The 57671-nt window shown below is 27.0% G+C and carries 57 protein-coding genes, 3 pseudogenes and 2 riboswitches (1 of these 62 cut by a window edge); of the genes and pseudogenes, 11 read left to right on the top strand and 49 right to left on the bottom strand.

Annotated elements, in window-relative coordinates:
- Positions 1–6: 6 nt before the first annotated feature.
- The 12 genes and pseudogenes from I1959_RS01200 to I1959_RS01140 all read right to left on the bottom strand — a co-directional run bounded on the left by I1959_RS01200 (position 7) and on the right by I1959_RS01140 (position 11797).
- Entirely contained in the window at positions 7–1314 is a 1308-nt protein-coding gene (locus I1959_RS01200; RefSeq protein WP_166504980.1) for a GGDEF domain-containing phosphodiesterase, read from the bottom strand.
- Between the two features lie 179 nt (positions 1315–1493).
- Positions 1494–2180 carry a lytic transglycosylase domain-containing protein gene (locus I1959_RS01195; protein ID WP_092926934.1) on the bottom strand — a complete coding sequence of 229 codons (687 nt, stop codon included), beginning with the start codon at positions 2178–2180 and terminating at the stop codon, positions 1494–1496.
- 125 nt (positions 2181–2305) lie between these two features.
- Positions 2306–3322 carry a sensor histidine kinase gene (locus I1959_RS01190; RefSeq protein ID WP_195236872.1) on the bottom strand — a complete coding sequence of 339 codons (1017 nt, stop codon included), beginning with the start codon at positions 3320–3322 and terminating at the stop codon, positions 2306–2308.
- 205 nt (positions 3323–3527) lie between these two features.
- Positions 3528–4229: a hypothetical protein gene (locus tag I1959_RS01185; RefSeq protein WP_092926938.1), complete on the bottom strand. Its 702-nt coding sequence runs from the start codon at positions 4227–4229 to the stop codon at positions 3528–3530.
- Between the two features lie 216 nt (positions 4230–4445).
- The gene (fsa, locus tag I1959_RS01180; protein ID WP_092926940.1) at positions 4446–5096 is read right to left on the bottom strand and encodes a fructose-6-phosphate aldolase; all 651 of its coding nucleotides are present in this window, start codon (positions 5094–5096) and stop codon (positions 4446–4448) included.
- 319 nt (positions 5097–5415) lie between these two features.
- A complete protein-coding gene (locus I1959_RS01175) occupies positions 5416–5988 on the bottom strand; it encodes a xanthine phosphoribosyltransferase (RefSeq protein ID WP_092926942.1) in 573 nt (190 codons plus the stop codon).
- Positions 5989–6140: 152 nt separating this feature from the next.
- A riboswitch (purine riboswitch) is annotated at positions 6141–6242 on the bottom strand.
- A gap of 338 nt (positions 6243–6580) precedes the next feature.
- Positions 6581–7429, bottom strand: a pseudogene (locus tag I1959_RS15820) (glycine/sarcosine/betaine reductase complex component C subunit alpha).
- Between the two features lie 124 nt (positions 7430–7553).
- Positions 7554–8208, bottom strand: a pseudogene (locus tag I1959_RS01165) (glycine/sarcosine/betaine reductase component B subunit); the annotation flags it as partial.
- A gap of 118 nt (positions 8209–8326) precedes the next feature.
- On the bottom strand, positions 8327–8644 hold the full coding sequence (gene trxA, locus I1959_RS01160; protein WP_195236871.1) for a thioredoxin TrxA: 318 nt from the start codon (positions 8642–8644) through the stop codon (positions 8327–8329).
- Positions 8645–8663: 19 nt separating this feature from the next.
- A pseudogene (locus I1959_RS01155) lies at positions 8664–9334 on the bottom strand (NAD(P)/FAD-dependent oxidoreductase).
- A gap of 86 nt (positions 9335–9420) precedes the next feature.
- Positions 9421–9687, bottom strand: a complete 267-nt coding sequence (locus I1959_RS15390) for a GrdX family protein (RefSeq protein WP_271892083.1) — start codon at positions 9685–9687, stop codon at positions 9421–9423.
- Positions 9688–9883: 196 nt separating this feature from the next.
- Positions 9884–9993, bottom strand: a riboswitch (glycine riboswitch).
- 109 nt (positions 9994–10102) lie between these two features.
- Positions 10103–11797 carry a M3 family oligoendopeptidase gene (locus I1959_RS01140; protein WP_195236869.1) on the bottom strand — a complete coding sequence of 565 codons (1695 nt, stop codon included), beginning with the start codon at positions 11795–11797 and terminating at the stop codon, positions 10103–10105.
- A gap of 137 nt (positions 11798–11934) precedes the next feature.
- Here I1959_RS01140 and yidA point away from each other — a divergent pair, with 137 nt between their 5' ends.
- Positions 11935–12747, top strand: coding sequence for a sugar-phosphatase (gene yidA / locus I1959_RS01135; RefSeq protein WP_092926949.1), 813 nt, complete (start codon positions 11935–11937; stop codon positions 12745–12747).
- A 160-nt stretch (positions 12748–12907) separates the two neighbouring features.
- Here yidA and I1959_RS01130 read toward each other — a convergent pair whose 3' ends face one another.
- Positions 12908–14107: an ion channel gene (locus tag I1959_RS01130; RefSeq protein ID WP_092926951.1), complete on the bottom strand. Its 1200-nt coding sequence runs from the start codon at positions 14105–14107 to the stop codon at positions 12908–12910.
- A 176-nt stretch (positions 14108–14283) separates the two neighbouring features.
- On the opposite strand from I1959_RS01130, the gene I1959_RS01125 reads away from it, so the two are divergent.
- The 3 genes from I1959_RS01125 to I1959_RS01115 all read left to right on the top strand — a co-directional run bounded on the left by I1959_RS01125 (position 14284) and on the right by I1959_RS01115 (position 15502).
- Positions 14284–14709, top strand: coding sequence for a hypothetical protein (locus tag I1959_RS01125; protein WP_195236868.1), 426 nt, complete (start codon positions 14284–14286; stop codon positions 14707–14709).
- 77 nt (positions 14710–14786) lie between these two features.
- On the top strand, positions 14787–15092 hold the full coding sequence (locus I1959_RS01120; RefSeq protein WP_195236867.1) for a DUF1540 domain-containing protein: 306 nt from the start codon (positions 14787–14789) through the stop codon (positions 15090–15092).
- Between the two features lie 107 nt (positions 15093–15199).
- The gene (locus tag I1959_RS01115; RefSeq protein WP_207733499.1) at positions 15200–15502 is read left to right on the top strand and encodes a DUF1540 domain-containing protein; all 303 of its coding nucleotides are present in this window, start codon (positions 15200–15202) and stop codon (positions 15500–15502) included.
- A 124-nt stretch (positions 15503–15626) separates the two neighbouring features.
- On the opposite strand, the gene buk is transcribed toward I1959_RS01115, so the two are convergent.
- The 5 genes from buk to I1959_RS15380 all read right to left on the bottom strand — a co-directional run bounded on the left by buk (position 15627) and on the right by I1959_RS15380 (position 22799).
- Complete coding sequence (gene buk / locus I1959_RS01110) at positions 15627–16712, bottom strand: butyrate kinase (RefSeq protein WP_195236866.1); 1086 nt, start codon at positions 16710–16712, stop codon at positions 15627–15629.
- 148 nt (positions 16713–16860) lie between these two features.
- Positions 16861–17448: an indolepyruvate oxidoreductase subunit beta gene (locus tag I1959_RS01105; protein WP_195236865.1), complete on the bottom strand. Its 588-nt coding sequence runs from the start codon at positions 17446–17448 to the stop codon at positions 16861–16863.
- 1 nt (position 17449) lies between these two features.
- Positions 17450–19249 (bottom strand): indolepyruvate ferredoxin oxidoreductase subunit alpha, encoded by a 1800-nt coding sequence (gene iorA / locus I1959_RS01100; protein ID WP_195236864.1) that lies wholly within the window; start codon positions 19247–19249, stop codon positions 17450–17452.
- An 82-nt stretch (positions 19250–19331) separates the two neighbouring features.
- Entirely contained in the window at positions 19332–20597 is a 1266-nt protein-coding gene (locus I1959_RS01095) for a pyridoxal phosphate-dependent aminotransferase (RefSeq protein ID WP_207733498.1), read from the bottom strand.
- A 258-nt stretch (positions 20598–20855) separates the two neighbouring features.
- On the bottom strand, positions 20856–22799 hold the full coding sequence (locus I1959_RS15380) for a sigma 54-interacting transcriptional regulator (RefSeq protein WP_195236863.1): 1944 nt from the start codon (positions 22797–22799) through the stop codon (positions 20856–20858).
- Between the two features lie 167 nt (positions 22800–22966).
- Between I1959_RS15380 and I1959_RS01085 the strand changes: the two genes are divergently transcribed.
- On the top strand, positions 22967–23581 hold the full coding sequence (locus I1959_RS01085) for an SIMPL domain-containing protein (RefSeq protein ID WP_207733497.1): 615 nt from the start codon (positions 22967–22969) through the stop codon (positions 23579–23581).
- A 39-nt stretch (positions 23582–23620) separates the two neighbouring features.
- Here the strand turns inward: I1959_RS01085 and I1959_RS01080 are convergent, their stop codons facing one another.
- On the bottom strand, positions 23621–24040 hold the full coding sequence (locus tag I1959_RS01080; RefSeq protein ID WP_092926971.1) for a DUF3785 domain-containing protein: 420 nt from the start codon (positions 24038–24040) through the stop codon (positions 23621–23623).
- Positions 24041–24050: 10 nt separating this feature from the next.
- A complete protein-coding gene (locus I1959_RS01075) occupies positions 24051–24971 on the bottom strand; it encodes a biosynthetic peptidoglycan transglycosylase (protein ID WP_195236861.1) in 921 nt (306 codons plus the stop codon).
- Between the two features lie 88 nt (positions 24972–25059).
- Between I1959_RS01075 and I1959_RS01070 the strand changes: the two genes are divergently transcribed.
- The gene (locus I1959_RS01070) at positions 25060–25239 is read left to right on the top strand and encodes a hypothetical protein (RefSeq protein WP_166504969.1); all 180 of its coding nucleotides are present in this window, start codon (positions 25060–25062) and stop codon (positions 25237–25239) included.
- Positions 25240–25273: 34 nt separating this feature from the next.
- Here I1959_RS01070 and I1959_RS01065 read toward each other — a convergent pair whose 3' ends face one another.
- From I1959_RS01065 to I1959_RS01015, 11 genes are all read right to left on the bottom strand, one after another.
- Positions 25274–25753, bottom strand: coding sequence for a hypothetical protein (locus tag I1959_RS01065; RefSeq protein WP_092926973.1), 480 nt, complete (start codon positions 25751–25753; stop codon positions 25274–25276).
- Between the two features lie 275 nt (positions 25754–26028).
- On the bottom strand, positions 26029–27048 hold the full coding sequence (locus I1959_RS01060) for a serine/threonine-protein kinase (protein WP_195236860.1): 1020 nt from the start codon (positions 27046–27048) through the stop codon (positions 26029–26031).
- Positions 27039–27338 (bottom strand): hypothetical protein, encoded by a 300-nt coding sequence (locus I1959_RS01055; protein ID WP_092926977.1) that lies wholly within the window; start codon positions 27336–27338, stop codon positions 27039–27041. The genes I1959_RS01060 and I1959_RS01055 overlap by 10 nt, the downstream gene beginning before the upstream one ends.
- Positions 27339–27532: 194 nt before the next feature.
- Positions 27533–28030, bottom strand: a complete 498-nt coding sequence (locus tag I1959_RS01050) for a 3'-5' exonuclease (protein ID WP_092926979.1) — start codon at positions 28028–28030, stop codon at positions 27533–27535.
- A 175-nt stretch (positions 28031–28205) separates the two neighbouring features.
- Positions 28206–29324, bottom strand: coding sequence for a murein hydrolase activator EnvC family protein (locus I1959_RS15725; protein WP_195236859.1), 1119 nt, complete (start codon positions 29322–29324; stop codon positions 28206–28208).
- Between the two features lie 20 nt (positions 29325–29344).
- Positions 29345–30250, bottom strand: coding sequence for a permease-like cell division protein FtsX (ftsX, locus tag I1959_RS01040; RefSeq protein WP_092926983.1), 906 nt, complete (start codon positions 30248–30250; stop codon positions 29345–29347).
- Positions 30234–30920 carry a cell division ATP-binding protein FtsE gene (ftsE, locus tag I1959_RS01035; RefSeq protein ID WP_092926985.1) on the bottom strand — a complete coding sequence of 229 codons (687 nt, stop codon included), beginning with the start codon at positions 30918–30920 and terminating at the stop codon, positions 30234–30236. Before ftsE ends, ftsX begins: the two co-directional genes overlap by 17 nt.
- Positions 30921–31087: 167 nt before the next feature.
- Positions 31088–32041, bottom strand: a complete 954-nt coding sequence (locus I1959_RS01030; protein WP_195236858.1) for a S8 family peptidase — start codon at positions 32039–32041, stop codon at positions 31088–31090.
- A gap of 29 nt (positions 32042–32070) precedes the next feature.
- A complete protein-coding gene (locus I1959_RS01025) occupies positions 32071–33288 on the bottom strand; it encodes an MORN repeat-containing protein (RefSeq protein ID WP_092926989.1) in 1218 nt (405 codons plus the stop codon).
- Positions 33289–33384: 96 nt separating this feature from the next.
- A complete protein-coding gene (locus tag I1959_RS01020) occupies positions 33385–34401 on the bottom strand; it encodes a 3'-5' exonuclease (protein ID WP_195236857.1) in 1017 nt (338 codons plus the stop codon).
- A gap of 216 nt (positions 34402–34617) precedes the next feature.
- Positions 34618–35481, bottom strand: a complete 864-nt coding sequence (locus I1959_RS01015) for a tRNA 2-thiocytidine biosynthesis TtcA family protein (protein WP_092926993.1) — start codon at positions 35479–35481, stop codon at positions 34618–34620.
- Positions 35482–35734: 253 nt separating this feature from the next.
- On the opposite strand from I1959_RS01015, the gene I1959_RS01010 reads away from it, so the two are divergent.
- From I1959_RS01010 to I1959_RS01000, 3 genes are read left to right on the top strand one after another with little or no spacing between them, the layout of a single operon-like run.
- Positions 35735–35944, top strand: coding sequence for a spore coat associated protein CotJA (locus I1959_RS01010; protein WP_092926995.1), 210 nt, complete (start codon positions 35735–35737; stop codon positions 35942–35944).
- Positions 35945–35946: 2 nt separating this feature from the next.
- Positions 35947–36210 carry a spore coat protein CotJB gene (locus tag I1959_RS01005; protein WP_166504964.1) on the top strand — a complete coding sequence of 88 codons (264 nt, stop codon included), beginning with the start codon at positions 35947–35949 and terminating at the stop codon, positions 36208–36210.
- Positions 36211–36231: 21 nt separating this feature from the next.
- Positions 36232–36804, top strand: a complete 573-nt coding sequence (locus I1959_RS01000; protein WP_092926999.1) for a manganese catalase family protein — start codon at positions 36232–36234, stop codon at positions 36802–36804.
- Between the two features lie 609 nt (positions 36805–37413).
- On the opposite strand, the gene I1959_RS00995 is transcribed toward I1959_RS01000, so the two are convergent.
- The 3 genes from I1959_RS00995 to dut all read right to left on the bottom strand — a co-directional run bounded on the left by I1959_RS00995 (position 37414) and on the right by dut (position 39940).
- Positions 37414–37821 (bottom strand): hypothetical protein, encoded by a 408-nt coding sequence (locus I1959_RS00995; protein WP_195236856.1) that lies wholly within the window; start codon positions 37819–37821, stop codon positions 37414–37416.
- Positions 37822–38070: 249 nt separating this feature from the next.
- A complete protein-coding gene (locus I1959_RS00990; RefSeq protein ID WP_195236855.1) occupies positions 38071–39195 on the bottom strand; it encodes a C40 family peptidase in 1125 nt (374 codons plus the stop codon).
- A 313-nt stretch (positions 39196–39508) separates the two neighbouring features.
- Positions 39509–39940 (bottom strand): dUTP diphosphatase, encoded by a 432-nt coding sequence (gene dut, locus I1959_RS00985; RefSeq protein WP_166504962.1) that lies wholly within the window; start codon positions 39938–39940, stop codon positions 39509–39511.
- Between the two features lie 93 nt (positions 39941–40033).
- Here dut and I1959_RS00980 point away from each other — a divergent pair, with 93 nt between their 5' ends.
- Positions 40034–40663 carry a hypothetical protein gene (locus tag I1959_RS00980; RefSeq protein WP_195236854.1) on the top strand — a complete coding sequence of 210 codons (630 nt, stop codon included), beginning with the start codon at positions 40034–40036 and terminating at the stop codon, positions 40661–40663.
- 86 nt (positions 40664–40749) lie between these two features.
- A complete protein-coding gene (locus I1959_RS00975) occupies positions 40750–42930 on the top strand; it encodes a DNA topoisomerase (RefSeq protein ID WP_195236853.1) in 2181 nt (726 codons plus the stop codon).
- Between the two features lie 145 nt (positions 42931–43075).
- Here I1959_RS00975 and I1959_RS00970 read toward each other — a convergent pair whose 3' ends face one another.
- From I1959_RS00970 to I1959_RS00900, 15 genes are all read right to left on the bottom strand, one after another.
- Positions 43076–43324 carry a zinc ribbon domain-containing protein gene (locus tag I1959_RS00970; RefSeq protein ID WP_092927011.1) on the bottom strand — a complete coding sequence of 83 codons (249 nt, stop codon included), beginning with the start codon at positions 43322–43324 and terminating at the stop codon, positions 43076–43078.
- Positions 43325–43642: 318 nt separating this feature from the next.
- Positions 43643–46267: a pyruvate, phosphate dikinase gene (gene ppdK, locus I1959_RS00965; protein WP_195236852.1), complete on the bottom strand. Its 2625-nt coding sequence runs from the start codon at positions 46265–46267 to the stop codon at positions 43643–43645.
- 149 nt (positions 46268–46416) lie between these two features.
- Positions 46417–47253, bottom strand: a complete 837-nt coding sequence (locus I1959_RS00960; RefSeq protein ID WP_092927015.1) for a pyruvate, water dikinase regulatory protein — start codon at positions 47251–47253, stop codon at positions 46417–46419.
- Between the two features lie 10 nt (positions 47254–47263).
- A complete protein-coding gene (locus tag I1959_RS00955) occupies positions 47264–47902 on the bottom strand; it encodes a helix-turn-helix transcriptional regulator (protein WP_092927017.1) in 639 nt (212 codons plus the stop codon).
- 373 nt (positions 47903–48275) lie between these two features.
- Positions 48276–50342 carry a glycine--tRNA ligase subunit beta gene (glyS, locus tag I1959_RS00950; protein ID WP_195236851.1) on the bottom strand — a complete coding sequence of 689 codons (2067 nt, stop codon included), beginning with the start codon at positions 50340–50342 and terminating at the stop codon, positions 48276–48278.
- Between the two features lies 1 nt (position 50343).
- Entirely contained in the window at positions 50344–51219 is an 876-nt protein-coding gene (glyQ, locus tag I1959_RS00945; RefSeq protein WP_092927021.1) for a glycine--tRNA ligase subunit alpha, read from the bottom strand.
- 208 nt (positions 51220–51427) lie between these two features.
- Complete coding sequence (locus tag I1959_RS00940) at positions 51428–52063, bottom strand: DUF4342 domain-containing protein (RefSeq protein ID WP_242871345.1); 636 nt, start codon at positions 52061–52063, stop codon at positions 51428–51430.
- The gene (gene recO / locus I1959_RS00935) at positions 52056–52829 is read right to left on the bottom strand and encodes a DNA repair protein RecO (RefSeq protein ID WP_092927023.1); all 774 of its coding nucleotides are present in this window, start codon (positions 52827–52829) and stop codon (positions 52056–52058) included. Before recO ends, I1959_RS00940 begins: the two co-directional genes overlap by 8 nt.
- Positions 52795–52950: a YqzL family protein gene (locus I1959_RS00930; protein WP_092927025.1), complete on the bottom strand. Its 156-nt coding sequence runs from the start codon at positions 52948–52950 to the stop codon at positions 52795–52797. The genes recO and I1959_RS00930 overlap by 35 nt, the downstream gene beginning before the upstream one ends.
- 72 nt (positions 52951–53022) lie before the next feature.
- Positions 53023–54402 (bottom strand): magnesium transporter, encoded by a 1380-nt coding sequence (gene mgtE, locus I1959_RS00925; protein WP_166504957.1) that lies wholly within the window; start codon positions 54400–54402, stop codon positions 53023–53025.
- A 14-nt stretch (positions 54403–54416) separates the two neighbouring features.
- Positions 54417–55307, bottom strand: coding sequence for a GTPase Era (gene era / locus I1959_RS00920; RefSeq protein ID WP_092927029.1), 891 nt, complete (start codon positions 55305–55307; stop codon positions 54417–54419).
- Positions 55308–55335: 28 nt separating this feature from the next.
- A complete protein-coding gene (gene cdd / locus I1959_RS00915) occupies positions 55336–55749 on the bottom strand; it encodes a cytidine deaminase (RefSeq protein WP_092927031.1) in 414 nt (137 codons plus the stop codon).
- Between the two features lie 344 nt (positions 55750–56093).
- Complete coding sequence (locus tag I1959_RS00910) at positions 56094–56810, bottom strand: diacylglycerol kinase (protein WP_092927033.1); 717 nt, start codon at positions 56808–56810, stop codon at positions 56094–56096.
- 4 nt (positions 56811–56814) lie between these two features.
- Positions 56815–57276 (bottom strand): rRNA maturation RNase YbeY, encoded by a 462-nt coding sequence (ybeY, locus tag I1959_RS00905; protein WP_092927035.1) that lies wholly within the window; start codon positions 57274–57276, stop codon positions 56815–56817.
- 30 nt (positions 57277–57306) lie between these two features.
- Positions 57307–57671 carry the 3' end of a PhoH family protein gene (locus I1959_RS00900; protein ID WP_195236850.1) on the bottom strand. 628 nt of this gene lie beyond the right edge of the window, so the window shows 365 of its 993 coding nt (coding positions 629–993); its start codon lies off the right edge, out of view; the stop codon is at positions 57307–57309.

Here is a 57671-nt window from a genome sequence, read left to right as displayed (position 1 = left end):
TATATATTATATATCCTCTTGATTCAATATTTTTACCAAACTTTCATGCTCCATTGGTTTATGGAAATAGTACCCTTGAATAAAATCACACTCCATATCTTTGAGTAGTTTATATTCAAAATATTCTTCTACTCCTTCTGCTACTACTAAAGTATTGGTTGTATGTATCATATCTATCAAATTTTTTATGAATAAAGGATTATCACTTAAATACTTAACCAAAGACTTATCTATTTTTATTTCATCAACATTATAATTTTTTATATAATCAATAGAATTATATCCTTTTCCAAAATCATCTATGGAAACTTTTATGTCCATGTCTTTCATTTCACCTAGAATTTTTTGTATATTATCTATATTCTCTATATCATCGCTTTCTGTGATTTCGATTGTTAATAAATCTCTTCTAAAATTAGTTTCTTCTAGTGCTTCTTTAATATCTTTTATGAAATCTTTATGTTCTAATTGATAAGGAGAAGTATTCACAGAAAGATGTATTTCTTTACCCAAATTTGTATTTACATAATTTATATCTTCACAAGCTTTTCTCATAACCCATTTCCATAAGGTATTTATATATCCTGAACTTTCTGCAAATTGTATGATTTTATTTGGTTCAATATATCCGTGTTCTTTGCTAAACCATCTTATTAATGCTTCGACTCCATTTATTTTCTTTGTTTTTATATCTATTTTTGGTTGATAATAAAGTGTAATTTCTTCATTTAAGATAGCACTCTCTATAGTGTCTATATTTATGCGTAAATCATGCCTTTCATTATATATTTCAAACTTATTTACACCCTTTTTTATAGAATTTGACATAGATATTGATAATTTAGAAATCGCATCTTTTGTATCAAAATCACCATTTTTATAAATAACAGATGATATATTTGTAGAAATTTTTACAGTTTCAATTCCTATATTTACATTGGAGATCTTATTAATCATCTCTTCAATTATATTTTTAACGTAATTTATATCTGTTTGTTCTATATATACCCCAAAAGTAGATCCAGATAGTCGACATACTATACTACTTGTTTTCATATTCATTAAAATTTTAGCTATTAATTTTAATGCTTCATCCCCATATTTTATGCCAATATTTGAATTTAAAAATTTAATTGACATAACCTTAATGTTTATAAGAGTTCCATTTACCTTTTTTTCTATATAATTAAAAAAATAATTTCTATTATAAGCTTTAGTTAAATGATCATGCTTATTTAAGGAAATTCTCTCCCTACGTCTACATTTATTTAATAAAGTTTTATCTAATTTCAATATCTTTCTGCTTGTTTTCATTTTTATCTCCCAATTAATTTAACATTTAATTTATTAATCAAATCCCTAAATTATATTCGATTAACTATAACTTAATTTATATAGACTTTTGATAGATATTTATAAATTATAAATAAAAAGACTGTTTAAAAACTAACTTTGAACCTTCAATTTTTATATTTCATATATGTTTTAATTTTTTATGCTCTGTAATATTTCATAACTTTAGGTACATAATTTTGAGTTTCTTTTGGCATCTTATAAATATCATTTACAGATCTAACTCCTCTTTTTACCATTCTTGTTGGTCCTCCATTATATGCCATAAGACCCATTTCGATATTTCCATGGTATTTATCTATATATTCTTTTAAATGTCTTGTCCCAGCATCTATATTTTCTTTTATATCAAATGGATTTTTAACACCTAAATCCTTTATATTACAAGGCATAAGTTGCATAAGCCCTTTTGCTCCAGCCGATGATACACAGTTTGGATTAAAATCAGATTCTACTTTTATTACAGCTTTTATTAAATTTTCATCTATACCATATTTGCTCGAAGCAATTTTTACTGCACTTTCTATTTCACTTTTAGTATCTTTATCACTTGCTGTTACACTTACTTTTTTTAAATTTTGAGAACTATTAATGGTTTCTAAACCTAAATTTCTCTCTTTGACTATGCTATTCTCTTGTTGCTTTTTTCTTACTGCATCACTTAAATTACTTACTAAATTATAATTTTCTTCATCTAACAAAGTTAATACTAAATTTAGCATTAACTCATCAAAGGAACTATTTTTTTCGCAGCAACACCCACACTTATTTTGAGTATTAATACTACTATTAGCTATATTGCTAAATAAATTTATACCATTAACCATAATGCCTCCCTGTATTTTTTTATTTTTAATAATACGGTATTTTTTATCAATTCTTTATATATTAATTATCTGTATAAAAATTAAAGAGTTAGATTTTATAAATCTAACTCTTACTAATTTAAATTTTAATTTTTTCTTATATCATCTTTTCCAACAGGAAATATTATTCTTATTTCTGTTCCTTCTTGCTGTTTTGATACTATATTTATCCCTAAACCTAACTTATCACAAAGTTTTTTGCATAGATAAAGTCCTATACCAGTTGACTTTCCAAATATTCTTCCATTTTCACCTGTAAACCCTTTTTCAAAAACTCTATCTATATCCTTCTCATTTATCCCTACTCCATTGTCTTTTATACTTAATATTATATTATTTTTATTTTTTACTGCGTTTATTGATACTTTTCCTTCACTTTCTTTTGAATACTTTATAGCATTATTTATAATTTGATTTAATATAAATTCAACCCATTTTTCATCACTGTATACATTAAAATTAATTTCTTTTATATCTATCCCTATTCTTTTATTTATAAAATCACTTGCATTTTTCCTTATTGCGCACCTAATTATTCTTTCAAGATTAAATTTTTTTATTATATAGTCTTTACTAACATCATTACTTCTTGAGTAATATAGAACTTGATCTATATAATTTTCTATTTTTTTTACTTCATACTTCATACTATTTGGTATATTGTCTTCATGATTTTCCATTATAAGCATTAACGACGCTATAGGTGTTTTTATTTCATGTACCCATGTTTCTATGTATTCTTGATACTCACTTTGCATATTTTTAAAATACTTAACATGTTCTTGCATATTGCGATTGCTTGATTTTAAAATATTATATACCAATTTACCCTCTATAAATTCTGGCTCACTTATTACTTCAGATATTAAATATTTCTTATCTAAGTTTTCACTTATACTTACAAGTTCATCATAATATTTTTTATGCTTTATCATCTCCATTAATATATATATACTAATTGGTGTAAACCATATTAAAAACACCATAGTTATAATGCTTATATTAACTTTAACAAATAACATTATACTTGCTGTGATTAAAAATAGTACTATATTCACTATAAAAAATAATGTCCTCTGCTTTAAATATTCATATACACTCATTTTGCTCTCCTAACATATTGTTATTTATTATTTTGTCCTATCTTTTATATTATATATCAACTTAAGCCTCTTAATATATTTTAATAAGTAAGTTATCTAATCATATAAATTAATAAATTTAAATCAATACATAAAAATAGCATCTTTTTAATTAAAAAAGATGCTATTTCTTTAAGTTTTAATTTGGAGTTTTATATTAATTATCTTATATAGCTAATTTAAGGTATCCACTTGGATGGAAGTAGTATATATTTGATGTATTCTTATCAACAAAAAATCCTAAATCAGTATCATAATCTGGGAAGAATACATACCCACTTAAACCTTTTTCTTTTAACGCATTAAAGTTATTTTCATCACCTTCGTAAGTATAGTTTACACCTTGATTATACATTTGTATTAATTCTTTAGCTTGTTCTTTGTTTAATACTTCTATAACTTCAACTTTACTTTCTTCTTTTATATCTGATTGTACTTTATCATTTGAAACTACTTTGTTTTCTTCTTGAACTTTATTGTCCTCAATTTTATTATCTTCAACTTTTTTATCTTCAGATACTTGTGGTTTTTCTACTACTTGATTATTTTCAGTAGTTTTAGTTTCTTCTTTAGTTACTACATTTTCTTTGTTATCTATTTTACTTTGTTTTTTATCTATGTAATCATTTTGATTGTTTAATTTATTATTTGTAACTATTTCTTGTTTTTCAACTTTTTTTACTTCCTTTTGTAAATTATCTTTATTTTCTTGCTTTGTTACTTCTTCTTTAGCATTGTTATTTATATTTTCAACTACTTCTGTAGCAGGTTTTTTATTAGAATTTTGTGCAAATATTATGTTGTTTATTGGACTCATAAATAACATTCCTCCACATAATACTGATAATGCTGTTATAGCTCTTTTCATTTAGATCACATCCTTTTCCTTTATATAAATTTATGTAAATTTTTGTTTTATTTCTTTCTATGTATTTATATTACCATAGTAAAATAATATATAACAGTTACACCGCTGTTACTTTAGATTACAAATTCGTAATTAAAGTTACAGCGGTGTAACCTTTGTTAAAACATGTTTTTAAATAATTAAAAAGGGTATGCAAATTTGCATACCCTTTATATATTATAATTTTAATGAAGCACCTTCCCAGTCTTTTATAAAGCTCTCTATTCCTTTATCTGTTAAAGGATGTTTAGTCATTTGCTTTATAACTTTAAGTGGAACTGTTGCTATATCTGCTCCTAATCTTGCAGCTTGTGATACGTGTATTGGATTTCTAACACTTGCAACTATTATTTGTGTATCTATATCATTTTGTGCAAATATATCCACTACTTCTTCTATTAATTCAAGTCCATTTTGACCTATGTCATCAAGTCTTCCAACGAATGGGCTTACATATGTAGCTCCTGCTCTAGCTGCTAAAAGAGCTTGAACAGAACTAAATATTAAAGTTACATTAGTTTTTATCCCTTTTTGAGATAATATTTTAGTAGCTTTTAGTCCTTCTTCTGTCATAGGTAATTTTATTACTATATTTTTATGTATTTTAGATAGTTTATCAGCTTCTTCTACCATTCCTTTTGCATCTAAGCTTATAACCTCTGCACTTATAGGCCCGTCTACTATTTCTGTTATTTCTTTTACTACTTCTATAAAGTCTCTTCCTTCTTTAGCTATTAATGATGGGTTTGTTGTAACACCACATATTACACCTAAATCATTTGCTTCTCTTATTTCTTCTACATTGGCTGTATCTACGAAAAATTTCATATTAGCCCTCCTAAAACTTATTTATATATTTATATTATTTTTTGTTTATATATTATAGTTAATATTATTTACTAGTCATAATTAAATATTCTAATAAGTAATATCATTTATATAATATACCATATTATACATATTTTTTCACGTTAATTAATTATTTAACTTCTTATATTTTATTATATAAATCTAAAAATCCTACATATTATATATTCTCTAATTGTAAGTAATATAAAAGTATAGGACAAATAACATATTAAATACTTTATCCTATACTTTTATATTATAATCTAAATTAAATTTCTATTTTATTTTAAATATTATATTATCTAAATTTTATAACTCCATTTTCTATAGAATCAAGTATTGCTAATGATTCAAGTCTTATACCTTTACTTAATAAAAGTTCTCTTCCTTCTTGGAATCCTTTTTCTATAGCTATACCAACTCCTACTAAATTAGCTCCTGCTTGATCTACTAAATCTTTAAGACCAATTGCTGCTCTCCCATTTGCTAAAAAATCATCTAGAACTAGTATATTTTCACCTTCATTTAAATATCTTTTAGATACTTTTACACTATATTCTTTTCCTTTTGTAAATGAATATACTTTTGTTTCATATACTTCTTTATCTAAGTTCTTAGATTCTACTTTTTTAGCAAAAACCACAGGCACATTTCCAAAATGTTGTGATGCTATTGAAGCTATTGCTATTCCTGAAGCTTCTATTGTTAATATTTTATCTATTTTTTCATCTTTAAATCTATTTTTAAACTCTTTTCCCATTTCATTTAAAAAAGCTATATCTAATTGATGATTTAAAAAGTTATCAACTTTTAATATATCATTTCCTTCTATTCTTCCATCTTTTAATATTTTCTCTTGTAGTAATTCCATATTTATCCTCCAAACATTATGTTTAACTCTGATCTAATAAAAAACTCCTCTCTATTTATAGACAGGAGTTAATAATCTAGTTAAATATATAGAAATAGTCATTATGTAAATATTAAAATTACTAACAATGATTATATTACTAAATAAAACTATACTTTATATTAAGCTCCTGTAGTCAAGCTATTTACGGTAGCTATGTAGAAACATTTGAACCATATCTTCAAAAATATACAGGTAGTTTTTTATGTATCTATTTATTTATATAATTATATTATATATATTTACTTTATTCAATATAGTTTTATTTAAATTAAACACTTTCACTAGCATCTAAGCTATATTCTAATTTTAATAGTATAAATATTTTTACTTCTCCTTTTCTTTCAAAAGTATTGTAATCTTTTAATAATTATCCATTAACTTCTTTATATAAGGGTCTTCGTTCAATTTATTTAAAAGTCACCACTTTTCTCCAATTTTGATTTAGAACTTGAGTTATAGTACCTTCTTCATATCTAGTTAATGTGTTTGTAGTTTTTATTTTATATGTTAATTCTATATTGCCTACTTTTTCATTAAATATTAATATAAACTATAAAATTATATTAATTAAAACTATAGATCCTGTACAACCCATACCACTTTCTGCATATATATCATTTTCCCATAAATCTATGATTGCATCATCTAAATCCATAATATCTATTCCACTTATTTGTTCTGTAACTATTTCTTTTTTAGGCATTTTAACTTCTTGTTTTGCTTTTATTTCTTTTTTTGTAGATTTAGATATTATATCATTTAATTTAGCTTTTTTAGTATTTCAAATTCATTTTTAATTAATTCACTTATACTTCCTTTTACTATATCATAAGCATACTTTATTGCGTTTTTTACTACTAGAATTCCTGATGCCCTAGATAATATAAGCATTTTTCAACTTGTCTAGCACCATCAACATTAAGTATACCTACCTTTGGATTTCTTATCCCTATGCTTTTTGCAGTAGCTATACCACATATTGCATTTCTAACCATAGACTCTATTCTATTAGTTGCACTAGTTCCTGTTGTTGCAAGTATCATTTCTTTTCCTTTGCCTGGTGTTATAACTCTACCTACTGTGGATACCCCTATAGGAAAGTTATAATGCATTGTAACACAAGCATCTATATATCAGCTATCTAATAACTCTTCCATTTTTTATGCATTTCTTTTTCACAACTTACTTCTACAACTTCAAAGTTAGTATCTACTTTTTTACCTATTAAAACTATATAAAATAAGCTAGACTTAGCTAAATTAGCTCCATTTACTAAATTATCTATTCCATGTTCACTTCCTAATGTAGTCAGTCCTATTCTTATTTTTTTACCAAATTCTCCACTTTCTATTGCATCAGCTATCTCTAGAAGAGTTTGCCCTATTATCTTTTTAGCCATAATATTACTTCCTATTCTTCTATCATATCTAATGCTAATTTTCTTAGGGACTCTGCTATTACCTTTTTAACTTCTTCTTTAGATACTCCATTATTTTATTCACTTATTCCTATATTTATCTCAGCGCATCAACACCATATACATACGTATCATGAAGCAATCCTTGAGTTTGAAGCATATAAACATATGCTACTTTTGGAAGGTGTGGATACTCTTTTATTGATTCTAAAAGTGGCTTAGTTTCATAAACCTTAACTTCATCAGGAGTTAAATTTCTAGCAGTTTTCCCTAAATATGCTGCAACTTTAAATCCTATCATTCTTATTGCTTTTTCATGGTCATGTTGTTTTAATTCATCTACTGGTTCTGCTATAGCAACTATATTGTTAAGATTAGAGAAAGGGCAATATTTTGCCCCAGGTCCTGTCATATCGATAATACCTTCTTAGAATCCTACTATTTTACCAGTAGTAACAACAGCACACCCATAAATTGCATGAGTTTCTCCACTTCCAACAATTCAATCTTAGATATTATTCCTGGGAATATTCCTCCATTACCTTCTACTTTAACTCTTGGTTCTATAACATCTTTTACTGGTACTATTCTTACACTTTCACCTGAATGAGCTAGTTCTAGATCTATAGACTTTATATGCTCGTCCCCACCAATTTCTTTAAGCATCTCTTCCTTATTGATGTATAATGTAGCATCTTTAACTTTAGTTACTTCCCAAACTGAATATCTCTTATAAAAATTTTACCTAACTCAAGACGCATGCTTGCACCCCCTAATTATTTAAGTTTTAAAAAACTAAAATTTATATTTCTCAACTAACTCAATATATAACCTTTAATATTTATCAAACTAGTTGTAAGTAACTATTTTATATAAATATTAAAGGTATTTCTTTATCATTTCTTCTATATTAATCTTAGTTGCATCATATTTTGTAACCTCATCTATTTTTTGACCATCTTTGTATATAGCTATTGTTGGAAGTCCTAATATTTTTTCTTTTATAGCCAATCTTCTAGCTTTTGTTGTATCTAGTTTACAGAATTTAAAATTTTCCTTATATTTATTAGCAAGTTCTTCAACCTCTGGAAGCAATGCTTTACACGGTTCACACCCTTCACTCCAAAAATCTACAACAACTATACCTTCATGTTTTAAAACTTCTTCTTCAAAGGTGTTTTTATCTAAAATTATCATTCAAATTCCTCCTTTATAATTAAATAGTTGATTTTTCTAAATTCCATTCTTTACTTTCTATATATTTTTCAACACTTATTGTAGCTATAGCTCCATCATTAGTAGCTGTTACTACCTGTCTTAAAGCTTTAACTCTGCAATCTCCTGCTGCAAATATCCCTTCTATATTAGTCTTCATATCTTCATCTGTTATTATATAGTCATTTTGGTCTGTATCTATTTTATCTCTAAATATTTCTGTTTCTGGTTTGAGTCCTATGAATACAAATACCCCCATTGTTCCATCTTCTTCATCTGCTTCATATTCACTTAATTCACCTGTTAGAATATTTTCAAATACAACTTTTTCTAATATTCCATCACCGCATAATTCTTTCACAGTCGTATTGTGTACAAATTCTATATTAGGATTGTTTTGTGCTTTTTCTGCTATTGATTTGGCACAAGTTAGCTTTTCATTTCTGCCCCAAAACTTTTGCATTGTTCCACCATTCTTGCTATTAACTTAGGTCTACTAGCATTTTCTACTGAACCTGGATAGTTAGCAACATCATGAGTTGTTACTATTTGTCCTCCAGCTTTTCCTTTTTCAAGTATAAGAGTTTTTAACTTTGCTCTTGCACCATAAAGTCCTGCCGAAAGCCCTGCAGGCCCTGATCCTATTATTATTAAATCATATATATCTCCTATAAATCCCTCCTTTATAGTTATTTTTTTAACATTTTTATAGATAAATATTTTATTATTTTGATACAATCAAATATTATTTTTAATTTCTATAATATATATTGAATTCTTTCTAATGTATTACTTAAAATATCTAAGTCTATGACTCTAAAGTCATCTATTACATTATCTGTCCAATTAGGTGTTTGTTTATTATTTTGAAATTTATTAGAAATGTATATTGCTTCTTCAATTAATAGTACTGAATTTGTATCTAACTTGTTTGATTTTTTTAATATTATACTTCTGTATGGAGTTTCATTTAGCTTTATACTGGAATACATCGGATGTGATAAAAGTTCGTAACCTTTGTGAATTAGATTTCTACTTTCTTTTAAAATTTCTAGATATGTGTCTTTATATATTTTACATTTTTATGCTTTATTTTGTTTTTGACAATAGTATTATTGGTTATTATTATTATAAAAATCCTCTCCTTTTTAAGTCTATTTAATAAAAAACAGAGAAAACAAATCCCATTTGTTTTCTCTGTTAATATAATCTTCAGAGTTCCATCTGAATATAATATTTTTACCTGAGAATTTCATTTGATTAAATTAGGATTTAATCAAACTTGTACCTTCGGTCACTTCTTTTTAGAAGTAATCTCCTATATCCTTCAACCGGAATGTTTAATTTTTTTATACTTTCTAAGTTAAGAAAAGAAACTTTCTATTTAAATTTCAATATATTTTTCTGTAAATATTGCTACATATTTCTACAGTATATATATTATAAAGCTTTATCATCTATACTATCTAAATAATTTTTAATAACATCTATAATACTTTCTACACATCCATCTTCAAATGGAGATTTTAAATCACCTATCTTTACTATTTCTAAGAACGACTTTGTTCCTCCAACTCTACATATGTCTAAATAATTTTCCCATCCATTGATTCTGTCCACCCTCATTTTTTTCCAAAACTGTAATGCACATATCTGAGCTAATGTATAATCTATATAATAAAATGGATTTTTAAATATATGTCCTTGCTTAAACCACCAAGTTCCTTTTTCTAAAAAATCATTATCTTCAAATATTCTATGTGGTAAATATTTTTTCTCTAGTTCTCTCCAAATATTTTTTCTTTCTTCTTTAGTCATATTAGGCTGTTCATATATATAGTGCTGGAATTCATCTACTACTATTCCATATGGTATAAACTTAATAGCTGATGATAGATGAGTAAATTTATATTTCTCTGTATCTTCTTTAAAGAATAATTTCATCCAAGGCCAAGTTATAAATTCCATACTCATAGAATGTATTTCACAACTTTCATAAGTTGGGAAGTTTATTTCTGGCATATCAATCCAAGTTGACATATAAAGCTGAAAAGCATGACCTGCTTCATGAGTTAATACATCTATATCATCTAATGTTTGATTAAAGTTCGAGAATATAAATGGAGATTTATAATCTGGTATATATGTACAGTATCCACCTGCTGCTTTACCTTTTTTAGTTACTAAGTCCATAAGTTCATTTTCTAGCATGAAATTAAAGAATTCTTTAGTTTCATTTGATAGCTCAGAATACATTTTTCTTCCATTTTCTATTATGTATTCGTCACTTCCCTTAGGTGTTGCATTCCCACTTAAAAACTCAAGGTTTTCATCTACATATGTAAGTCTATCTACACCTATCCTTTTAGATTGTCTTTCGTAAAGACTATTTGCTACAGGTACAATATAATCTAAAACTTGTTTTCTAAAGTTTTTTACCATGTCTTTGTTGTAATCAGTTCTCATCATTCTTATATATCCTAATTCTACAAAGTTGTCAAAACCAAGTTTTATAGCCATATTATTTCTTACTTGAACTAATTTATCAAATACTTCATCAAATTCATTTTCTTTTTCTTCAAAGTAATTGTAATATGCCTTAGATGCCTTTATCCTCATATCTCTATCTTCACTTGACATAAATTTTAAAAGTCCAGATAGGTTTCTTTCTTCTCCTTCAAAATGAATTTTAGCAGATGCTAATAGTTTTGTATATTTAGAACAAAGCTTATTTTCCTCTTGAAGGTCTTTTATTATTTCGCTACTAAAAGACTTTAAATTAAAGCTTGCTATATTTATAAACTGTCTTCCAAAATCTTTTTGAATATCTTCTTTAAATTTTGAGTTTACTACTGATTTATAAAAAAGTGAATTAAGTTCTTCATATAATGGAGAATATTCGTCCCAATACACTTTTTCCCTTTCATAAAACTCATCTTCAACATTTATACTATGTCTTATAGAACATAATGTACTCATAGTTTCTATATTATTTCTAATGCTATTTAGTTTATCAATATTTTGTCTTTGCTCTTTGTAAGTTTTTGAATTTTCTATATTATTTATTATTTCTATTATTTGATTTTTACTTTTTTCATAATTTGGTCTTTCATATTCAAAATCTGAAAACTTCATTGAAATATCTCCTTTATTTATATTTATTTTTAATATTTATATTATAGCATACACTCTTTTTTAATTTTCTCTATATAAATTCTGCATATATTGATATAATTATAACTATCTTTATGTAAATATCATAGGAGGATTATATGTATAAATTAATAGCACTAGATATTGATGGCACTTTATTAAATACCGAAAAAAAAATAACAAAGGAGGTTTTTGACTCTATCCAAGAAGCTAAACAAAATGGGAATAAAGTAGTTTTATCTACTGGTAGACCACTACCTGGTGTAACTCCACTACTTGAAGAGCTTAATTTAACTGATGAAGGGGACTATGTTATATGCTTTAACGGAGCTGTTGTTCAAGAAGTTAAAACTAAAAAAGTTATATCTAATATAGAAATGAATTATGATGATTTTAAATCTATATATGAACTTTCTAAAAAACTTAATACTTATCTTCATATAAGTACACCACTTGATGTTGTAACACCTAACAAAAAACCTAGTAAATACACTGTTTTAGAATCTGATTTAAATAAAATACCTTTAGTTTATAAACCAGAAGAAGAAATAGATGAAACTATGACATTTTGTAAGGTTATGATTGTTGACGAACCTGAAAAATTAGAAGAAATAATAAAAAATGTACCTCAAGAATTTTTTGATAAATACACAGTTGTTAGATCTGCTCCATTTTTCCTAGAATTTTTAAATAAAAAAGCTAATAAAGGAAATGCGCTTAAAGCTTTATGTAAAAATATAGATTTATCTATAGATAAAGCTATAGCTGTAGGTGATGAAGAAAATGACAAGCATATGATAGAGTATGCAGGCCTTGGTGTAGCAATGGGTAATGCTCGCGATAGCATAAAGAATATTGCAAACTATATAACTAAAACTAATAATGAACATGGAGTTGCACATGTTATCAATAAATTTTTACTAAATAAATAAGTATTAATATTAATCATGTAATATAATTCTTTCTTTGTGGATATAAGTCGCTTTATGTAAACTAACTTATATCCATTCTTTATATATTCATATGCGTTTAAGTTCTTGTATTACATTATTTTTTATTATTAAATGTTATATCTTTGAGTTTAAATTCTCTTTATTTTGTTATCTTCCTAGACAATGTAGCTGTCCAAATACCAACCATAGTAACACCTAAAAGCATTTCTATTGCAGATAATAAAGTACTAAAAAATCCTACTGGAGTTATATCTCCATATCCAACTGTTGTAAAAGTTACTATACTAAAATACAATGAATTAATGAAGTCTTTATTTATAGAAGATACATCTATATTTCCCATTAATGCACCTTTATAATTTATAAATTCTCCACCTATATTAAGACCTGTTATCATGTATAATATAGCAAATACCAATACAATTTCTAAAGATGTTATAAGCGCATATGTTGGACGTTCTCCATAACCACAAAGTGCCCAGTATATTATGGACTTTAACTTAGCTATTCCTTTTAAACCATCTTTCTCTATTAATTTAGCTATATAATAATATTCTCCACCTATGTTTAATAATCTATTAGCTTCAAATTTTGTTGATATATCCTTATATACCTTGTATATATCTATACACTCATTCTTATCTTTTTTCTTTAAGTCAACTTTATCTATAAATGTATGCTCGTCAAATTTACTTAAATAATAATCTTCAAAAGATATATCTAAATGCTTTGGACGTAATATTTTAATAGCACTTAAATCACTGTCACAAATTATAACCTCTTTCATTATGCATTTATTAAATATAGAACCATTTAGATTACTTTCCTTTATATATACATTTTTTAAACTCATGCTTTCAAATTTTGTTTTTTCTATATTACTATTAGTAAATCTAACATCTCTAAACTTACATTCATCTTTAAATATATTTATATCATCTTTTTCATTATAGAATTTACAATCTTTAAATATTACATTTTCAAAATCACATTTAAAAAACACATTTCCTATAAATATACAACTTATAAATTCTATATTTTCAAACCTACATTCTTCAAATTCACAATACAATACTCTTAAATTTTTTAACTTTTTTTCATTTCTTTCTTTACTAGAAAATTTACCAATACTTTTTTTGTGTATTCTTAAATTATATAGCTTTTCTTCATCATATATATTATATAAATCACTATAATCTTTATTTTGAGTTTCTATTGTATATATTTGTTCTTTTTCTATTTTAAAATTTAACTTATTTATATATTTCATTTCTTTCTTCATTTTTTCAAGTTCGTTGTATGAATCTTCTCTTACTTTCTCAAAATTATAAGTTCTCATTTCATCACCCTAGTTTTAATTAATATAACATAATTACTTTATTTTTTTATAAAACCCTTTATTTATAGAATATATATCACTATTTTTTAATATATCTTATAAAGAGTGTTTATCAATGAATTCTAAGTTTCACTATATATTGTTTATTAAAGTATATAAATTATTGGAGGTTACATATGAATAAAAATGTTGAGAAACTTAAAGAAGTATTACCAAAGAAATGTTGTTCTTATTGTACTCATCTTTCTCTAGATGGTCCTGATGAAAATTACAAATATAATATAAAATGTATATTGCTAGATTCACCACCTAACCTATATAATGATTGTGATTATTTTGAATGTGAATATTCTAATCTAACTAGCTTTGACTTAGATAATCTGTATAGTGAATATTTAGAGGCATGCCTTAAAGTTAAGTATAAGGAATACTTAAATAGCATACATTGGCAAATATTTAAAGATTATGCGCTTAGAGAAAATGATTATACTTGTTCTATTTGTGGACAAGAACACAACTTAGATGTGTATCATATTAATAAAAATTTAGGCAGAGAGACTCTAGAGGATGTTGCAGTTTTATGTGACAATTGCCTAGAATAAATATATACCTTAAATGGATTAAATCTTTAATTTTTTCACATACTAAATTAGATAAAATTCTAGGAGGTATATTAATTATGAATGGAAATTTAGTATGTTTAGCATCTACATGTTTTTATAATAAATGCAGTAGTTGTTATGCTAACGGTATAAATATCTCAGGTTCTATAGCATCAAATACAAATGGTACCCACTGTCTAACTTTTGAAGATATAAAAAATGCAACTTTGACTAACTCAACTAGTAATGAAGACTATGCTAAAACTCACAATATAGCTTGCCAGGCCAAAGAATGCAAACATAATGACGAAGGCTCTTGTGTTGCATTAAATGTTCAAATAAACAACGAAAATCAAAGTTGTGAAACATTTTGTCCTAGATAATAGCTATAAATAGATTAACTATAATTATTAAGTTGTAATATATAAGTTATATTTTCTTTTATTTTTCACATACTAACCTAGAAGATAATTTTAGGAGGAATGTAATTATGAATGAAAATTTAAATTGTTCTGCAACTAACTGTATGTATAATAATAGCAAAAAATGCTATGCTGGAGGCATAAATGTTGCTGGTAGTAGAGCAGATTCTACATCTCAAACTACTTGTTCAACTTTTGTCGAGGGTTCTTTTGGATCTTTTACAAATAGTACTAATGATGAATATATAACACCTGAAAATATAATATGTCAGGCTGAGAAGTGTAAATATAATGTTAGTAAAGCATGCAAAGCTGAAAAGGTTCATATAAACTCACAGGATGCAAGTTGCGAAACTTTCATATCTAAATAATTATATTTTAATATTTACTTAATCTAAAAATCACTGGATAAGTATCCAGTGATTTTTTCTATAGTTTCAGTAAAAACGCATTAGTATGTATTAAAATTAAAATTTACTTAAGTTTATAACACATTTATGCATTAGCTAATATTTCTTCTTTATACTCTCTTGCAGTTTCTTCATTATTTAAAACTCTTAATGTGCCAAGTGCTAATGAATCTAATTCATTTTCTCCTGGCATTATTTCTACATTAGATATAAACTCTACTCTTCTCTTTATATGTTTTGTTACAAGCTTTGAGTAAGCTATTCCACCTGTCAATATTATTGAATCTACTTTTCCTTCTACAACTGTCGCTAATTCACCTATTGCTTTAGATACTTGATAACACATAGCATCATGTACTAATTTAGCTTCTTTATTTCCTTCTTCCATCATTTTTTCCACTTCTCTAACATCTACTGTATCTAAATAAGAAACTATTCCACCTTTTCCTCTTATCATCTTTAACATTTCTTTATGTGTGTAATTTCCAGAAAAACATGTATTTATTAATTTTTTACAAGGAATCCTACCTGATCTTTCTGGTGAAAATGGTCCTTCATCATCTGATACAATGTCAATCATTTTTCCTTTTTCATGAATACTTACAGTTATGCCCCCACCTAAATGAGCAACAATTAGATTAAGTTCATTGTATTTTTTATTATTGTCTTTTGCAAACTTTATAGCCATAGCTCTAGAGTTAAGTGCATGGCTTAAGCTCTCTCTATCCATATTTTTAATTCCTGATAATCTAGCTATATCATTTAACTCATCAACGGCTACTGAGTCATATATGTATGCATTTACTCCTATAGATTTTGCTATTTCATAAGAAATTATAGCTCCCAAATTAGATGCATGTTCAATAACTGGTCTGTTAACTAATCTATCTATCATTTCATCATTTACTAAATATGCTCCTGATTTAACTGGAGGAAGTAGTCCCCCTCTTCCTACAACAGCACTTAAAGTATTTATATCTATATTATTTTCAGCTAGTACATTTAATACTTCTTGTTTTCTCATTTCAAATTGGTCTTGTATTCTTTCATACTTTGCTATTTCTTCTGATTTATGATCTATTCCTTTTGATAAAATTTGATTTTCATCATCATATACTGCTATTTTAGTTGATGTAGACCCCGGATTTATAGCTAATATTCTATAATTCATAATAATCCCCTTTTCCCTTTTTTTAAGTTATATATTAAATATGTTCTAATTTATCCCTAGTTTTAATGCATATTTAAATTAAGCTATTATAAGTACTAACTTATAATAGCTTAATTTTTATTTATATAATTTGTGTGCTTTTTGATTTTTAAGCTAAAGCTTCCTTACTTACTAGTTTCATCCCTTCATTAAATGCTTTTATATTTATATCAATAAATTTTTCTTTTACATTGTCTTTTATTATTTGTTCCCAATTTATATCTTCTAAGTTCATAGATTTAACTAATGCCCCTAAAAGAATTATATTCATTACTTTAGCATTTCCAATTTCTAGTGCTTTTTCTGCTGCATTTAATAAGCTTCCATTTAATCTATCTAATTCTTTTTCTATTTCTTCTTCTTTGTATTCAGCCTTTCCTGTAAGTATTGGCATAGAATCCATTCTATAGTTATTGTATATTATTTTTCCCCCTGGCTTTAAATACTCTAACCATCTTAAAGCTTCCATTTTTTCAAAAGAAACTAATATGTCAGCTCCACCTATTTCTATAACTGGAGAATATACTTCAGATCCATATCTAACTTGAGAGGAAACAGAACCTCCTCTTTGGCTCATTCCATGTATCTCACTCATTTTTACATCATATCCAGCTTCCATAAGCCCTGTAGTTAATAATTTACTAGCAAGTATAGTTCCTTGCCCACCTACTCCAACTAAAAGTATACTTTTTGTCATATTATTTTACCTCCTTAGCTAATCCATTATTAGATATTGCATCTTTAGGACATACTTGAGAACATACATTACATCCTACACATTGATTTTTATCTATATTTACTTTCTTTTCATCCTTGTCAAATGATATAGCAGGACAACCTGTTTTCATACATATCTTACATCCTATGCAAGCATCTTTATCTATATCACATTTATTTGTAAATGGATTGTTAAATTCTTCTATGTCTTCTTTAGAGAATCTCTTAAGTACACATGGCCATCTAGTTATTATTACTGAAGGTTCATCTAATTCAAATGCCCAATCTAGCGTCTCTTTTACTTCTTTTAAGTTATTTGGATCTATTGTTCTAACTTGCTTAACACCACAAGCTCTAACTAAACCTTCTATATCAACTATTTCAGTAACCTCTCCTTGTAATGTATACCCTGTTCCTGGGTTTTGTTGATGCCCTGTCATTCCAGTTATTCTATTATCTAATATTACAGATATTGAATTACCTTTGTTGTATACTACATCTAATAATGAGTTTATTCCTGTATGGAAGAAAGTGGAGTCACCAAGTACACCAACTACTCTCATTTCGTTATCTTTTTTCATATTAAATACTTTTTGAGCTCCATGACCTGCACTTAAACTAGCTCCCATACATACTACTGTATCCATAGCATTATATGGAGGTGCAAATCCTAATGTATAACATCCTATATCTCCTGATACTAATACATTTTTTCTCTTTCCTAACTCATAGAAAAATCCCCTGTGTGGACATCCTGCACATAGACCTGGAGGTCTTGGCACTACTAATTCCTTATTATATTTTATTGTATCGTTTGTTTTCCCAAATACAGCTTTTCTAAGAACATCTGGAGTCATTTCTCCCATTTTAGGGAATAAGTCTTTACCTATACAATCTATACCAGCTGCTTTTAGTTGATCTTCTATAAATGGATCATTCTCTTCTATTACATATATTTTTTCAACATTAGATGCAAACTCTTTTATTCTTTCTATAGGTAATGGATTTGTAAATCCTAGCTTCATATATGATGCATCATTTTTAAATACTTCTTTAGCAAACATATAACACATTCCTGATGCTATTACACCTACTTTGCTATCATTCATTTCACAATAATTTAAAGAAGTATTATTAGAATATTCTTCTAGTTTTTCTAATCTTTCTTCTACTGAATGTCTAAGTACTCTTGCATGTGCTGGTACTGTTAATGTTTTTTGAGGATTTTTAACATAATCTTTTATTCCAACTTCTACTCTATCACTGCACTCTACTATTCCCTTTGAGTGACATAATCTAGTTGTAACTCTATATAATACTGGAGTATCAAATTCTTCACTTACTCTATATGCTTCTTTTATCATATCCTTAGCTTCTTGGCTATTTGATGGCTCAAATAAGGCAATTTTTGCAAATTTAGCATAATTTCTGTTATCTTGTTCATTTTGAGAAGAATGCATTCCTGGTTCATCAGCAGAAACTAATATCATTCCCCCATTTACTCCAGTATATGCAAATGTAAATAATGGGTCTGCTGCAACGTTAAGTCCAACATGTTTCATAGATGCTATTGTTCTAGCACCTGCAATAGATCCTCCTATTGCAGCTTCAAGTGCAACCTTTTCATTTGGTGCCCACTCAGCTACTATTGAATCTTTATATGTAGCTATATTTTCTAATATTTCTGTACTTGGAGTTCCAGGATAAGCAGATGCATATTTTACACCAGCTTCATACGCTCCACGAGCTATGGCTTCATTACCAGTCATTAGTTTTTTCATATTAAATTCCCCCATATATCTTAGTTTTAAATCTATTTCCCTTATATTTTTAACTAATTTATATATAATACATTTAGTATTATTATCTATTTTCTACCAACTTTTGACTTTTTACATATTCAAGCGCATTTTTGATTATACTTGGTGCTATATTACATTTATTTTCATTTACTGCACAAACAGCAAATCTAAGCCCTGCTTTTAAAGGTACCATATATACATTATCTTTAGTTAATTCCTCGCATACTTCTCTTGAATTTTCACAAGGTATACTTACAAAAAATCCATCTCTATATGGAAGTATATCAAGCCCTACTTTTTCAGCTTCTTCTACAAATGCATTAGCTCTTCTTTTTAGCATTTCCTTATACGTATTTTTTTCCTCATTGTATTTCTTAAACTTCTCTGAATTATTTACTATATTGGAAAGAATTGCCATAGCTCCTCTATTGCAATTTGACCAATTTGCTCTGCAAGAGTGTACACAAGCATAGTAGAATTCTTCTGCTACATTTTCACTTGAAGTTATACAAACTGCTGCTCCCATTCTCATACCATAAGCTGTAAATCCTTTAGACATACTAAATCCTACTATAACCAATACATTTTCTGGTAGATTTGAGAACTTTTCAAAGAACATTCTACTAGCATTATCATCACTAGCAAAATCAATATATGCTATATCAACAAACAATATTATTTTCTTTTCTTTATTTTGAGCTACTTCTTTTGATAATCCTATTATTTTATCCCATTCATTATCTGATATGCTGTATCCTGTTGGGTTATGTGCTGGTGTGTTTAGAATTGTAAATATTCTTTCTTGTTTATCTGCTATTCTTAAAAATTCTTTTTTAAATGATTTGAAGTTGAAATTATTATTTTCATCAAATAACTCATAAGTTCCTACCGTTCTTCCTATTTCTTCTGTAATGCTTACATATGGACTCCAAAACCAATCTGATGTTAATACTTCATCACCTGGATTTGTATAATTCCAAGTAGCTAATTTTATAGCTCCACTTCCTCCTGGAGATGCTACTGCTCTTATATAACTATTTGGCATGTAATCTTTAAAAACTACTTTTTTAACAGCTTCAAGATAATCTGGCTGACCTTCAAGTGCTGCATAAGCAGATATTTCTGCATTTTCTAAGTTTTTATACTCACTATAAACTGTATCTAAAGTTATTAATCTTCCATAGTCATCCATTAATGCTCCTATAGTAGCATTTATAACATTTTCTCTTCCTATATTCTTTTCAGCTCTTTGAGCTCTCCCTGATAAATCAAATATTATATCTTTCTCTCTTGGCCATATAGAATGCTTAGCCGCCATACTTTGCATAATATTCCCACCACCCTATAATTATTTACTTTCACCCTTAATATAAAGCAACACTTGTGCCAAATATTCAAATATTTGAATTAATTTACTATAATAAACTAATAATTAATATAAACTAATAAAAAACAATTTTTTTTAAGTAGGCTTGTTTTTTATTAGTTTCATATTTATGTGAATCTTATTATTTATAATGACTTACCTTCGATGATAATTTTTTATGTTAATAAATCTTAACATTAGTTACTATTTTTTAACACATTAATCATTACCTTTATATTTTTTCCAAAGAGCTGTTCTGCTTATCCCTAAGATACTTGCCACCTGTGTTTTGTTTAATCCTTGAGATAATAATATATTTATAATCTTTGTTTCAACATATTTATTTATCTCTTTTATATCAATACCTATTTTTTCGTAATTTATATTTTCAAATTGACTATTACATGTATTCAAGTTATATTCATCCACTTTATTATCTTCATCTTCCACATATAATATTTCTATTTTACCTGTTAATACATATTTTTGTGCTACATTCTTTAGCTCTCTAATATTTCCCAACCAATTGTGATTATTTAATAGATTAACCTCTTCTTGCTTTAGCTGAAAGTTATCACTGATAGAAGATAGATTTGAAAAACCACCTTCTTCTATCATTTTTCTCACAAAATATTCAAACAAAAATACTATGTCTTTTTTTCTTTTTCTAAGTGGAGGTATATTTATCTCTAGGCTACTTAATCTATAAAATAAATCAGCTCTAAAAGTTTTATCTTTTATTTTTTGTCTTAGATTTTCATTAGTAGCAGCCATTATCCTTATATCTAGAGGTATCACCCGATCTGACCCCATTCTCATTATCTTTTTTTCTTCTATAACCCTAAGTAATTTAGTTTGTATATTTATAGGTAAGCTATTTATTTCATCTAAAAATATACTCCCTCCATGAGCAAGCTCAAAAAGCCCTGGCTTCCCACCTTTTTTTGCTCCTGTAAATGCTCCTTCTTCATATCCAAATAATTCACTTTCTAATAAACTTTCTGATATAGTGGCGCAATTTATAGCCACAAAAGGTTTATCTTTTCTTTGACTAATATTGTGCATACTTTGTGCTAACACTTCTTTTCCACAACCACTTTCTCCATATAATAAGGTCGTAAATTCTGTTTTACCAATCTTTTTAGCCATTTCTACAAGTTCTTTACTTATTTCATCTTTGAATATATAATCATCAAATGTATATTTAGCACAGAGCCCCTTATTATTTAAATCCATACGTATTTTTCTTTCTAAACTTTGTATATTAGTTATATCTTGAAGTATTCCAATTATTCCTTGAACTTGTCCATCAACTATTATGGGTACTGACCTTGTGTTTACTGTCAATTTATTTATATTTCTTATCTTACGCTTATGACTCTCATTTTTAATCATAGCTTCTACTAACCAATCCATACAAGGAAATACATCTTTTATATTTTTCTTATATACTTCTTCCTTTTTTGTATTTAATATTTTCTTTGCACTTTCATTAAATAGTATTATTTTGCCTTTTGTATCTATAGCTATTATTCCATCTTTTACTCCATCTAGTATATTTATAAGCATTTGATTGTTAAATTTCTCATTTGATAATGAACTTATTATATTTTTAGCGTATTCTATAGCCTCTGTTATAGATTCTTCACTAGCATTTATAAATACATTATCTATGTTATACTGTCTAGCAAAAGAACAAGCTATTCCACTTCCAACTATAACTATACCTTCTTTTTTATCGATGTATTTTAATACCTTGCTTCTTATTTCATATTTAGATTTGAACCATTCTTCCTTTATACGTATATTTATTACATCCTTTAAACTTATATAATCAAAATCTACTTCATCATACCCTAATATAAGAACTATTTCCTTTTTATATGTACTAGCTAATTTTATAGCTTTTAGTAAATCTATAGATTTCATATTTAAAGGTATTATGGGTACATTTACAGTATCTAATATAAGCTTATATCCTCCACCTCTACCTATTATTACTTGAGCTCCTTTGTCAACTAATATCTTTCCTTGTTCTTCTAATAAATCTAATTCTATAATATCTATTATAATTTCTTTATTTTTTATTTCCCTTGGGTAAAGTGTTTCTATTTTTTCTTTTAACTCTATATTTGACGCTATAACCCCTATTACATTTTCCACCTTTAGTTCCCCTTTTATCTCATTTTAAAAATTTATATTAATTATATCATATTAAATTTCTATTAATTAATATAATTTAAAGTATACTTATTTAAATATATAAACTTAGTAATAAACTATAAAGTATGGAGGTTTTGTTTATGCAATATAAAAATAGCCTATTTAATATGCCCTCTAACAAGGGCTCGTTAACAGTTAGAGGTGTAAGTTCTTTAAATATAGAATCTGATATGGCAAAAATTAATGTTAGAATCTCTTCTCAAGATAAGAGCTTAGAAATAGCAAAAGATAAAAATAGCGAAATTTTAAACAGACTTTTATATAGTCTTTCTGATTATGGTGTTTCAAAGGATGATATTTTTAGTAAAGACATTTCTGCTACTCAAAATTATGATTATGAAAAAAATACATTAATTTCTTATACTGTAACTCAACTTATAACTATAATAGTTCATGATTTAAGTAAAGTTAATGATATTTACTCTTTAGTAGTTGAAAATGGTGCAAATGATGAAATATATATAGATTTTTCTTTATCTAATCCTAATGAATACTATAATAAAGCATTAAAAAAAGCTACTCAAGATGCTAAAGATAAAGCTAGTATTTTAGCTAAAAGTTTTTCTCTTAATTATAATCCCATACCTTGTAAAGTTACTGAAATAAGTTCTCAGCTAAATAATATTAATTATTCATCTAAATCATCTATCACAAATGTAGTACCTGGTATAGTTAAGATAACAGCACAAGTAGATGCATCCTTTTTAACTTATTGTATGTAATAAAAAAAGTCTACCAGATCAATGGTAGACTTTTTTTATTTATACTATACAGTTTTCTATTTGTATTATATAATCTTGGCAGTTTTCACATATTATTATACTAACTATATAACTGTCATCAACTTTACCTGCTCTTAATAATTTGTTAAAACTTAATCCTTCATAACTTTTATCTATATCACTTATAACAAACTTTCCATTTTTAGTGAATATATAAAAATGATATTCTAAAAAACCAAAAAACTTTTGCTTTTCCTTAACTCCTTTTAGACATTCTGGGCAAGCTTCTTGGTAATATTCCATATCAAAATCTATTTCACTGCCATTAGATAACATTTCTAATATATTTTCTAATTTTATGCCATCTACGGGCTTTTCTTCATCATTTAATAAACCACTACAGTTATCTAAACTTAATACATATTCTTTATCTTCATAATTAAACTTATACTCTTTCATATTACACCTCTTATTTACCTATTTCAGATACAAAAGTTACTTCTTTAGTTAATGCATCTTCATATTCTGCATCATTTATATATCCAAGTTCATGCATTTTATAAAGTATTGTTTCTTGTCTTTTCTTTGCTTGTACAAATTGACCAAATTTTGCTGGACTATTAGTTATTCCTGCTAACATAGCGCATTCAGCTAAGTTTAAATCTTTAACATCTTTACCAAAATACACTTTAGCACCTTTTCCTACCCCATAGGCTGATTTACCTAAATATATATTATTTAAGTATATACCTAATATTTCATCCTTAGATATGTTTTTATCCATGGAAGTTGCATTAAACATATCCTTAAGCTTTCTTTTTATAGTTTTATCATCACTTGTAAGTAAGTTTTTAGAAATTTGCATTTCTATAGTGCTTCCGCCCTGAGTTGTATCTGTTAGTAAATTATGTACTACAGACCTTACTAAAGATATAGTATCTACACCATTATGTTTATAGAATCTTTCATCTTCTATAGATACAATAGCATCTTTTAAATACTTTGGTATATCATTATTATCTACCACTTCACTACTTATATAATTTTGCTCTAATAGCTCTTTAGTTACTTTAGGTGAGCCTTTGACCACTGTAAATACATAAATACTAGAAACTATTGATACTAAAGCTAATACTAATAACATTGCTATTAGTAAATTTTTAAATAATTTTAATAACTTTTTATTTTTTTTCCTCTTGCTTTTTTTAGCTCTTGAACGAGAACTATAAGTACTACTTCTTGTTCTTCTATTTATAGTGTTTTCATTTTTTATTTTTTCACTTACACTTCTATTATTAAATACTTTATTATCCGTTTTATTTGTTGTTTTACTTGTACTTGAGCTTACTCTTTTCCGTCTTATTTTATTATCATCATTATTATAACTCATAAAACCTCCTTATTTATAAAGTAATTATACATTGTTATACAAAATAAATCAAAGAACAAATTTGTAAGATTATGACTATACTTAGTTTATGCAACTTTATATATTATTTGTATATTATTTGGCTAAAAAAAATGATTTTTGGAAATTATATAATATATATAATAGCAAAGGAGATTTTGTTATAGCTTATTTTATACATGATACTTGTATAGGTTGCGGCACTTATGAACCAGAGTGTCCTGTTGATATTCATCAACCTATGGAATAATACATAAAAAAAAGAAAAGCAACGCTTTTCTTTTTTACTTTATATTTATGCTATGTACAATTTGTTCTTTACTTTTATCTTCTATATTATTTAACTCTAATTTTATAGGATCTTTAGTATTATGAAGTGTTATTCCCATTTTTATATCTTTATCTTCTCCACCTTTTATATTTCCTATAAATCCTTGTATATCTTCATTAGCTGTTGAAACAAAATACTTAACTGGTTTTCCGCCTTGATATGGATATACATCTATATTAGATAATTCTATGTCGTATTTACTATTATTTCTAACATTCATACTTATTATAGCAGAAGAATTGTAAACATCTCCTACACTTATTTTTTCCTCTACTATATTTATATCCTCTATGCTTATTTTTATATCATCTTTTTCTACATTATTTATTAATATATCTTTATTTAGTATATTGTTTTTTTCTATACATATTGATGTATTTGACATAGCTATAAAAAATAATAAGGTTAAAAGCAAACATTTAGATTTTTTCATATATACCTCCTAGATTTTTATAGTTTATCCAGAAGATGTATTTTTATACATTTTTATTTAAACTAAATTTAATTTTTAATTAAATTTAGTTTAAATAAAAATTTTATAAAACTTTTTTTAAATTTACTATTGCTTTTTTTGTCGAATCTTGTTATTATAAATACAAGGTTATTCCCCTAATAACCGATTATTTACTCCCCAAATAAAATATATTCCCTAATAAACCCCTTTTTATAATATATTTTACCCCTTTTTAATGACCTTACTTGATCGGTTTAAAGTAAGGTCATTTTTTTATTCTTTATAATACTTCTTATAAGCTTATATCCCTTAGCCTTTGTGTCTACTGTATAAATTTTCCCATCACTCAATACTTTCCATACATTATCTTCTTTGTATAAATTTATAAAAGTATTGTAGTTTGTATCTTCTAGTTCCCATACAAAGTCATTTTCTTCTAATTTTTTATATCTCCAATCTAAGTTTCTACTTACACTAGATAAATCATTCATTATTTCTAAAACATCTTCATACCTATCCCTTGGATCTATCATAAGACATTTTTCTATTATATTTATAATTTCTCTTGGTACATGAGGCAAATATTTTTTTCTTATAGGGAACTTCCCTTTAGCGCATGCTATTTTTAAACTATTTAAGTCCTTATATTTTCTGGCTTGATTATTATATTCTTCATTTCCATTACACATTCTATATAATGTAGTACCTATTTGATATATATCAATTTTTTTATCTATTATAGAATTTGTACACTGCTCTGGAGCTATATGCTTATAATATACATTTCTAAGCCTTGCATTTCCTGAATTATTTAAATACAATGCCGAACCAAAATCGGTTAGTATTGCATTATCATTATCACTTATAAGTACATTATTTGGCTTTATGTCACAATGTATTATACCCAAAGAATGGATATATTGTATTGCTGATAAAAAGTCTAATGAATACTTTATAACTTCTCTAATGGTTAAGCTTTTGTGTTCTAATAAATTATATAAAGATCCTCTTTCTAGGTATGGCATTGTTATATATATATTATTTTCATCTTGAGATGCTGTATTTATATTCATTATATTTGGATGATTGCACCTATATATCTTCTTAGATTCGTCAAAGTATTTATCTGCAGATTTTAATTTTTTTTTACTTATTTGCTTTAGTATAAATTTACATCCAAGCTGAGTATCTTCTACTAAATATAAATTTGAATTAACCCCTTCAGATTTAATCTTTTTTATTACCTTTAAGTTAACATTTGGATTTATTTGCATATTTCCACCCCACAATTAAATAGAAGTTCCTCTACTATACCTTCTATCTTTATTAACTGTATAGTATCTTCATTTTCTGATTCATTTTTATTTATATAGGATTTATTAATATCATGCTCTTTTATAATAGTACTTACTAATTTTTTTATATAATTTAATCTATTCCCGATATCAAAAGACTTCGGTATAATTAATTTATTTTTAACGATATATATCTTCTTATTTTTTATTTTTTTAAATATTGAAAACTCTATCTCACTTACAGATATATTAAATTCTATAAAATTCATATGTCTAACCCCCTAAAGGTTTTTTAAGATACTATATACTATGAGTTTTAATAAAAATTAACCACTAAATATAATTAGTTTTAAAAATTTTTTATTTTGAATGATATAAATTTATGTCTTATATGAAAATAATTTAAATCATAAAATTCTAACAAAAAAGCAAACTATATTTAAATAATAGTTTGCTTTTTTGTTTATTTTATTTTTAAAAATAATTTAGCTGTAGCTAATGTATCACTATCTGCTCTATGTGCATTTTTATTTTCTATTCCATAATATGCACATGCTGTTTCTAATTTTTTATTTTTGCCTTTATAGTCCTTATTAGCCTTTAACATTTCTAATGTACATATATGGTTAGTTATAGGTTCTAAATTTAATTTATCTAAATAATAATTTAAAAATTTTAAGTCAAATTTAGCATTATGAGCTATTATAGTCCTATTTCCTATATATTTTCTAAATCTAGGTAAAACTTTTTCTATAGGGTCTTCATTTTTAACCATATCATTAGTTATGTTAGTTATATCTGTTATAAATGGCGGTATATCTGAAGTTGGTTTTACAAACCTTGAATAATTCCTAATTATTTCGTTATTTTTTATCTCAGTTATTCCGATTTCTATTATTTCGCAACCCTTATATGGGTCAAGACCCGTGGTTTCTAAATCCACAACTACATATTCTTCCATGTGTAAAACTCCTTTTAGATTCTTGTTTATCTAATCATATATTATATGATAACATGTATTATGTTTTAGCACAAAATTTGCTAATATTTATTTAAATGTACAACTTAATTCATTTATTTCTAAATAAAAAAATAAGTATCTATTAAATTATTTTTTAATAGATACTTATTTTTTATTACCCTATGTATGGCATAGGATTTGTATGCTTTCCATTTATTCTTATTTCAAAATGTAAATGTGGCCCTGTTGATCTTCCTGTATTTCCTATTTTAGTTACTGCTTGTCCTTTTTGAACCTTCTGTCCAACAGATACTAGTAATTGATCGTTATGTGCATATAATGATACCTTTCCATTATCATGTTGTATCATTACAGTATTTCCATAACTTCCTTTAGGTCCTGAATATATAACTGTACCACTATCAGTTGCTACTGCTGGGGTTCCTTTTGGTGCGGGTATATCAATACCTGTATGTATCTTTTGAACATTTAATACTGGATGAAGCCTATATCCATATGGAGAGCTTATTCTAGTATGTCCTGGGACTGGCCAAGATCCACTTGATATTATTGCTCCATTTAAATTTTCATCAATTGATGCAGCACTTTGTTGTGCTTCTTGTGCTTGTTTAGCTGCTGCTTCTGCTGCTAATTTTTCAAGTTCATTTTGTAAATTATCTTCTTCAGTTTCTAGTTCTCTCTTTAAAGCTTCTAGTTCACTTTTATCAGATTGTACCTTTTCATTATTTTCTACTAGAGATATTTTTAAATCTTCTTGCATTTTCTTTTTATAATTTAAATCTTTTTCTTTTTTCTCTACTTCTGATTTATTTTCATCTAATTCTTTTAGTATCTTCTGATCTTGTTCTACAACTTGCTTAACTACATATATGTTATTGAAAAAATCTGATATAGAAGTACTACTTAATATAACCTTAATATATCCCATAGAATAATTATTGTTTATTGCTTTTAATCTTTTACCTAGAGCTTCTTCATTTTTACTTATATTTTCGTTTAGTTTTTCTATTTCAACTTTAGTGTTTTCTATTTCACCATTTAAATTTTCTATTTTATCATTAGTTTCTTTTATATTTCCTTCTATTTCTTTCACTTTAAAATCTAAATCTCTTATTTTAGATTCTAAAGTTGTTTGCTCTTCTCTGTTTTTGTTTAATTTATCATCTACACTCTTTTGTTTAGTTTCTATATTTTTATCTTCAGTATCTGCATATATATATGTTGTTCCAAATACTAAAGAGCATACTGTTAGCACTGTCAATATTTTTTTCACTCAATCTTCCCCCTATTACTTTATACTTTTAAATGTCTTTTAACTGATATAACACTTCCTAATACCCCTATAACTACTCCTGTTATAAGCAGCGTCGATATTAGTGAAGATGATATAGAAGCCAATGGAAGGACTGCACCCGACATAATATTGTTTATTGGATTTATAAATTGCTTTAAATTTTCTACTATATATCCATACATAACCAAACATATACCAATAGCTAAAGTAGCTCCTACTAATCCAATAAAAAAGCCTTCTACTATAAATGGAGATACTACAAATAAGTTACTACCACCTACATATTTTATAATTTGTATTTCTTCTTTTTTACTATATACTCTACTTTTTATCGTATTAGATATTATTACTAGGCATATTAATAGTAAGCCCCCTATTAAAATTGACCCAAATTTCTTAACTGTACTTGATATACTTAAGAAATTTTGTATTATATCTTGAAAATAAGTTATCTCTGTTACACCTTCTAACTTAGATATCTCTCTTGATATTTGCTTTATATTCTCTGGATTATCTATTGTAACAAGGAAGGAATCCTCTAAAGGATTTTGTACACCTTCAAGTAGATATGCTTCTTCTCCAAAACTTCTTTTAAGATCGTTAAAAGAAGCTTCTTTTGTTTTAAACTCAACACCTTTAACACCATTTATATCTTTAATTTTATTTTTTAATTCTATTCTCGCATCATCATTAGTGAATTCTTCTATAGATACCCTAACTTCATTTATTTCGTCTTGTGCATATTTTATAAATTGGTTTATATTTAATACTATAGTTAAAACTATTCCTAGTATTATTAAAGATGCAGATATAGAAATTGTAGATATAATAGTCATAGTTTTATTGTGAAAAGCACCTTTTATTCCTTGCTTTAGACTGTATAAAAATTTAGACATTAATTTCATATTTTTCCCTCTTTGTATCTTTAATTATTTTTCCTTCTTTAAGCTCTATGACTCTCTTTGGAAATAGCTTTAATATTTCTATATCATGTGTTGCCATTATGACGGTAATACCTTCTTCATTTATTTCATTTAATAATTTTAAAATTTGAATAGAATTATGTATATCTAAATTTCCCGTACATTCATCTGCAATTATTATAGATGGTTTATTGACTATAGCTCTAGCTATACCAACTCTTTGAGATTCCCCACCTGATAATTCATGTGGATATTTACTATGTTTTTCAGCTATGCCAACTCTTTTTAACACTTCCATAACTCTTGGTCTAATTTCTTTGGCATTTGTACCTACAACCCTAAGCGCTAATTCTACATTTTCATAGACTGTTTTTTCATTTAATAGTCTAAAATCTTGAAATACTATTCCTAAATTTCTTCTGTAATTATGTACTTTGCTTGCTTTTATTTTAGTTATATCTTCCCCTAAAACAGAAAGTCTTCCTGATGATATTTTTTCTTCTCTAGTCAATAATTTAAGTAAAGTAGACTTTCCTGCTCCTGAATGTCCTACTAAAAACACAAATTCGCCTTGTTTTATTCCTAAATTTACATTATCTAGTGACTTATTACCATCTGAATAAAATTTATCTACATTAGTAAATTTAATCATTTTCATCACTCCAATTTTGCTTTTGTTGCCCTATTTTTTATTTACTATACCATTATACACAATTTAGCATTTTTTTGTAACCTTTTTGTAACTTTAATTGCAAATTTTTATCATTTAATATCAAAAAACTTCGCATATCTAATTTTTTTATAGATATGCGAAGTTTTTTAATTCTTTTTCTTATTTTTAGTTTTAACTTGCGCTAGATATACAAGCCCATTACCTTGAATAGTTCTTGGATAGTTAATAGATTTTGTATGCTTTATAAGTTGAGCATATAATTCAGTTTCACTTAAATCTCTTTGAAATTCTTCCCTTGACCAGTTTTTAAGTAAAGCTAAGCTTCCTGTCACATGCGGTGTTGCCATACTTGTTCCACTTAGTACTTCATATTTGTTATTTGGATAGGTTGAAAGTATTTCTACCCCCGGCGCAATTACATCTATAACTAAATTTGCATTACTAAAACTAGCAGGATTTCCTTTTTTATCAACTGCACCTACTGATATTACTTCTTCATAAACAGCTGGATATGAATATTCAAAACTATCAGCATTTCCATCACCACTATTTCCAGCTGCACATACTACTAATATTCCTTTTTTGACAGCTTCCTTTACTGCCCTTTCTAATTTATCTGAACTTCCACCCATTCCAAGTGACATAGATATTATATCTACCTTTTTTTCCACAGCATAATTTATGGCATTAACTACCCAACTTAATTTTCCTAGTCCATTACCTTCTATAGCTTTTAATACATATATCTGTGCACTAGGTGCTATACCTACTATATTATTATTTGGATTATTTGCCACAATAGTGCCTATAACATGAGTACCATGTCCTACTCTATCAGTTACAATATTTGGATTTTTATTATCTTCATTTGTAAAATTTCTAACTTCTACTATATTATTTTTTAAGCTTTCATGATATATATCACATCCTGAATCTATTACTGCTATACGTACTCCACTTCCTTTATTAGATTCTTTCCACATATCTCTAGCTTTTATCATATCCACTCCATATTGGTTAACTGTATTTCTTCCTCTTGAGTTTGATTCTATTTTAAATGGCAACAACTTAATGTTTAAATCTTCAGATTTATTTTTCATAGATACCACCCCAAAATTTATTCTTATAATTAATTATATATTTTTGAAGTGATAATGTGATTCTGTTCTTTATCATTTTCGAGGTAGTTTTCTATATTATTTAATAAATATTTTTCATTTATTTCACTTACATCTATATTATGTAGGTATCTTTTATTTTCATTACATATATATACACCTTGTGTTATAATATTTTCTTCTATAATTACTTCTAAAATAATATTATTACTTAAGTAGTAGGTTCCTACCTTACCTTTTTTATCTTCTTTAAATTCGCCTACATATTTATATAACTCACAAGTGTATGTTCCTACTCCATGTTTTTTACCTTCTTTAAACTCTCCTTCATAAGTACTTTTATCTTTATATGTATATCTTCCTCTTCCATTTATAATATCATCCTTAAATTCACCTTCATATATTTCACCATTTCTATATTTCATCATACCCTTGCCTTTTTTTAATCCATATTTATACTGACCTTCATATATATTCCCATATTTATCTATGTAGCATCCATGACCATGATATATATTGTCTTTAAATTCACCATTATATTTGCTTCCATCTACAAATTCATATCTGCCTTGTCCATTTTTTTTGCCTTCTACAAAATCCCCTTCATAAATCTGCATATTTACATCAATAAGCCTTCCTTGCCCATGTTTAAGGTTATCTTTCCACATTCCATTATATTTGCTTCCATCTTTACAATATAAAATTCCCTTTCCATGTCTTTTTCCGTCTTTAAAATATCCTTTATATATGTCTTTGTTTTTATAAGTATAAGTTCCTATTCCTTCTATCTTATTTTCTTTAAAATCACCACTATACGACCCTTTATCATGATAAGTATATTTACCTATTCCATGCATTTTATCATCTTTCCAAAGCCCTTCATATCTATCTTTATTCATGTATATACATATACCAAAACCCTCTCTTTTTCCATCTTTAATCTCCCCTTTGTATACATCCCCATTATCATATTGCATAGTTTTCTCTTTACTTGATATACTAGAGTTTTCTATTTGTCTTATATTTTCTTTTACTTTCTTTGTATCTACATTGCTTCTGTCGTCTATCATTAAGCTATTTCTTGTATATCCTCTTGTATGTCCTTTATTTTTAGGCTTGTTATATTTTGCTTTTAATATAATACTTACACCATAAAATAATATAAATATTGATGATAAAGATATAAATACCTTAAATATTATAGAAAAATAATTACTTATTTCTTCCACAAAAACTCCTCCTATTTCCTTTTTTGGTTTCTTATAATTTATATTTATTCTTGTACATATTTATTCATATTAAAAAGCTGTTGATATTTAATTTTATCAACAGCTTTTTTCCAGTATATAGTCAAATTCTATTTCTTCATACTTTAAATCATCAGAAAATAAGTTTATTATACTATTTATTTCTTCTACGTATTCCTCTTGCTTTAGCTTATAAAGCATTAAATCATCTATTAAATCTTTCATATCAAAATATACATTCTCAAGTATATAAAAATGCCCAGTTCTAATATCTTTTAACTTATCTATTGTGTCCATTTTTCTACTTATATCTCTTATTATATCTATATTGTATATTTCTATGTTATTTATAGATTCCAAATACAAATATACAGTTTTTATAACTTCTATGGATATATCAAATTTGCTAGCCTCTTTTGGATTTTTATAGTATATATTTGTGTATTCATCAAAAACTTTTTCTAAGTTTTCATTTAATATTATAAATGGTGGTCTTATAAAATCTTTTATTATTAGTATGTCCCTTATACCTTCATTTTTTTCTAAAACTTCATCTAATACATATAAATTATATGCATCATATAAAGGATCATGTGCGTCTCCTTTAAATTCTACGTTTGCACATTCTAGTAAATTTTTTAACGAAACATAATTCATACATTTTATCCCGCATTCTAAATATTTGTCCTTTATATCTACGAATAAACCTTTTATATTATTTATAAATCTTGGGTGATTGTTTTTTTGAGCGCTCTTTTTATCTGTATTATTAAAGCAAGTTAAATCTAGATTTCCAAAGGTATATATACCCTCTATTTGAGAAAATGTACCTAACCATTTTTTAAATTTTCTCATAACTTCTTCATATGTTGGAGCATCTTTAATATCATCTTGCTTTATATGAGTTAATTCTTCTATATGTGGATATATTTCTTGGTTAGTTACAGGCTTTATTAATGACTTAAATTCTTCTATATTACCTGTATCCGTATCATATTGTATAGCCCCAATTGCAATTATATCTGCATTTAGCATATCTCTTTTATTTCTTACACTTGGCATATTCATTTCAAAGTCTATATAAACTCTTTTCAATCCAAACTCCCACCTTCTAAATATCTTTACTTATATTTTATCATTTTATGATATTTTTTCACTATACATTTATAAAATTTTCGCTTTTCTTGCTTATTCAAATATATTTCATAAAATCAAAAATAAAAGGAAGAATAAAAATTCTTCCTAAATCTATAAATATATTATATCTAATTATACTAAAAATAAATAATGTAAACTTTAAAGAATTTCTAGTTAGTCTTCAAAATTTTCCATAAATGAATGCTTTACTCCATCTTTTTGCCATCCAAGTACAGAATCTATATTTACATTTTCCGCTGCTTTAAATATTGATTTTTCTACATCCTTAAAGTTTTCTCCAAGGCTTTTGATTAAATCTTTTATTTCATATCTCTTATTACCAGTCTTTTTAGCCGCTACCATACATGCACAATTTAGTGGCCATATACCACTATTTTGTATAAATCTTACTATATGCTCTTCTCTTATATAATAAAGTGGTCTTATTATTTGTATACCATCAAAGTTTGTTGAATGTAGTTTAGGTAACATTGTTTTAAAATTAGCCGAACATAGTAGGTTAAGCATTGTTGTTTCTATAACGTCATCATAATGATGTCCAAGTGCTAACTTATTACACCCTAGTTCTTCAGCTTTAGAGTATAGTGCTCCTCTTCTCATTCTTGCACACATATAACATGGATAATCTTTAGCTATTTCATCTGCTATTTCAAATATTCTTGAGTCAAATAAGTGTATTGGTATATCTAAGTATTCACAGTTATCTACAAGTAGTTTTCTTATGTCTTCATGATATCCTGGATCCATAGCTATAAACTCTAATTCAAAGTTTACTTGTCCATGTCTTTTTAACTCTTGAAACATCTTAGCCATAAGTAGACTATCTTTTCCTCCAGATATTGCAACAGCTATTTTATCGCCTTCTTCTACTAGATTATAATCTCTTATAGCTTTTATAAATTTTGACCATAAATGTTTTCTATATCTCTTTATTATACTTCTTTCTATATCTTTTAATGGTTGTCTTTCATCAAAAGGTACTATTATCTCACAGCCTTTTCCCGCTAAGTTGCTCATACTATCACCTCTTATTTATATTTTGGTTATATCTATAATTCATTTTCATTAAATTTCAAATTTAGACTATTTTTAATAAAACATGCAAATTATTTTATCATATATTAAGCTAATAATTCAAGTAATCTACTCATTTATTTTAATGTGTATTTTTGCTCTAAATATAGTTTATATATTTATTAGTAACACTTTTTTACAACTACAATATATTATTATTAAGTTCATTCTCACTTTAAGACAGGAGGTTTAATTTATGCAAGATGATAATAGAAAAAACTGTATGGAACCTAGATATTCCTTAGCTAGACCTTATATTAAGCGTCAAGTCTACACTAAAACGTATAGCTTACCTAAAGCCTTTCAACGTGGTACTCTATTCCCTGAGCTATATCTAATAGATTCTCCAATTTATAACAAGAATTTATATTCAACTCCACTAAGAGAAAAAGGAGGTAGAGAATAATTATGAGTGACTCTAGAAATGAATTAATGCGAAAAATTCAAGAGCTTTGTTTTGCATGTTTAGATATGAATTTATATCTAGATAATAATCCTTGTGATAAAAATGCAATTGCTACTTTTAATTCTCTATGTAATCAATTTTTAGAAGCAAGATGCTTATATGAAAATAAGTATGGACCTTTAACTAACTTTGGATTTTCACCTAGCAAGTATCCTTTTAGATGGGTAGAAAGCCCATGGCCTTGGGAAAGAGAATTTAACGACTAATAATTAAGGAGGATTTAATTTATGTGGATATATCAAAAAACATTACAACATCCTGTTAATCTTAAAACTAAGGATATAACTATGGCTAAATATCTTATAACTCAATTTGGTGGACCTAATGGAGAGTTAGCAGCTGCCCTAAGATATCTTAGTCAAAGATATACTATGCCTACAGGGAAAACTAAAGCACTTTTAACTGATATCGGAACAGAGGAATTAGCACATGTTGAAATGGTAGCTACTATGGTTTATCAACTAACATATGATGCTACTCCTACTGAGTTAGAAGAAGCAGGACTTGGATCTAATTATGCTCAAAATGGATTTGGTATATATCCAACAGATTCAACTGGAAATCCATTTAGTGTTTGTCCTATTGCTGTTATGGGAAATGCCGTTACTGACTTACATGAGGATATGGCCGCTGAACAAAAAGCACTAGCTACCTATTATCAACTTATAAATCTAACTGATGACGCTGATATAATAGAAGTTTTAAGATTTTTAGGTCAAAGAGAAATTACTCATTATCAAAGATTTGGGGAAGCTTTGATGGACGTTTATGATTTTGAAGAAAGTAAACATACATTTTAATCTATAAATTTGTTTTTAATGTCTAAGGCAACCTTTTGATTTGCTTTAGACATTTTTTATGTATAATATTTTTTAATTTAAAACTTTATAATTTAACTTATAATAAAAAGGAGCTAAACTCTATTTTCTTTGAGATAGCTCCTTTTTAATCGGATTCATTATCTATATTCACTTTATTTCTCCTTTTGATATATAATATTACTTATGCTTTAATTATTATTCATTTTCATGTTCAGGTATATAATCATATGCCATTTCCTTTTCATATTCAAATATCATCAAATCTATATTTCTCTCCATTTTTTACCTCCATTTTTTATTTATATAAATTACATTAGTTGATTTAGCAAGATAATTTTTATTTTATTCTTTACTTAATCTAAACTTGAAAAATCCTTTTTACTTTATTCACTTCCACTATCTGGTGTATAATCATATTCTATTTCTTTTTCATATCCAAACATTACTAATTCTAATCTATTATCCAAATTAACATCCCTCCTTCTTTTTATAATACATTAAATATGAAGGATTAATTTTAAATGTTTCATATTTAATGTATTATATGCAAGATATTTATAAATATTTCCTTTTTTGAATTTAATTATTTTATATATTTGAAAGTATCCTTATCTTTACGTCTTCGCTTAGTGTTATAAAATTTGCTATATTTTCTATATCCTCTACTATATATAAATGAAAATAATCACTTAACTCCTTTAAAGCTCTATACTCTTTTCTATCAAAAAAATATAGATATAAATTATTTATATATCTCAAATAACATTTGTGTATTTTTATTTCAGCATAAACATGGCTTGTACTTTTTCTTGCCTCTTGAAATAATTCTTTTAATTTCATATATGCACATTGAGAGTCTTTAGGTATATATTTATCACTTAGAATTTCATTTAAGGCTGATTCAATATTTGGTATTGCTCCTTTATTTATAAATACATCTAAATAATAGTGATCTTTTCTGTATTTGAATTTATAAAAATCTGTTACTACACCCATAGAAACACTCCTTGTTAATCTATAAATTTAATTTACACTATATATTATTTTCAATATATTAGATTATTTATTCATCAAAAATCTTTTTACTTAATATATTAGATTTTTTTATTTTCAAATTTATTCATCTGTATATATTCATAAACAATCAATTATTTTATGCCTAATATAAAATCATTGCATAAAAAAAATAGATGTTTTATTAATAATACATCTATTTTTTATATAGTGAGAAAATTTTTAAGTTATTTATAAGACTCTTCTTGCATTTACATATGCATTATTATAATAATTACTTAATTCGGATATAACTACTTTTCCTTTACTCGATGATGCATGTATCATTTTATTATTACCCATATATATTCCAACATGACTTACATTTCCATCATTTGAACCACTTGTATCAAAAAATATTAAATCTCCTTTTTGAAGGTTATTTTTATTTACATATTGTCCAAATTTTGATTGATCTTTTGATACTCTTGGTATATTTATTCCAGCAGACTTTTTAAATACATATTGAGTAAATCCTGAACAATCAAAACTACTAGGTCCTTCTGCTCCCCATACATATGGCTTTCCTAATAATGTTTGAGCTAAATTTATTACCTTATCGGCGCTTTGAGATGTTGTTCCACCACCATTAGGCATATCTGCTGTTAAGTACTTGCTTGATACATATCCTATTTGTCCATTATATTTTATCTTTGCCCATCCATTTGATTCTGATATTACCCCTACCTCAGCACCATACGGTATTGAACCTATTTTTGAGTGACTTGTACTTGGTCCTTTTCTAATGTTTAGTGAACTTGCATTTACTTTTCTATTATATTTTACTTTTTCTTCACTTGGTGAAGTTGAATCTTCACTACTCTTTAAATATTGACTTGATACATATCCTATTTGTCCATTATAACTTACCTTTGCCCACCCATTTGACTCAGATATTACTCCTACTTTTGTTCCATTAGGTATTGAATCTATCTTTGAGTAACTAGTCCCCGGACCTTTTCTAACATTTAAGGAACTTGCATTTACTATCTTATTGTATTTTATAGTATTATCTGATGTATTTCCTTCAGAAGAGTTTGAAACGTAATTTCCATGTACGTATCCTACTTTTCCATTATACTTAACATTTACCCATTCTCCACTTTTTCCTATGTACTCTACTTTGTCTCCTTTATAAAACTTACCAATTGAACTATAGCTAGTACTTGGTCCTTTTCTAAAGTTTACCGAATTTCCAGTTATCGTTTTATATTCTATGTCTGCTTTTTGTATAGTATCAGCATTTGATACACTAACTGACATTGGAAGTAATATTGATGTTGCTACCAATCCCATTTTTATACTTTGTTTATTCATATTTTATTACTACAGCTTAGAAGCTATAGTATACTCAACTCCTCTCCTTAATTGGTATTTATACCCTAGCTTTAAATTTCATTTTATAATACTTTTTTACTTTATATTTTAACGTTTTGCCCATGCTAATATTATTTCAAATTTGTAAGTTTTTGTCTATATTTTTCGATAACTGTTATATATTTACAATTTATATATATTTTTCTTCTTATAAAATTTTCTTAACATTTAAATCTTATATATCATTTTTAGCTTATAACAAATTGGCATAAAAAAAGAACCTTAAAATAAGGTTCCTTTAAATAAATATAGTCTAATATCCAGTTGATCCAAATCCACCATTTCCTCTTTCAGTGTCATCTAAATCATTAACTTCTAATATATTTATATCATATATAGGTTTAACTACCATTTGAGCTATCTTCATGTTTTTATTTACTGTGAAATCTTCTTTACCATGGTTTATAAGTATTACACCTATTTCGCCTCTATACCCTTCATCTATAGTTCCTGGCGTATTTAGTACTGTTACAGAATGTTTAAGTGCTAATCCACTTCTTGGTCTAACTTGAGCTTCTGTATTTTTAGGAAGTGCTATACTTATTCCTGTTTTTATAAGTCTAGATTCTGAAGCAGGAATAACCACTTCTTCTATAGAATATAAATCCATACCAGCATCTCCCTTGTGGGCGAAATTTGGTATTATTGCATCATCATGTAATTTCTTTATTTTTAATGTATACATTTTAATGTCTCCTTTTATAATTTAATTAAGGGTTATTTTAATATTGTATTAAAATACATTAAATTTAAAATACTAATTCTAGGAGGAACAAATATGAATTTATTACATGCCCCTTGGATGAAAAAAAAACTTGAGGTTATTTACAATAAGAGTATAAACGGTAATCTCTATATTATGTATAATGATATTAAATTTTTAAATTATACTCCAACTACAACTAGTATTTTGATTAATCTATTAGAAGATTATAACATAAATATAGACATAAATAATAAACTTTATCTATATTTACCATTTAACTTAAATATCTTTTTAAAAGATTTAATAATTAATCTAAAATCACTATATGAAAATAACTTATATATAATGCTCTGTGGATATAGTGAAGAATTAAATAATTTAAATCAAGATAATACTTTAAGTAATATTTATTATAAGTATCCAGAACTTAAAGGTCTTATTGATTATTTATTAATTACTGATAAATCAAAATGCTATGAAATATTTACAGCACTATATGATACACAAGGTATTTATATAAGTCCAGATTCATCTTTAACTATATCTTGTGTTACCTTAAATAAACTATGTGATTTAGAGGTAAGTGACTACAACCACATCTCTTTTGTTGAGATAATAGATAATGAAGATAGCAACTATTATTTTAACTCATATATAAAGGGACTTACTAATCATAATAATAATTTTAACTATTATTTATAAAAGACTGCCTTGCAGTCTTTTATTTTTTTATGATAATATATTTAAGTTACAAATGTAGTATTTAAGCACCTTGAAAGGAGTTTTACATGAAACTTATACTAGCAGAAAAGCCATCTGTGGCTAAAACTATCGCATCTTTTTTAGGAGCTAAAACTCGTCTTGATGGTTATTTTGAAGGTAATGGATATATAGTTACTTATGCTGTTGGGCATTTGGTGAGTCTATATGATGTCAAAGACTATGATAAAGATAAATACTCTGGTTCTTGGAAAATGGCTAATTTTCCATTTATTCCACCAGAAAAGTTTAAGTTCAAAGTAGATAGTTCTAAGAAAAAGCAATTTAATACAGTAAAAAAACTGTTACATAGAGATGATATTGAATATGTTATAAATGCAACAGATAATGATAGAGAAGGAGAATTAATTTCTTTTTTAATATTTTTATTATCTAAGAACAAAAAACCTGTAAAAAGAATTTTAGTAAACGAATGGACACCAGAAGATATAACTAGGGGTCTTAATAATTTAAAAGATGATAATGAAATGAGAAATTTACAATCAGCAGGTTACACTAGACTTATAACTGACTGGCTAATAGGTATAAATTTTACATCAGTTGCCACATTAAAGTATGGTAACGGTAAACTACTAAATATAGGTCGTGTAATACTACCTACAGTCAAATTAGTTTATGATAGAGATATGGAAATTAAAAATTTCGTACCAAAAACCTACTATGAAATAGAAGGAAATTTCAAATGCCAAAATGGAAAATATAAAGGTAAGTATATAAAAGGAAAAGAAAGTAAATTTGATACTATAGAAGATGTTAATAAAATTATTAATAGCATAACTTCTAATCAAGGTAAAATACTTGATAAAAAAGTTACAATGTCTAAAGAATATGCACCTAAACTTTTCAGTTTAACTTCACTACAAGGATATATAACTTCTAAACATGCTAATTTCACTTCAGATAAAGTTTTAAGCGTGTGTCAGTCTCTTTATGAGGGTAAAGGTAAGGGTGGTTATATTACTTACCCTAGAACCGATTCTATTTATTTAGAAGAAAGTTTAGCAACTAAAGTGTCTCAAGCTTTAGATAAATTAAAGGCAACAGTTCCTTATAGTGACAAAATCAAATTTACTAAAACTAAAAGGGTTTTCGATTCTTCTAAGGTAGATAGCCATAGTGCAATAATACCTACTTATATAATACCTACTAATCTAACACCTGATGAACTTATAGTATATAACGCCATCAAAGATAGATTCATAGCAAACTTTATGCCTCCTGCAGAATATGAAAATACTGAAATTAAAACTGATGTAGATAAAAATATATTCTTAACTAAGGGTAAAGTACTTAAAACTAAAGGATACTTAGAAGTATACAATAAGGAAGAAAAAGATGATTTACTCCCTATGGTAAATAAGGATGAAATAGTTGATGTCATAGATATTAAACCGATAACTAAACAAACTACACCACCTAAGCCTTATACAGAAGATACCTTACTTAAAGCTATGAAAAATTGCGGTAAAAATGTACCTGATGATGATACTACAGTTTTATCGGGTTATTCAATAGGTACATCTGCTACTCGTGCTGATGTATTAAAAAAGATATCACAAGTAGGATATGTTAATAAAAAAGGTAAGTCTTATTCTGTAACTGATTTAGGTAAAAATTTAGTTGAAATATTCCCAGTAAAAGAGCTATTTGATGTTGATTATACTGGCAAATTAGAAAAAAGTCTAAGTGATATTCAAAAAGGAACTTTCACTAGAAAAGAGTATTTAACCAATATATTTAACTTTATATATAAAAATGTTGAGCTAATAAAACATGATAGCCCTAAAAGCATAAGTACAGAAAATTATGTTTATAATCCTAAAACTAAAAAATTTACTAAAAATATATCTAATACTAAATCTTCTAATAAAAGTGGTGCTAATAATGATTCTCCTTCAAATGAATCTCTTGGGAAATGCCCTATATGTGGTGGCGATGTTGTTGAGATTCCTAAAGGATATATATGCAACAACTACAAAGAATGTAAATTTGGTATATGGAAAAATGATAAATTTCTAGAATTTTATAAGAAAAAACCTAACAAAACAATGGTTAAAGGTATATTAAAAAATGGTCAAGCCAAAGTTAAATCACTAACAAGTAAAAATGGTACTAAATTTGATGCTATACTTAAATATTCCAAAAAGGCTAATGGTTACTTTGGATGGGATATTGAAATAGAAAAATAATTACTTAAGTGTAACTAATATATAATAATTTACATACTTATATATTAATAAATGTTTTCTTTTCATGTATTAAGTCCTATCTTAAAGAAACCAATTTATGTAAACTTCAATTCTTTCCAAATAAAGGTTGCTCTAAATGCAACCTTTATTCTTTTTCATTTAGTTTATCATCTATTTTACATCTTGCCATTTTTATAAATTCTGTTAAAGTATAATTTTTTAACTTACAGCCACATTTTGGGCAATATTCAAACTTTTTAGATACTAATGCTCTGCAACTTGTTTCTGGGCATCTTATTTTTTCGTTTACTTCTGATACTTTTAGCCCACATCTAGGGCATATACTTCCTGGTCTTGATGATACTTCCTTTGAGCATCTTGGACACTTAATCATACAATCTCCTCCTTACTTATTTATACATCTTATAAGTACATTAGTATATTGTATGATAAATTTATTTTACTGTGATATATGTTAAAATCATATTTTAGTTAGTATGATTAAATCATATCATTTTTAGTATCTTCGCAAAGCTCTTTACTTGCGCTAATTAAAAAACTATGCATAAAATTTGTATTTTGTTTTCTAATAAATTTATATAGTTTGCATCTATATTGTTAATAATTATAATAAGGCATTAGTGTGTATAAAAATACAGGTTTGTGATATAATCACAAACCTGTATTTTTATAGATATTTTATTAAATTTATTTATTTTTCATTTTTTATTACTGCTTGTGCTGCTGAAAGTCTAGCTATTGGTACTCTATATGGTGAACAAGATACATAGTCTAATCCAGCTTTGTAACAAAACTCTATTGATGAAGGTTCTCCACCATGTTCTCCACATATTCCAAGCTTTATATTTGGCTTAACGCTTTTACCTAGTTTAGCTCCTAGCTCTATAAGCTTTCCTACTCCTCTTTGATCTAACACTTCAAATGGATCTTTTTCTAGTAACTCTCTATTTACATATTCGCCTAAGAATTTACCTGCGTCATCTCTTGAATATCCAAATGTCATTTGCGTTAAATCATTAGTACCAAAGCTGAAAAAGTCAGCTTCTTTAGCTATTTCATCTGCTGTTAAACAAGCTCTTGGTACTTCTATCATTGTACCTATTGTATAATCTATTTTCATATTTTCTTTTTCTAATATATTATCTATCGTTTCTTTTATATCTTCTTTTATAACTTTTAATTCTTTAGCTTCTCCAACTAAAGGTATCATTATTTCAGGCATTACTTTTATACCTTCTTTAGTAGCTTCTATTGCACCATTAATTATTGCTTTAGCTTGCATTATATATATCTCAGGGAAAGTTATAGCAAGTCTACAACCTCTATGCCCAAGCATTGGGTTAAATTCATCTAGATCTACTATTCTTCTTTTTATTTCACTAACTGAAACTTTCATTGACTCTGAAAGGCTTTTTATAGTTTCATCATCATGTGGTAAGAATTCATGTAGTGGTGGATCTAATAATCTTATGTTTACAGATTTACCATCCATTACTCTAAATATATCTACGAAGTCTTTTTGTTGCATTGGAAGTAATCTTTCAAGTGCTACTAGTCTTTGTTCTAATGTTTTAGAAAGTATCATCTCTCTTACTGCTGGTATTCTATCTTCGTCAAAGAACATATGCTCAGTTCTACATAATCCTATACCTTCGGCTCCAAACTTTATGGCAGCCTTAGCATCTCTTGGATTATCTGCATTAGTTCTTACCATTAAAGATTTATATTTATTTGCCCAATTCATTAATTTTTCGAAATTTCCAGTTAAAGATACTTCAGTTTTTTCTACCTTACCTATATATACACATCCACTAGAACCATCTAAAGATATATATTCTCCTTCTTTTATAACTACATCTTCAGTTCTTATTTCCTTGTTATACTCATCAACCTTTATGTCTGAACATCCTGCTACACAACATTTACCCATTCCACGAGCTACAACTGCTGCATGAGATGTCATTCCACCTCTTGCTGTAAGTATACCTTCTGCACATACCATACCTTCTATATCTTCAGGTGAAGTTTCAAGTCTTACAAGTATTGATTCTTCTCCCCTATTTTTAGCATCTACTACATCTTCTGCATTAAAGTATACTTTTCCACAAGCAGCACCAGGTGATGCTGGAAGTCCTTTTGCTATAACTATTGCTTCATTTAAAGATTTACTTTCAAATCTAGGATGAAGTAATTGATCTAATTGCTTAGGCTCAATTCTCATTATAGCTTCTTTTTCATTTATTATACCTTCTCCTACTAGGTCTACAGCTATATTTATAGATGCACCAGCTGTTCTTTTTCCACTTCTAGTTTGTAATATATATAATTTTTCATTTTCTATAGTAAATTCTATATCTTGCATATCCTTGTAGTGATTTTCAAGTATAGAAGTAATTTTCATAAATTCATCATAAGCCTTTGGCATCACTTCTTTTAGTGAAGATATGTCCTTTGGTGTTCTTATACCTGCAACAACGTCTTCACCTTGTGCATTCATTAAAAATTCTCCAAATATTTTATTTTCACCAGTTGAAGGATTTCTAGTAAATGCTACTCCAGTTCCACTAGTTTCTCCCATGTTTCCAAATACCATTGATTGTATATTTACTGCTGTTCCTAAATCACTTGGGATATCATTTAATTTACGATATACTATTGCACGTGGATTATTCCATGATTTGAATACTGCTTTTATAGCTAACATTAGTTGTTCTTTTGGATCTTGTGGGAATTGACTTTTTATTTCTTTTGTATATATTTCTTTATATTTTTTTACTAATTCTTTTAAATCTTCTACATTAAGTTCTGTGTCTAAAGTGTATCCTTTAGCTTCTTTTATTTTATCTAGGGCATTTTCAAATTTATATTTTGGTATTCCCATAGCTACATCAGAAAACATTTGTATAAATCTTCTGTAACTATCATATGCAAATCTTTCATTTTGAGTAGAATTTGCTAAAGCTACTACACTTGTATCATTTAAACCTAGATTAAGTATTGTATCCATCATTCCTGGCATTGAAAATACTGCACCAGAACGAACTGATAATAATAGAGGATTAATTTCGCCTCCTAATGTTTTTCCTTGCTTTTCTTGTAATTCTTTAAGCTTTTCTTCTATTTCATTTATTATATTATCACTTATAGTCTCATTATTTTTGTAATAATCATTACAAGCATCTGTGCTTATTGTAAAACCTTGTGGTACTGGTAGACCTATATTTGTCATTTCTGCTAAGTTAGCACCTTTACCACCTAAAACATATCTCATGTCTTTGTTACCTTCTTCAAAACTATAAACATATTTAGCTTCCATTATTTAACCCCCATCATTTTGTATTTTGGTTAGTTTAATATAATTAGCCTTTATGCATCTTAGTTAGTTTAATATAAGGTTTTATTTACTATAAATAACTTGTATTAAATTAACTAAGATGTTTTTAAGGTTTTTCTCTTTAAATTTAACTATCTATCACTATCTTTGTATATGTTTAATCCATTTTCTTTGATAATATCAAGAATTATTCCAGCTGTTTCTTCTATTGCTTTACTTGAAACATCTATTACTGGACATCCTATTTTTTTCATGACTTGTTCTGAGTAGTCTAATTCTTGTAGTATTCTATCTAAGTTAGCATAGTTTGCATTACTTGATAGTCCTAATGCTTTAAGTCTTTCTGCTCTTATTTGATTTAACTTCTCTGGAGTATTAGTAAGTCCTATTATTTTTTTATTATCTATTTCAAATACCTCTTTAGGTATAGGTATTTCTGGAACTAAAGGTACATTTGCTACTTTTATGTTTTTGTTTGCTAGATACATACTAAGTGGTGTTTTAGAAGTTCTAGATATCCCTACTAAAACTATATCTGATTTAAGTATACCTCTTGGGTCTTTACCATCATCATACTTTACTGCAAACTCTATAGCTTCTACTCTTTTGAAATAGCTTTCATCTAACTTTCTGATTATACCAGGCTCTCTTTTAGGTTTCATTTGAGTTTTATTTGCTATTTCTTTTAAAATTGGTGTCATTAGGTCTATATTACTTAAATTTTCTTTTTCACAGAATTTTTTAGTAACATTTAAAAGATTTTCGTCTACTAATGTATATACTATTATAGCATCTTCACTTTTTCCACCTTCTAAAATTTCTAATAAAAAGTTTTCATCCATAACATATGGGAATCTTCTTATTTCACACTCTTCACTAATTTTAAATTGAGAAATAGCAGCTTTTGTTACTTGTTGCGCAGTCTCACCTACTGAGTCTGATATAACATATATAATTAAATTTTTCATTTATTCCTCCTTAATTGTCAGCTAATTCTAGGAAAAATTTTGTTATATTAGTCTTAGATATCCTTCCTACTACCCTTAAGTTGTTTTTGTTATTTTCATCACGTTCAACAACAGGAATAGAATCAACTTCGTGTTCTATTATCTTTTTAGCTGCCAATACTATATCCTCATCTTGATTTATAGTAACTATGTTGGGCATCCTAGTCATTATCATGCCTATTGGCATATGATTTATATCACTAGCACCTATAGTAGCTTTAAGTAGATCTTTTCTAGAAACCACTCCACATAGTATGTCGTCATTATCTATTATGAATATACTTCCTACATCTGATAAGAACATATTGACTATAACTTCATATATACTCATATCTTTTTTTACTAATACAGGTAAACTCATGATGTCTCTTACTTTTTTGTCTTTTATGTTATTGCCTATTAAATTTAATTCGCTAACTCCAGAGTAAAAATATCCAACTTTAGGTCTTGCATCTAATATTCCTGTCATAGTTAATATGGCTAAGTCAGATCTTAGTGTAGCACGAGTTACGTTTAAATGAGCAGCAATGGCTTCACTTGTTATAGGCTCATTCTCTTTTACTATATCAATTATCTTTAATTGTCTATCATTAAGTTGAATAATAGTCACCCTCTTCCTTATGTGCTATACTTTATATTACTTTTTCTTTATATAGTATATTATATACCCATATATATGTAATTGTAAATCTTTTTGTTATACAATTCGCATACTTTTTATTATATTTATTATATACTATTTATTCTTTTGTATATATTAATGGTTTATATACTAAATAATGTAGCTAAATTGTTTATACTAAATCTATTATAATATAACATTGTATATATTAAATAGTTTTAATATATATTATTGATATTTTTTTAATTATTTTAATATTTATTATTTGTATTTTTTCCAAATAAATTATTTTGAATCTTTTTAGGAAAATGTTATTTAAAATAATATAGGGACTAAAAGTGTCCTCTTAGCCCCCGATATATTATTTATAAACTATTTTTGATAAATCACATATACTTAACATTGTATCATATATTTGTTTTAAAAGTCCTAGTCTATTGTTCTTTATAGCTTCATCCTTATCCATTACCATAACAGAATCAAACATATTATCTATTGATGGTCTTAGTGATGCAAATGCATCTAATGACTCACTATATCTCTTTTCACTTAATAAAGATTTTACGCTTTCTTTAACATTTTTAAATTCATTGTATAAAGCCTTTTCAGCATCTTCTACTAATAACTCTTCCTTCACTTCGCTAGAAGTAGCTTTTTGAGCTAATGTAGAAACTCTATTAAATGCTGTTAGCATTTCAACTAACTCATCTTTTTGTAGCCAATTATTAAGTTCTTCTGCTCTTATATACATATCACTTACATTGTCTATGTTTGCACTTAATACTGCATCTATAACATCATATCTTATTCCTAGTTCTCTAAATAAGTTCTTGATTCTTTCATTGAAGAATTCCATCATTTCATTAGCTACAGTTTGCTTGTCAAATTCTAAGTTTGTATAATTTTCTAAAGATATATCAACTAATGATTTTAGACTTATATCTAACTTTCTATCCATTAGTATATTTATAACACCTAATGCTTGACGTCTAAGTGCATATGGATCTTGAGATCCTGTTGGATGTATTCCTATTGCAAAAAATCCTGCTATAGAATCTAATTTATCAGCTATAGATAAAGCTATACCAGCATTAGTTTGTGGAAGTATATCTCCTGCAAATCTTGGTAAATAATGTTCAAATATTGCTTCACTAACAGCTTCATTTTCTCCACCAACTTTTGCATACTCTCTTCCCATTATCCCTTGAAGTTCAGTAAATTCAAATACCATTCCTGTTACTAAGTCAGCTTTACATAATTTAGCTGCTCTTTTAGTATCAGCTTCATCTTGACTTAATCCTAATAAATCAAGTATCTTAACGCTTAATTTTTCTATTCTTAAAGATTTGTCATAAACTGTACCAAGTTTAGCTTGGAATACAACACTCTTTAATTTTTCTATGTAACTTTCTAAGTCTTTTTTAGTGTCTTCTTTGTAGAAGAATAATGCATCTGCAAGTCTTGCTTCTAAAACTTTTTCGTTACCTTTTTTAACATTCTCTATTTTATAGTCATTACCGTTTCTTACAGCTATAAAGTTTGGTAATAATTTCCCATCCTTTAATACTGGGAAATATCTTTGATGTTGCTGCATTGGAGTTGTTACAACTTCTTTAGGAAGTTTAGCGTATTCTTTGTCAAACTCTCCATAAAAAGCTGTTGGATATTCAACTAAATGAGTTACTTCTTCTAGTAAATCTTCGTCAAATTCAATTTCTCCACCTAAAGTGTTAGCAACATTTATGCATTGTTCCTTTATTATAGCTTTTCTCTTATCTTGATCTAATATTACGAAGTTTTCTTCTAATTTAGTTAGATAATCTTCTAAAGAGTTAACTTCAAATTCACTTTGTCCTAAGAATCTATGTCCTTTAGTTACATTTGAAGATATTATACCTTCTAAGTCTATTTCTAGTACCTTATCATTTAGTAATGTAACCATCCATCTTATAGGTCTAGCAAATCTCATGTTTTTTCCACCCCAACGCATAGCCTTAGGGAATACTACCATCTTAACTGCTTGTGGTAATATAGTTTTTAATACTTCACTAGTCTCACAACCAGCTTGTCTTATTGTTCCAAATATATATTCATCTTTTCCAACAGTTTTAAATATTACGTCTTCTTCTTTTAAACCTTTACTTTTCATAAATCCAAGTGCTGGCTTTGTGAAATTTCCATCAGCATCTATTGCTATTTTTTTAGATGGACCTTTTACTTCTTCTTCTAAATCAGTTTGCTTATCACTTATACCTTCAACTATAAACGCTAATCTTCTAGGTGTTCCATAAGCTTTTATATCATCAAATTTTATTCTATTTTCGTTAAATAATTTTGTTAAGTTACCTTTGATTTGGTCTAATGTAGAACTTACAAATCTTGATGGTAATTCTTCAACTCCAACTTCAAATAAAAGATAGTTATTCATATTATTTTCCCTCCTTTATAAGCGGGTATCCCATTTCTTCTCTTTGCTTAACGTAAGCTGAAGAAACATTTCTAGCCATTGTTCTAACTCTTCCTATAAATGATGCTCTTTGACTTACTCCAACAGCTCCTCTAGCATCTAAAGTGTTAAATGTATGAGAACATTTTAACACATAATCGTATGCTGGTATTACAAGTCCTCTTTCTATAAGTCTAGTAGCTTCTTTTTCATATGTATCAAATAAATTAAATAACATATCTGCATCACATTCTTCAAATGCATATACAGAGTTCTCATATTCAGCTTGTCTAAATACATCTCCGTAAGTTAACTCATCATTCCACATTAAGTCATAAACACTATCTACTTCTTGTATATACATAGCAAGTCTTTCTAGTCCATATGTTATTTCTCCAGTTTCAAGTTCACACTCTATACCTCCAACTTGTTGGAAGTAAGTAAACTGAGTTATTTCCATACCGTCTAACCAAACTTCCCATCCAAGTCCCCAAGCTCCAACTGTAGTTGATTCCCAGTTATCTTCAACAAATCTTATATCATGTTCATTTGGATCTATACCTATTTCTTTTAAACTATTTAAATATAATTCTTGTATGTTATCTGGTGATGGTTTTAATATAACCTGGAATTGATGATGTTGATAAAGTCTATTTGGATTTTCCCCATATCTACCATCCGCAGGTCTTCTTGATGGCTCTACATAGCAAACCTTCCAAGGCTCTGGTCCTAATGATCTTAAAAGAGTATTAGGGTTCATTGTACCTGCACCTTTTTCAACATCATAAGGCTGCATCATGATACATCCTTGCTTTGCCCAATAGTTTTGCAATGTAAGTATCATATTTTGGAAATTCATATGAATACCTCCTATAAATTTTTAATTTTATGTATATTGTTAAAACTATAATTTTTAGTTTAAGTCTTATTATAAGTTTTAAAATATAAATTCCTATATGCTTAACAAAGCCTTTCGAATTAACGAAAGGCCTTTAGTATATTTCAACTTTTAGAATAACAAATACTTGAATTTTTGTCAATCTTATTGAAAAATCATAATTTTATCTCTATTTGTTGTTATCTAAATTTGAATTGTCATATTCATTTATAAGCTCATCTGTTATGTCTTTGTCGTCTTTTTTGCTTTCCACTACAGTATCTTTTATCCCTTTAGCAGTATTACTTAGCATTTGCTTTAACATACTTAACTTTTCTTCATTTAATTCCCCTAAATCAACTATTGAACCATCTTGTTCATTTTGAATCATTATGTTATATTTTCCTATAACTGCAGCTGAAAGTCCAACTAATGTTACCAATGGACCAAGTGCTAAACCTACTACTCCTACTGTAAGAGGTATATTCATTATATTTTTACCATTTTTTTCTACTATAACTCTTATGACGCTACTTTTTTGAAGTAAATCTTTTACTTTATTTTTAAGTTCTTTCATATCTTCACTATCTTTTGAAAATACTTGTTCTACATTCTTTTTAACCTTTTTACTTTTACCACTAAAGCCTATCTGTCCTTCTAGAGATATTATCGCTTCTATAACATCTCCATTAGTTTTTGTTAATGCACTTTTAGCTTGTTCATACGTAGCACCTGGTACTCTTTGTATAACAGCATCTAGTTTTTCTATTGTAATATTTTCATTCACCATTATCCACTCCCTTATAATTATTCTAAACTTACTCATTCAAATCTTCTTTTGAAGATTTTTTCATTTCTCTTAACATGTATAAAGATTTTTGATTTATATTATCTACATGTACCGCTAAGTATTGTTTTAGTATTTTTTCTAGTTCATATATGATATATTTAGATACTTTAGCTTTGGAACATCTTAATATATCGTTTGATAATATATATTCCATTAATTTTAACGTTGTTACATCTATACTTATGTTGTCTTGTACATTTTCACTACAACTACTACATAATGCTCCACCTTCGTATACATTAAATGCTGGTGATTTTAAGTCTCTAGTACCACATATTGAGCACCTGTTTATTATTGGTCTAAGACCTATATAATCTAAAAATTTTAATTCAAATACATGTGTTACAAATTTCTTGTCTACATCAACTTGAGTATATAGATATAAAGTTTGTGCAAGTAGTATAAATAACCTATTGTTAGTTTGATTTTCTAAGGTTGAGTTTTCTACTAACTTAGTTATATAGGTAGCATAAGAAAATGCATCTATATCGTAGGATATATCATAAAAACTTTTTATAATATCACTTTGACTTACCCTATACATACTTCCTTGTTTTCTTAATGTATAATTACAATAAGCAAAAAGCTGCGAAGATGAAAGTAGAGCGCTCTTGTTTTTTTTAGCTCCTTTTGCTAATGCTGATACTTTTCCAAGCTTTCTTGTAAATAGAGTTAATATAACATCGTTTTCTTCATATCTTACTGCCTTAAGTACTATCCCCTGGGTGTTCAATACTATCATAGTCTGTTTCTATCTCCCTCATAGTTTCTACTTCTTCATTTAGTGTTTTATAATCTTTTAAATATAAATAGGCTTCTATATTGCCTGTCTTTTTAAAAATTTCCCAACATAAATTGTTCATTTTTAAAAAACCCCCTTCTTACAGTTATATTTATATTTTAAGTAAGAAGAGGGTAAATCATACATTAACTTATTAAACAATTTTTGCCAAAAGCAAAGTTGTTATCATTAAATATATAGCAATTCCTACTATATCAAGAAGTGTTGCTATTATTGGTGCTGATATTATTGATGGATCAACATCCATTTTTTTAAATAAAAATGGCATAAATGCACCTATCATAGCTCCAACTATCATGTTTATAAATAGAGATAAGGATACTACTAACACTATATCTATGTCCCTCATAAATATAAATATTACTATTCCTATTAATATACTACATATTATTCCTGTTATAAGACCTACCATACCTTCTCTTATAACATTTTTAAATTCTAAATCTTTATTCGAAAGAACCATAACAGCAAGTGCTGATGACTGTGTTCCAATGTTTCCTCCCATACCTATAACAACAGGTATAAAAAATACTAAAGATGCATAAGTTGGGTTCATTATAAAATCTAAATTAGAAAATATTACCATAGATAATAATCCACCAAGTAAAGTTATTATAAGCCATGGAATTCTCGCTCTAACTGATGATATTATTTGTTCTTTTGATGTTGGATTAACTTTTTCTACAAAGTCTCTTTCTTGTTCCGAAGTACCTGCAAATTTATACATATCTTCACTTGCTTCTTCTTCCATAACATCTATTATATCATCTACTGTTATTATTCCTTTAAGTCTTTTTTGTCTATCTATTACTGGTATTGCTATTAGATTATACTTAGATACTAATCTTACAGCCTCTTCTCTATCTTCATCTACATATACAGATATTATGTTTTCACTCATTAGATCTTCTATAATGCTAGAATCTCTAGCTGTTATTAACTCTCTTAGAGATAGTACTCCCACTAGCTTTTCAGCATTATCAACTACATATATATAATATATTGTTTCTGCTTCCTCAGCATGACTTCTCATATGTTCAATTGCTTCTTTAGCAGTCATGTCTTTATTTACTTCTATGTATCCAGTGGTCATTATACCACCTGTAGACTCTTCTTCATATATTAAAAGTTCTTTTATATCATCTGCATCTTCTTTACTTAGAAGTTCCATTATATTTTCTATCTCGCCTTCTTCAAGCTGACTTAAAATATCTGCCATATCATCCAAAGACATTAATTCTAAGATATTTTTTCTATGATCAATATCTATCTTAGATAAAGTACTACTGAAAAACTGAGCATCACTTTCTTCTAATATAGATGCTGCTACATCAAGGGGAAGTACTTCAAATAATTTTATTTTCATATCTTCCTCTAAATGTTCCATAATATCAAAGATATCAATTGTATGATATTCTTCTAATAATTCTCTTAATTCTAGTATTTTATTATTTTCAATTAAACTCTTGACTTCGCCCAACAAATCCTGGGAAGCATCCTGTTTCCTATCCATATAATCCACCTTTATTATTTATCAGTATATCCAAAGTTACTCACATAATTTTGTAAGTTTCTCCAGTTTTCTTTTACCTTTACCCATAATTGAAGATTTGCCTTAGAACCTAATAATAGTTCCATATCTTCTCTTGCTGATTTCCCTATACCTTTTAATTTTCTTCCATTCTTACCTATTATTATACCCTTATGAGATTCTCTTTCACAATAGATAACAGCTGATATATCAACAATTTCTTTATCTTTTCTTGATTTCATTTTTTCTATTTCAACTGCAACTCCATGAGGAACTTCATCATGAACATAGTGTAATACTTTTTCTCTTATAAGTTCAGCTACTAACACTCTTTCTGGTTGATCAGTTATCATGTAGTCTGGGAAGTACTTTGGTCCTTCTTCTAAGTAAGTTTTTATTACTTTTATAAGCTCTTTTATGTTTCTTCCCTTAAGTGCTGATATTGGCACTATTCCTTTAAACACATTTTCTTTGTGATACATTTCCATTAATTCAAATAGTTCATCTTCTTGTAATTGATCTATTTTGTTTAATACTAATATAACTGGTCTCTTTACATTTCTTAATTCTTCTATTATTTTTCTGTCTCCAGGTCCTATCTTTTTAGAATCATCCACAACAAATAATACTAAATCAACATTTTTAAATGCATCAGTTGCTGATTTAACCATGAATTCTCCTAATTTATTTTTAGGTTTATGTATACCTGGCGTATCTAAGAAAACTATTTGAGCTTCTTCATCCGTATATACTGCTTGTATTGTATTTCTTGTAGTTTGAGGTTTATCACTCATTATAGCTATTTTTTCTCCAACCACATTATTCATTAAAGTAGACTTACCAACATTTGGTCTCCCTACTATACTAACAAATCCTGATTTAAACATATAAATGTCTCCTGTCTTTTCTTTTGTTTTATTTATGATTATCTACAAAGTCTATTCCTGAGAAATAGTGAGGAACTAACTCTTTTATAGTTGTTTCCTTTATAGTTCCTTCAGAATAACCTGTTATTATTCTTATATCTAACCCAAATTCTATTATAACCTGTCTGCATATTGCACATGGGTATGTTGATTCATTTTTTTCAGAGTTATCACTAGCTACTGCTATTGCTTCTATATCTCTATGTCCTTCTGATATAGCTTTAAATATTGCTGTTCTCTCAGCACAGTTAGTAGCTCCAAAAGATGCACACTCTACATTACATCCTGTGAATACTTTTCCATCTTTAGTTAAAAGAGCTGCTCCAACTCTAAACTTTGAATATGGAGAATAAGAATGTTTTCTCGCTTCTTCTGCTATTTTTAATAATTCTTTATTATTCATAATATATGCCTCCTGATATATCTTATAAGTCTATATTATAAAATATATATAATAAATATTCTTATTTCCGTATTTTATATTTAATATATTTATTTAGTACCTTACATTATAACACAAAATTGATAATTTAAGACTTATTTTTTAATAAAATACTCTTAATTTGAGTACTTTAATATATATTTTATATTATTTACAATATATTTTTGTATCTGCCTAATTTCTGCTTTTTAATTCAATATATCTATTAATATAATCAATATACATAACTTACTCATAATATAGGTAGTTAAAATGAAATATAAAAAGAGCCTCCCTAAAAAGATTAAAAGAAGACTCTTATATATTTAATAAAACCATCCTATTTGATATACTGCTAACCCCACTAAAACTCCTAATATTGATCCTGCTACTGTTTCCCAAAATGTATGTATCTTTCCTTCAATTCTACTTTGTGCAACTAAAAACGCCATTAAATATGATAGCGTGGATTGTATAAGTCCACCTGTCATCATAGTTATCATTGTAGCCATTGCAAATGCTAATGCTGAATGTCCGCTTGGCATTCCACCTTTTAGTGGTGTTCCTGTATTTGTCAAGGTTTTTACTACTACAACTGCTATTAAAACTACTACTATACATATTAAAGTTATATGAAGTTCTGACCTTCTTATAGAGTTTATCAAGTTTTCAGCCGGTTTTGATATTTTATCATAAAACACTAAATAGCCTACTACAACTGAATTTAAAGTAGCTATTAATACTCCTCCAGCTGCTACGTCTTTTGATATTTTAGCTAATGGATGATGTTCTTCTGTTACCATGTCTATAGCTTTTTCAATAGCCGTATTAAACATTTCTGATATTACAACTAAGCTTATAGCCATAATTAAAGCTATCATCTCCATTCTAGAAGGCTTAAAAAACATACTAGCTACGAGTACTATTACAGCAACACAATAATGTATTTTCATATTTCTTTCTGACTTAAATGTATATAATATACCTTCTATAGCTACATTAAATGCCTTAACTATCCCCTGACGTTTTTTTGTCCCCTTCATAAACTTACTCCCTTGTTATACTTAACTTATTTAGTATATGCTCTTCCTTTTGTCTCATTTCTTTTGTATTTTCGTCAGTATCATGATCATATCCTAAAAGATGGAACATGCTATGACATACTAAAAAACATACTTCTCTTTCAAAGCTATGATTGTATTCTATACTTTGTTCAAAAGCTCTTTCTAAAGATACTACTATATCACCTAGTGATTTTTCTTCTAATTCTATATCAAAATCATCTTCACTTATCATTGGAAAAGATAACACATCTGTTGGTCTATCAATCCCTCTAAATTGCTTGTTTAACTCATGTATTTCTTTGTTGTCTACAAAAGATAAACTAACTTCATAATCATCGTCATATCCTTCATAGTCCAAACATTCTAATATGATATCTTTTATTTTCTCTATTAATTCTTCACTTATGTCCATTTTATCTTGTCTATTATCCATTATTAATTCCATTTTATTCACTTCTTCCTTAGTTATTTTCTTTTACTTTTTTTTATCTTTTTTGCTTTCTTTCTTATCTAATTCCTTATTGTCAAATCTATCATAAGCTCTTATTATTCTTTGAACTAATTCATGTCTTACTACGTCTTTGTCTGTTAATCTTATACTTCCTATTCCTTCTACTTTATCTAGTACTTTTATAGCATGAAGTAATCCACTTTTACTTTTTCTAGGCAAGTCTGTTTGAGTTAAGTCACCATTTACTACTGCTTTAGAGCCATATCCTAGTCTTGTTAAAAACATCTTCATTTGTTCTGGAGTAGTGTTTTGAGCTTCATCTAGTATTATAAAGGCATTATCTAATGTTCTACCTCTCATAAATGCTAAAGGTGCTACTTCTATAGTTC

The organism is Romboutsia sp. 1001285H_161024_C4, from assembly GCF_015550185.1.
GTDB lineage: Bacteria > Bacillota > Clostridia > Peptostreptococcales > Peptostreptococcaceae > Romboutsia_C > Romboutsia_C hominis.
Note: the sequence above shows the minus strand (reverse complement) of the source record. Positions and strands in the feature narration are given on the sequence as shown.

What these genes read in the sequence shown, in the direction of transcription:
- I1959_RS01185 (WP_092926938.1), bottom strand. Translation starts at nt 4,229, where the DNA reads ATGAAAAGAGCTATAACAGCATTATCAGTATTATGTGGAGGAATGTTA.
- ybeY (WP_092927035.1), bottom strand. Translation starts at nt 57,276, where the DNA reads ATGGAATTAATAATGGATAATAGACAAGATAAAATGGACATAAGTGAA.
- ftsX (WP_092926983.1), bottom strand. Translation starts at nt 30,250, where the DNA reads ATGAAATTAATGTCTAAATTTTTATACAGTCTAAAGCAAGGAATAAAA.
- recO (WP_092927023.1), bottom strand. Translation starts at nt 52,829, where the DNA reads ATGATAGTATTGAACACCCAGGGGATAGTACTTAAGGCAGTAAGATAT.
- I1959_RS01130 (WP_092926951.1), bottom strand. Translation starts at nt 14,107, where the DNA reads ATGAGAACTTATAATTTTGAGAAAGTAAGAGAAGATTCATACAACGAA.
- ftsE (WP_092926985.1), bottom strand. Translation starts at nt 30,920, where the DNA reads ATGATTAAATTTACTAATGTAGATAAATTTTATTCAGATGGTAATAAG.
- I1959_RS01055 (WP_092926977.1), bottom strand. Translation starts at nt 27,338, where the DNA reads ATGAATTTTATAGAATTTAATATATCTGTAAGTGAGATAGAGTTTTCA.
- I1959_RS01010 (WP_092926995.1), top strand. Translation starts at nt 35,735, where the DNA reads ATGCAAGATGATAATAGAAAAAACTGTATGGAACCTAGATATTCCTTA.
- I1959_RS01120 (WP_195236867.1), top strand. Translation starts at nt 14,787, where the DNA reads ATGAATGGAAATTTAGTATGTTTAGCATCTACATGTTTTTATAATAAA.
- trxA (WP_195236871.1), bottom strand. Translation starts at nt 8,644, where the DNA reads ATGATAATTTTAGATAAAAACACCTTTGAAGAAGAAGTTTTAAAACAT.
- I1959_RS00990 (WP_195236855.1), bottom strand. Translation starts at nt 39,195, where the DNA reads ATGAATAAACAAAGTATAAAAATGGGATTGGTAGCAACATCAATATTA.
- I1959_RS01140 (WP_195236869.1), bottom strand. Translation starts at nt 11,797, where the DNA reads ATGAAGTTTTCAGATTTTGAATATGAAAGACCAAATTATGAAAAAAGT.
- I1959_RS01175 (WP_092926942.1), bottom strand. Translation starts at nt 5,988, where the DNA reads ATGGAATTACTACAAGAGAAAATATTAAAAGATGGAAGAATAGAAGGA.
- I1959_RS00995 (WP_195236856.1), bottom strand. Translation starts at nt 37,821, where the DNA reads ATGGGTGTAGTAACAGATTTTTATAAATTCAAATACAGAAAAGATCAC.
- I1959_RS01190 (WP_195236872.1), bottom strand. Translation starts at nt 3,322, where the DNA reads ATGAGTGTATATGAATATTTAAAGCAGAGGACATTATTTTTTATAGTG.
- I1959_RS01050 (WP_092926979.1), bottom strand. Translation starts at nt 28,030, where the DNA reads ATGGAAGAATATGTAGTTGTGGATTTAGAAACCACGGGTCTTGACCCA.
- I1959_RS01115 (WP_207733499.1), top strand. Translation starts at nt 15,200, where the DNA reads ATGAATGAAAATTTAAATTGTTCTGCAACTAACTGTATGTATAATAAT.
- I1959_RS01105 (WP_195236865.1), bottom strand. Translation starts at nt 17,448, where the DNA reads ATGACAAAAAGTATACTTTTAGTTGGAGTAGGTGGGCAAGGAACTATA.
- I1959_RS01085 (WP_207733497.1), top strand. Translation starts at nt 22,967, where the DNA reads ATGCCCTCTAACAAGGGCTCGTTAACAGTTAGAGGTGTAAGTTCTTTA.
- buk (WP_195236866.1), bottom strand. Translation starts at nt 16,712, where the DNA reads ATGAATTATAGAATATTAGCTATAAATCCGGGGTCTACATCAACTAAA.
- yidA (WP_092926949.1), top strand. Translation starts at nt 11,935, where the DNA reads ATGTATAAATTAATAGCACTAGATATTGATGGCACTTTATTAAATACC.
- I1959_RS00940 (WP_242871345.1), bottom strand. Translation starts at nt 52,063, where the DNA reads ATGAGTAAGTTTAGAATAATTATAAGGGAGTGGATAATGGTGAATGAA.
- I1959_RS00910 (WP_092927033.1), bottom strand. Translation starts at nt 56,810, where the DNA reads ATGAAGGGGACAAAAAAACGTCAGGGGATAGTTAAGGCATTTAATGTA.
- I1959_RS01060 (WP_195236860.1), bottom strand. Translation starts at nt 27,048, where the DNA reads ATGCAAATAAATCCAAATGTTAACTTAAAGGTAATAAAAAAGATTAAA.
- glyQ (WP_092927021.1), bottom strand. Translation starts at nt 51,219, where the DNA reads ATGAATTTCCAAAATATGATACTTACATTGCAAAACTATTGGGCAAAG.
- ppdK (WP_195236852.1), bottom strand. Translation starts at nt 46,267, where the DNA reads ATGGAAGCTAAATATGTTTATAGTTTTGAAGAAGGTAACAAAGACATG.
- I1959_RS01005 (WP_166504964.1), top strand. Translation starts at nt 35,947, where the DNA reads ATGAGTGACTCTAGAAATGAATTAATGCGAAAAATTCAAGAGCTTTGT.
- mgtE (WP_166504957.1), bottom strand. Translation starts at nt 54,402, where the DNA reads ATGGATAGGAAACAGGATGCTTCCCAGGATTTGTTGGGCGAAGTCAAG.
- iorA (WP_195236864.1), bottom strand. Translation starts at nt 19,249, where the DNA reads ATGAAAAAACTAATGACTGGTAATGAAGCCATAGCTCGTGGAGCGTAT.
- I1959_RS01065 (WP_092926973.1), bottom strand. Translation starts at nt 25,753, where the DNA reads ATGAAAAAATCTAAATGTTTGCTTTTAACCTTATTATTTTTTATAGCT.
- dut (WP_166504962.1), bottom strand. Translation starts at nt 39,940, where the DNA reads ATGTATACATTAAAAATAAAGAAATTACATGATGATGCAATAATACCA.
- I1959_RS01080 (WP_092926971.1), bottom strand. Translation starts at nt 24,040, where the DNA reads ATGAAAGAGTATAAGTTTAATTATGAAGATAAAGAATATGTATTAAGT.
- I1959_RS01000 (WP_092926999.1), top strand. Translation starts at nt 36,232, where the DNA reads ATGTGGATATATCAAAAAACATTACAACATCCTGTTAATCTTAAAACT.
- I1959_RS01195 (WP_092926934.1), bottom strand. Translation starts at nt 2,180, where the DNA reads ATGGTTAATGGTATAAATTTATTTAGCAATATAGCTAATAGTAGTATT.
- I1959_RS00930 (WP_092927025.1), bottom strand. Translation starts at nt 52,950, where the DNA reads ATGAACAATTTATGTTGGGAAATTTTTAAAAAGACAGGCAATATAGAA.
- fsa (WP_092926940.1), bottom strand. Translation starts at nt 5,096, where the DNA reads ATGAAATTTTTCGTAGATACAGCCAATGTAGAAGAAATAAGAGAAGCA.
- I1959_RS00975 (WP_195236853.1), top strand. Translation starts at nt 40,750, where the DNA reads ATGAAACTTATACTAGCAGAAAAGCCATCTGTGGCTAAAACTATCGCA.
- era (WP_092927029.1), bottom strand. Translation starts at nt 55,307, where the DNA reads ATGTTTAAATCAGGATTTGTTAGTATAGTAGGGAGACCAAATGTTGGT.
- I1959_RS01030 (WP_195236858.1), bottom strand. Translation starts at nt 32,041, where the DNA reads ATGAAAAATAAATCTGAAGATTTAAACATTAAGTTGTTGCCATTTAAA.
- cdd (WP_092927031.1), bottom strand. Translation starts at nt 55,749, where the DNA reads ATGAATAATAAAGAATTATTAAAAATAGCAGAAGAAGCGAGAAAACAT.
- I1959_RS01125 (WP_195236868.1), top strand. Translation starts at nt 14,284, where the DNA reads ATGAATAAAAATGTTGAGAAACTTAAAGAAGTATTACCAAAGAAATGT.
- I1959_RS01200 (WP_166504980.1), bottom strand. Translation starts at nt 1,314, where the DNA reads ATGAAAACAAGCAGAAAGATATTGAAATTAGATAAAACTTTATTAAAT.
- I1959_RS00970 (WP_092927011.1), bottom strand. Translation starts at nt 43,324, where the DNA reads ATGATTAAGTGTCCAAGATGCTCAAAGGAAGTATCATCAAGACCAGGA.
- I1959_RS01070 (WP_166504969.1), top strand. Translation starts at nt 25,060, where the DNA reads ATGCAACTTTATATATTATTTGTATATTATTTGGCTAAAAAAAATGAT.
- I1959_RS01015 (WP_092926993.1), bottom strand. Translation starts at nt 35,481, where the DNA reads ATGAGCAACTTAGCGGGAAAAGGCTGTGAGATAATAGTACCTTTTGAT.
- I1959_RS00980 (WP_195236854.1), top strand. Translation starts at nt 40,034, where the DNA reads ATGAATTTATTACATGCCCCTTGGATGAAAAAAAAACTTGAGGTTATT.
- I1959_RS01095 (WP_207733498.1), bottom strand. Translation starts at nt 20,597, where the DNA reads ATGCAAAGTATGGCGGCTAAGCATTCTATATGGCCAAGAGAGAAAGAT.
- I1959_RS01075 (WP_195236861.1), bottom strand. Translation starts at nt 24,971, where the DNA reads ATGAGTTATAATAATGATGATAATAAAATAAGACGGAAAAGAGTAAGC.
- glyS (WP_195236851.1), bottom strand. Translation starts at nt 50,342, where the DNA reads ATGAATAACTATCTTTTATTTGAAGTTGGAGTTGAAGAATTACCATCA.
- I1959_RS00960 (WP_092927015.1), bottom strand. Translation starts at nt 47,253, where the DNA reads ATGAAAAATTTAATTATATATGTTATATCAGACTCAGTAGGTGAGACT.